The sequence below is a fragment of the Clostridium sp. 1001283B150210_160208_E6 genome, assembly GCF_015669365.1.
Classification (GTDB): Bacteria; Bacillota; Clostridia; order Clostridiales; family Clostridiaceae; genus Clostridium; species Clostridium paraputrificum.
The window spans coordinates 1-57,671 of the sequence record NZ_JADPAA010000010.1; the positions used below are offsets into that span (position 1 = coordinate 1).

A 57,671-nucleotide genomic window follows, 5' to 3' on the forward strand; every position below is an offset into this window, starting at 1 on the left:
TAGCACAAATTAAATCTAATGTCAAATTATTCTATCGTTGTAGTTAGAACACCTGTTCCCCTATTTATATTTATATTATAACTCTATAAATATAAATTACAATATATTTTTCTCATTAATTTTATTATAACTCTGTTGAAAACATTTATATATTTCTAACAGAAATAAAATACCATATAATTCAACATTTTTCCTCAATTTACTAGTGCAAACATTGCATAAAACGACATATAATTAATAAAAAACCAAGTAACGGAGGATAAATGTTTAATATCAATTTGAAAACAATAAGATTACAAAAAAGACTCACACAAGAAGAATTATCGTTACGAAGTGGAGTTAGTCAAAGTTATATTTCTTATTTAGAAAGGGATAATATATCTAGAGATAAAAGTCCACGACTAGAAACTATAGAACGAATAGCAAGAGGATTAGAGATTTGCCCTTTAAAACTCCTTTCATGTGGGTGTAAGCATTGTAAAAAATAAAGGGGGTAATTTTACCCCTTATAAGAAATTACACGCTTCAGCTTTCATATCGTCATAAATTTTTATATCCTGTGTACTATATAGATTTAACATAGATCCATCTTTCCAACCTAAAACAAGAGTTATTATACTGTCACTTATTTTTTTTAGTCTCAATATACTAGTGCAAGTATCTCTAAAGCAGTGTACTGTTATCTTTTTTTCTATATTTGCAATCTTCATATATTTTTTTATTCTATCATTTATATTACCATTTGTAAGATTACCACCATTATAACTAGTAAATATTTTTTCTGTATTTATATTGTTAATTTCTCTAGATAATAAATAATCATCAAGGTATTTTTCTACCTCACCAGTGATAATTAACCTTTTATTTATTTTATTTTTTACATTCCCTTCAGAAATATTAATTACATACCCCTTATCTATTTTTTCTAAATCATTCATAGTTGCATCTATAAGCTCTTTACATCTAGTTCCATTGGTTATATATATCCCCAATAGCAACCTATCTCTGCATGAATTGAAAGAGAAATTTCTATCATCAAACTGTCTTTTTCTTGTTGCTTCAATTAAATCCCTACATTCTTTTAATGTTAAAATTTCTTTTGGCTCTTTATATTTATCAACCACTATTTTAGATATTTTTAATTCTTTAGTAAAAGGATTTCTATTCATCAATTCTTCTATATCTACTATGTAATCATAGAACTTCATAAGAGCAGATATTTTTCTGTTAATTGTAGATGGTTTATTTTTTTCTAATGATTTTACATATTCTTTAGCATCCTTTTTACTGACATTAAGTATTAATTTTTCCTTATCTGCTGTAGGATCTCCTGCAACTAGATATTCCACAAACATTTTAATATCTGTTCTATAACCCTTAATTGTGTTCTCTCTATAATTAGCATCTACACCTCTATATTTTTCATTCATCATATTTTCAAAATTTTCAATAACCTTACACATTTTTCTTACCACCTTATATTTAATATTTGTTATCTACTTTTATTATAAGCTGTTAATTATGAAAATGCAAGTGAATTTACAAAAAAATAAAGTAAAAAATATGACTAGATTTTTCTAGCCATATAACTCTATATCTATTATTTTTATTATATCGTTTAACTCTAGTATTTTCCCTGTTAGAATATTTACATAGTCTTTTTCTGTTCGTATTTCTTCCAGTGATAATTTTTCCTCTGATAGTATTTTTTCATGTTCGGTTTTTTCTGCTATTAATGAATCTAAGTTTAAAAGCAATTTTTCTTTAAGTCTATTTAGCTTCTGCATACTCCCTCCTATACCAGTGCGAATATTTTTTCTTCTATTACAGCATTGTTCTTATTTACTATTATATTATCCTCGAATAATAAATCAAAATCCACATCGCAATAATCTGTTAATTTTATAATAGATCCTTTTGGTGGATTATAATTACTTCCAGTGTTGAACATATCGCTTAAATAAGCCTTTAAATCATTGTAACGCACTCTTTTATTGTTAGTTCTTACCATAGCTTCTACGCCCTCGTATAGCTCTACAGGGACTATATTAGATTGTTGCTTAATAGCATTTTTTCTCTTTTGGTTATTAATCCTTTCCTTCATTAATTTTACTGATGGACTCATTGTTTTTTCTCCTCTCATAATTTTTTCTATGTGCAAGGCTAGATTCTAGTTATACCTTATTGCTGATATGTGCTTTTAATTTTATATGTGTATGTCAATTATATTTAATATTCGTTTTGATAACATCTTTTTTACTGAAAGATTATAAACAGCAGGTAAGTATTTTACTACTTAAACCTAAATTTTTCTATTAATATTTTATCTTTAATCCTTCTAATTTATTACCTTCTAGTTTAGTATTAACTAAATACCATGTACCACTTCTGTCCATTTCTATTCTGTCAGCTATCCATTCATCGTTAAGAAGAACACGAAAACTTTCTCCGCAATGTAACCCCTCGTTATCCCAAAGATCTGAACTATTAATAATTCCATATCTATCATTTTCATAGTTATACGATAATTTTCCTTCTTTCATTTTTTACCTCGCCTTAAAACTAAGATTCTATTTAAATGTTAATTCAACTATTTTAGCTATGGTTTTATCTATAATAATATTTCTACTTGATTTCCATACACGTTCTTTCTCTGATTCTTTTTCTTCGATTACACATTTTTCATTCTCTAGCCACTTGACTAATTCAATCAATATTTTACTGCTATCTTTTTCTTTTTGATTTTCAATTCCTTTTATTATATCTTCTATATCATTATTCACCTTTTCTAAACCTCTTTTATTTAAAAAACTTTCATACATATCAAAGTATGTTTTTATAAAATTTTCTACTCTTACAACTGTATGAATACTAGAACCCTTTAACATTTCTTCAAGATCATTTGATGTAAAATCGTCTAACTGTTTATTAATCTTTTCCTCATACGCTTTGATAAAAGTGATTATTTTTTCTACTGACTCTTTATCACTATGAATTCTTAATATTTCTCTTTCAAATTTCATTACAATTTACCTCCATTTATTTTAAAATTATGATTCTATTTACTTATATTTTTTCTACTCTACTCTACTTATAATATAACCAGCTGTTAATAAATTATTATCGCTCTTATTTTTTAAGTTTTTATCAATTAAGAACGTTAATCCATCTATTTCAACTTCAGCACAATCTCCATTCTTAAGTTCTAATAATTCATTATTAATGTCATCTATAATTGATTGGTTTAGATCTACACTTATCTGATTTTGGATAAACTTCAACATATATGCATATTTCATTTTTTTATACTCCCTTCCTTTTTCTTAAATTCAATATTTTATCTTGAATAAATACTATAACAGTAAAACATATTAGAAGATATTATTTCTGTAATTAGATAGTAAGTAGTACCATTTTCTTCAGATTCTTCTTTATATACTTCGCCTATCTTACAATTTTTATAACAAAATGAACTGTATCCAATAATATAATTGTCTAAATTTTTCTTGGTCAATTCCTCCATACATCTAATAACATTACTATCTTCCTTGAAAATGCTTTCCATTTGTTCACTTGTTAATCTACCAGTTTTAGTAATGACACGCTTTTGTTTGGTTCTATTTTTAACTATCCCTATCATTGTTATTCCTCCACAAACATTGTTAAATATTCTTTGTTTTTATTGTCTTGGATTCTCTTTGCCCTCGCTCTATGTTCCATTTCTGAACTGCTGTCTAGATTATCTTTTCTGTAAACTTCCTTTATACCATCTCTAGTGATATTTATAAACCATGTATCTCCGATGCTGTAATCGCTAGTTGTTTCAACTTCAAACTCATTGCCAACTACATCTGTCATCATAGTTACATTATCGTCTATTTTACTAATTTTTACAAGTCTTGTTTCTTGTACTGTATTTTCACTTAAAGCAAAATTTTCTTTTGGTGATTCTGCTTTAACTTCTCTACCCATTGCCATTGATCCACTTATTATTAATCCACCTACAAGCAATAACCCTATAAACTTTTTACTCATCTTTCTCATTCTCCCTTTTATTTAATATTTGTTTTTATTAAATTATCTTTAATACTCTTTACACTTATAATTATAAATGATATACCATAAATAATCAATACTTATATTTAATTTTTGTTATTAATTTTATACTATTTCATATTAATTATTTTTCCTGTAAAATTGATCTTATTATCTACCCTTGTTAATAGAAAATAACCTCCAACAATCCCTACTAATACGCTTATTGTCCATATAATACAACCTATCATCTTCTCTCACCCTTTCATTATTGACTTACAATCAAGTCCTGTATGTAATTCTGCATGAATTTAAAATAACTCTGTTCCTCACTATCTATAAAGTCCTCTAGCACTTCTGTATCTACTAATCTTTTTTCTAAGCCGTCTGCAAGACTTTCCTCTGTGTCTTCCTCGTAGTAGCCAGTATCTGCTAACAACCCTTTAATGTAAAGTAGTAACCCTTGTTTTTCGCTTGGTGTAAGTTCAATTCTTTTTCCTTCAATCATTTTTCTCTATCTCCTTATATATTTAATATACGTTGTCTATATTTACTATTATACTCTTATTTCAGAATAAGTCAATCATTTATTTAATATTTGTTATTAAAATATGCATTTTATCGTTAATTTATAAAAGAGGGTAAATTTGTTTATCTACCCTCCTAATACTAACATATATTTTGATTTCCCCAATTTATATATGTCCTTCCTTCTTCGTCTTTCTCTTTGCTTAATAGCATTGATACCAAGTCAAAATCTATTCCTAATTCTTCTTCAATATCTGTGTTGTCCGATTCATCATTTTTCATAAATCTATTTATATTTTCTTTACTTACTATCAATGATAATAAATTACTCTCTAGGCTATTTGAATAAGTTATAAAATGCACCTCTTTAAACTCTGTACTATTATATCTAATAAACCTAAAGAAATATTGACTTAATGTACTCCAGTTCCAACTTAAAGCCGTACAGATAACTTTATTCACAAAGTTAATTGATATACTGCTAGATAAACTTTGTTGAGTGCTTAATAATATTCCGTTTTTACTTTCTTTTAATTGATTAATAATACTATTCCTTTCTTTCATTGGCGTTGAGCCTGTTATTATATAAATTTTTCTATCTAATTTTTTCAATAGATTATTATAACAAGTAATTTCTTTTAAACTTCTGCAACCTATAGCAACATATTCATTATTCCATTCATTCACTAACTCTAATACCTTTTTATATTTACTAGGTACTTCTATACTAGAGTACTCTCTAAAGGTTTGAGGGTGTTTACATATGTTTAATAATAGGTTTATTTGTTGTATTATTTCTAACATTCTATCCTTACGTGGATTACCTGTACTTGTAAATAAATACTTCATGCTATAAAATTCTTTAATAGCTCTATAGTATAAATTTTTCTCACTATCATTAAACTTAACAAGATGCTGATTAATACTATAAATTTTCTTCCCTACTACATCCTCAAAACTCCTTGTAATGATAGTCTTATCAATAATTCTCTTTAGTTCATCAGCATTGTAAATGTCTTGTGTATTTTTTCCTACTCCAAAAACAGTAATTTTTTGTGGATTGAATGATTTTTTAAATAATTCTAACCCCTTTTTATATTCAGGAAATGGTTTATTTGAATAGCAATTAGTTTTTTCTATCAACTCTTTACTGTCCTTATCTTCCTCCATTACATAATTACATTCATTAATAAAGTTATAAGTTGAACCATATAATAAATTGAATTGAGTGTAAGATTCTACAATATTATTCCTTGTCATAGTTCCACTTAATAATAATTTGTATTTAGCCTTTTTGCCTACACTTAAAGTTGCCTTAGTTCTTTTTGAATTTAAATTACAAATACTGTCAGCTTCGTCAACTATTAAAGTATATTTATGACTTATTTTATTAGTAAATTTTTTAATGTGTTTATGTAATTTACAAATCATATTAAAGGTTATTAGTAAAAAATCTCCTTGTTTAATTTTTTCTATATCTGATATACTCTTTATTGTTATATAAGGAATATCAAACCCTTCTAGTGTTTCTATCCATGTCCCATTTATAGCTATACTAGGAGCTATAACAAGTGTATTTTTTACATTGGTATGATTTTTTCTATACAATGAGTAAGCTATTGACATTATTGTTTTTCCTGTTCCTTGTGAACTCTGAATATAACCATATTTTTTCTGTAACATCTTATTAGTAATTACTAATTGCTCTTTATTTAGTTTAATTTTTTCATCAGTAAATTTATTTGTTAAAGTTAAATTTTTCAACCATATATCTATATTATTATCAACTTCCATATTGTCAAAAGGTATTGATTGATTATCATATAATTTTTTCTTTCTTTGTATAGTCTTGATTTTATTTTCACTTTTTATAACAATTTTTTCATATTGATTGCTTAAAGTTGATTTTAATTTATGTATAACTTTTTCTTTTGTTATTTTTATATTATTCCACTCTTCATTTGAAATATTTTTAGGTTGAATTTGATTATAATATAACTGATAATAACCATTACACTCGTTATATAAATGATTAATTTTTTTATTTTGTTTTATGTCAAACAATAATTTTCTTACTTTATCATCAAAAATTTTATCAGCATCACTATAATTTTTCATGTTTTCTAGTCTTATTTTTGACCTATTTTTTTCTTTTTGTTCTCTAACTGGCTTAATAAAACGATTATAAATTTCTTCTGCTGAACCCTGTATAAAAACATTATCAAAAGAATTATTAGTTATAAACTCACTTTTTTTACTGAATAATATTATCTTAGTTTTAAAATTTTCTACCCCTAGATATTTAAAAGCGTTTTTATTTAGTTCTATTTGCCCTATAAAGTTGAAATTTTTATTCATATAATCAATATCACTCTTATTACTAAACTCATCATTTAAGAAACTATAAGGCACTATTAAAGCTATTAATCCACCTGTCTTTAGTAGTTCAAAAGACTTTTCTATATAAACTAATTGACTTAATTTTTCTTCACCTTTATATGTTAATTTAAGATTAAAAGGTGGATTCCCTATTACTATATCAAATAACATTTTAGGATTATAATTTCTCATATCTCCATGAGTTATAACAGCATCACCATATAAATTTTTCGCTACCTTATAAGATTTAATATCAAGCTCATTCCCATAACAATTTTTTTCATTAGGACAAAAGTTAAATAAATTACCACTACCACACGTTAAATCTAAAACTAATTCATTATTTTTTATTCCTAATAAGTCTATTAAATATTCACCCTCATTATGATTTGTAAAAAATTGTCCTTGTTCTATCTCTTTTTTTGCTTCTGTATAACTGTAAAAAGAGTTAAAATCCTTGAAGTTAAGGGAATGTAATCCCCCAACTCCAGTATAACTATTATAAATTACCTCATTATTTAGACCCGATTTTTCGCATAGTTTATTATCTATACAATATAAAATTTTACTATTAATATCTTCTCTTTTTTCTTGTGGAATTATTTGACTATAATATTTATACTTCATAATATTTTTTCCTTTACTCTTGATAATTTAAATATTTTTTTGCAAAGTTTAAAGCATCTAAGCCATTATTAAATTTAAATTCAATTTTCCCATTCTTAAATGTTTTAAATGATTTTAAAAGCTCGTCTCCTATTTCATATTCACCTATATAAGTATTTCTATATGAACCAACTTTCTCCATAATATCCTCATAGTCATTTATTAGTTCATTTCTTTTATAATAAGTTAACAACTTAAATATACTTTCTAATCCTGTTTTTGATTCCCCCTCAATTCTATATTCTCCATAGTCTTTGCCCCAATAAGAATAATAAACAAAATCCTTTAAAGAAATTTTTCCATTCTTAACTATTACCCTGTCTGCCTTATATCCTGTAACATGTTTTAACACTTCTTCCTTACACTCATTTAATGATTTCTCCTCAAAAGTAACATTTCCTAATTGTATAAATATATCGTCGATTAAATCGTCTATAGATACGTTCATATACCAATTAAAATTTTCTTCCATTTTGGTTGGTCTACCTTCATAATAATCCTTATCATGATACATAGTTTCAAGAGTAACGTTGTATTTGTTTCTAAAATAATAATAAACCCTTGAAATTATGTTATTTATTTCTCTAAATATAATTTTTTCTACAAACTCATGCTCTAAACCTTGGTAAGAATCTACGCCATCTATTACTTTTAAATTTTCCTTGTAATCCATATTTAATATTGGATTATTTTTATAAAAATCTAAATATAGATTAAATTTTTCTCTCATATCAGATAAAATTTTTCTATATTTATCCATCTTTAAATTATCTTCTTGGCTCAATCTCTTATCATTTTCAACCTTTATATTATCAAATAAATTTATAATGTTTAAATTTTCCATTCCCTTAACTCTCCTTTAACTAATAATCATAATTTATTTATCTTTTGTTTATTAATATTTTTTTCTTTTGTGTATTTTTTCTTAGTCAAATATAGGTTTATAAGTGTTAATAATTGGTTTGATATTATTTTTTTCTAATATATTTAAAACTTCTTCAAGTTGTCTATTATCGCACATACTATATTTAGATTTTTTAGTAATCATGTTACCACTTTTTTCTACATCATATAATACTGAATCATTAATATCTATCCAACCTTTGCATATTAATACCTTATCATACAACGCAATCTTACAATCACTACGCTTGTTAAAAGGTCTAAATATTAGATTTACATTGTCTTTATATTGTGCATAATCCTTACACTCATAACCTTTATATATACCTTTTTGCTGACTTAATCCAAGTCCCCATTCTGAAATTTTGAATATAGTAATTTTTTCTAGTGGTTGAATATTGGCGTTTATAAATTGTTCTTGTATGCTGTCACACTCTGAAATAAGTTTATACATTGCTTGTTTAAGTTGTAAATTTTTCTCGCTAATAAATCTTATATACTCTTTGTGTGGTTTTATCATATAATAAGATAATTTTTCCTTAATAGCTTTTTTATAAATATTCCAGTCGTTATTATTCCATGTATTAGTAATATTATTTTCTTCAATCACTTCATTTGATAAATTTTCTATAAATATTGCTTGAGTTGTATATTCTTCGATTTGTTCATCGGTTAATTTTTTCTTAGTGTCAAGGTTTTTTCCAACCTCAACACCATCAACTAACCCTACATATCTAGCATAACTATAACCCTGTGTATCTATAACAAATTGTAATACCCCGTTTAAATATACTGCAACACCTAATAGATTCCACTTAACTTGCTCCTGTTCACTGATGCTCATATTATGATAATCTTCCATGCTATTTATTGAATTGTCATCAATCTCACTTCCTCCAGTACCCTCTAAAAAATCAAAATCATGTAAAAACATATTCTCAAAGTAAGAAAGAATTTTTTCATCTGTAAAATGTAATTCTCTTTCTATTTTAACTTTTTCATAAGTATAGTCGCCTTTGTTTACTTCTTCTTTATACTCATCAAGAGTATTGTTTTTATTTAAATTTGCAAATTGACAATTAGTTATATAATAACTGTCATGTTCTTTTATTTCTTTTACTTCCACATGGTTAACAATTTCAGTCTCTTGTTGTTTTTCTCTCTCAACTCTTTTTAAATACTCTTGATGTTCTATTTCCTTTTGTTTTTCAAGCTTTTTATATTCTTCTTCTTTTTTAATCTTTTCTATTTCTTCAGCTTCATGTAATTTAATTAAAAATAATTCCTCTATAACTTTTGATTCTTCACTTTCTTCGGTTTGAATATAATCATATGAAACTGTGAATCTTCCATCATAAAAGTTATAACTTGAGCCATAATCACCATATGGGTCATAACAAATACATTCATTATATTGTTGTATGTAATTTGTAGCATATTCACAAATAGATTTTAAAATTTCACTACCTTCTGCAAATGGGCTTGAAACAACATGACAATAAATTGATTGATTATTAATCCTTACTGAAAATTTAACCATTTTAAATAATCTTCTTAATACTGTTCTTGTTTCTTTAGCTATTGCCTTTAAGTCATATCTTCCTATATTATCATTTTTAGATACCATACTTTGGGTAAGTTTAAATATATCTAAAATCTCTTTTTTATTATTTTTAATTTGTTTACTGTTGATTTTTATATCTGAATTACTGTAAGTTTTAGCAATTTCTAAAGTTTTGTTGTTTTGTTTAGCGTACCAACATATTTTTTTACCGTTCCATCTATAGCCATTAGCTTTAAGATCTGTTAACACTTCTGTTGATGGCTTCCCGTCAAAATAAAGTTCTACGCCGTTTAATTTCTCGTTTAACATCATTTTACACATTTTTAAATCCTCCAAGCTTTTAAGGATAAAGCTTAACCTTATATTTAATTTCTGTTGTTAATTCTATTATACACCTTTCAAAGATAATTGCAAGGGTTATTTCAAACTTTTATTTAATATTTGTTATAAAATAACCCTTTTAAGTTCTTATAATCTTTCTTGATCAATTCCCATGCATTCTATAACACATATCATATCATCATTTTCGTAATGTTCTCTTGTTACCTTTCTTAAATTACTAAAATTATTCTTTATAAAGTTTTCTGCCTTATCTAAAGTTGAGAAGTATAAGTCATACACATCTTCGTTAATTTCATCATTTACTGTTAATACATAAATTCCTTCCATTTCCAACACTCCTTTAATATGTAATAGGTTTTCCTATCTGTTAATACTAGTATATTCCTATTGTACATAAAAATCAACACTTATATTTAATATTTGTTATTACTTCGTTCGACAAAATAAAAGAAGCTTTTTAAAGCCTTTAGAACTCTTATTCTAAGGAAAAATAAGTAAAAGATTAAAGGATTTTATATATGGCTATATTTAATTTATTTAAATATATGTTTATTGTGACACTTTATCTGAACAAAATATCTTCTTGTTACTTCAATTTACTCTCTTATACTCTTGTATACTATATAGATAGATTCTGTGCAGTAAATCGCCCTTTTTTATAGATTCTGTGCAGTAAAAAAATCCCGTAAGCTAGTAATATAGCCAAAGTTTTAAAAAGTTACATATTAGTATTACCATAAGTATTTAGCTTGCCATTATAATTATATTAATTAGTAGTTAATAAGTAAAAAAACAAAGAAAAATAATTTAAAATTGGATTTAAAAAGTTAATGGAGTGTAAGGAACGCACACGTAATTAATCTTTTTATATACAATTTAGAACGAGCAAAGTTTGCGAAGTTCTTATATCTTAAACAGGTTAATTAAATATGTAAGGTGTTCAGTTCTGCTACCTTTAAAATATATTCGTGGATTAACTATAAAAAATCTTTTATTGAAATCTTCTACTAATAACATTGTCTTTTCTCCTGCTACAAATATATTTAATAATTGTGTTTTTAATTCAGATGAATTTTTATAATTTAATAGTATTGCTAACTCTTTTAATGTTATTGGTTCTATGTCTTGCATATGTTCACAGGTAGGATTTTTACATATTATATTATATTTAAAATGTATGTAAGGCAATAAATCTATAAATAAACCTAATCTTTTATGTTCTCTAGCTGTAGATTTATTATATAATTCATATATACTATTTTTAAATATTCTCGTATAATCTTGTTTAGCTTTATTATTAACTCCACCAACTAAACTTATTTTATTGTTAACTGTTATGTATTTGTCATTGTATTGTAGTAAATTATATTCCATTAAAGCCTTTTTAGTTTTATAATATTCTCTTTCAGATAACTTTAGGTAATCTTTTAATTGCTGTTCCTGCATCGCTTCAAACGTATTATTTCTTTTTATCTTCAATCTGTTATCTTCAAATGTTAGAAAGGTACATATATAGATAAATCTAAATTTATATTGTCTTTCTAGTTTATCAGGAATATTAGTATAAAAATTAAAAAAGAAATTCCCAAAATTGTGTATAAGTGTTTTTTCAAAATTAGTTATATTCTTTCTAACTTCTAAACCTTTCTTATTATCTTCTTTCTCCTTAACTGTAAATTCAGCTTGTTTAATTATTATCTTGTTGGATATCTCATCTATTAGTTGTTTTTCTTCTGTATATTCTTTTAATACTTCCTTTATTGTTTGTTTTTGCTTTAGAATGCTTATAATAATCCCTCCTATTATTTATTAGTGCAAAATGTAAATAGATTTATTATTTACAGCATAACATCACTTCCTTATAAGTTTTTAGGTATAATTTACCTAATTATTATTTTAGACTTTTTCAGTTGCTGTGTCAAATTTATTTAATATCTGTTGATAAAAGAAAAAGAGTAAGATTTACTTACCCTTATATCTGTTTAACACTTTATCTGTATATCCATTTTTATCTGCATAGTCTCTAGAATACTTTATTAAATTATTTTCTATCTCTTTACTTACTTCAATAAAATTGTCTTTGGGATTCCTGTAGTTAATAAAATTAACCTTACCAGTATTATCTATTACATTCAGTTCTATAAATCCATTTATACATTTTGTCGTATCTTCATCATCTGTGAAGTTTTTAAATATTGATATCCATATCTTTTTACCTCTAGTCATGTCATGCTTAAATGTAAATGTATTTAGATCTTTAAATAAGTTATTATAATCCATTTATAAATTCTCTCCTTTATATTAACATCCATAATTATGTCTTATTTTATTTTCCCAACTTCTATTTAAATCCTCTATAGATATTATACCCTTGATATCTTCTACTTCTCCTGTTAGCATACCATAAAACTTCAAGGAGTATCTATCTGTATTACTTATTTTATATTCATCTGCCAATATATTTAATCTATCTTTTAAATAATTCATTCTAGATTCTTTTATAGCTCTTATCTTATTATTCTTTACTGTTGTTAATTTATATTCGTTAGTTTTTAATAGTTTAATATATAATAGATATTCTTCCTTCTGTTCTTTATTAATACTTTCTTTTATGTAATTATTAAAAGATTCTAAGTAATTGTTTATAGTTGCCAGTACCTTACTGTCTCCTGTATTAGCTTCATTATTGCTTATTGCATCTAGTATATTACTTTTAACTTTTAATGCTTGTTTATTACTTAGAGATCCGCTTTTAATCTTATTAAGTAAGCAATTAACTTCTTTTTTATTATACATAAAAATACCTCCTAAATGGTTTATGATTCTATTATATAACTAGTGGTTATAATTGTAAATAGTTATATTTAATTTACGTTATCATTTATTGTAAAAAAAAGAGAAGATATATAATCTCCTCTTAGTCTTCTGCTATCATGTTATTATATATGTTTTCTAACTCCTCTATAGCTTCTGTATTGGTTATCTGTGTTTTTATGTTAGTATACCATTCCTTAGCCATGTTAGGATTTATATAATGTGCCTTATAGATGTTTAATAGATTCATTCTAGCTTCTCCACTTGTTTCTAATAATGCAAATTCATAAAAAGATCCTTCACTTTTAAAGTAGTTTAATATAGATTCTTGTTTCATTGTTGTACTCCCTTGTTTGTTGTTATAGTATATTATATGCAAGAAGTTTATAAATGTTTACCGATTTATTTAATATTTGTTTATTTATTTTTAGATTTATTTATATAGCTTTTAAATAGTCTTATTAGAGCCTGTAAGATGTTTAATTGTTAGGTGTATAAGTTTATTAGAATTAGATTAGTAAGGCGTGTGTAGTGTGTTAGGATGGTTGTAGCTAGGTTTAGAGTTGATATATTATTATTACTTCATTATATATGTATAAAATTATATAAACATAAATTAAATATACTATTGTGTTTATTAGAATTATATGTTAGAATAAATTATAGACAAAAATTAAATATATATTTAAGGAGTGTTGAGAAATGATAAATAATGTTAATGATGCAGTTGTAAGAATGAAATTAAATTCTAATAACCACAGTGATGATACTTTTAATAATAGTATTAAGTTCATTGTAGAAAGATATGTTGGTGATGATATACCACAACAAATTGAAGTTAAGTCTATACATGAAATGATTATTAAAGCTTATGAACTAAGATTAAAAGATGAATTACATAGTATTGGTATTATAGATAGAAATAAAAACTATAATGGATCTGATGCTTTGAATTTGTTTGATACCAACTATAACTCAGATCAAGAATCACAGATACGTTTACTAAATGCAGATAATAAAAGAATGAATAGCTTTATAAAATATATGGGATTAGAAGATAAATATAAAGAGTTCTTACAATATGTAGAATAATATTTTAGAGTAGTTTAATTACTACTCTTTTTTATTTGTGTGTTATTATTGTTTATTATAAGCGTTATATTAAGCCTGTGATAAGGTTGTAAGATGTTATTGTAGTTTATTGGATTGAATGTAAGTATGCTTAGATAGCCTGTATGGAGTTTATAGAGTGCATTGGTATTGGTGGTATGTTTTATTATTATTTTATTTGTTGGTATTGGTTGGATCTATTGTAAGGGTTGGTTGATGTGTATATATGGATAATATCGTTGATTATATTTAATATATGTTTAATATTATTTATTTTTATTGTGTAGTTTATTAAGATTATTAATGTTTATATTTATGTTATTTATGTAGTTTTGATAACTATGTGTTATTGTGCTAGTATGTAGATAGTGTAATGTAAGTGTTTCATAAAGCAAAACTCCTTAAATTCGAGAATTATCTGTCAAGGAAAAATACTTGACACTATAGTAAATAAGCCAATACAGAGCATTTAGTACATATATTTTATATTTAATAATAATTACTATTGTTTTCATCTATTTTCATAATTAGCAGTATATAACTATAATTATAGTCTGCTAAAGTTAGTATTTAAGCCATTCTTAAGGGCAGGTAGTGGGGGTATATTTACATCTTTTGGTAGTTTTGGAGTAAGAAAAAGGGGCATAACTGTTCTATCAACACAGTACAATATAAAATACAATCTTAATAAATTCATCAAAACTACCTTATTTTTATCGTACTCGCAATCGTCAAACCCTCACTATCACTACATTCTCTTGCTCTCCACCATACCAGCTAACACCAAAAACCACCATATTAAACCACGTCAAACCATTGAAAACACTAGCTTTCCATCGAACACAACGTATATACCCTCTAATCGCTCCTATAACGACTTCAATTTCAAAGCTATATAAACACCCTCTAAACCACTTACAAAGCCATTCTAGGGCTAATTTAAGCCTTAAATTATATAAATCTACGATAACACGCAATCGTACACTAAAATAAATAAATTTATATATATAGTATTCAATACCTTAAAAGAATAAAAATAAAAGGTTACTAAATACCATTTAAGTATCTAGTAACCTAAAAATATAAATCCTATTCATAAATTGCAGTAAGAGTTATTTTGCTTTTACTAAGAGCTGTAACTAAAAAGTTAAATTCATCAAACATCACTTTATCATAAATTCCATATTCATACCAATCATTTATCAAAAACATCTTAACAACATAATCTGCATTTAATTTAACTAGCATATCTAAATTAATATTCAAAAATGTAAAACTAGTACCATTATTATTAATAGTAATATTATAATATGGTTTAGCCATTTCAACTATTTGCTTCTTTGATTTACTCAATCCTCTCTCAGTAATTTCCTTTTCAACGTCATTTAAACTTCTAAAAAATTGATAATTCATACAGTCTCCTACTTATAATTAATCCTAATACATTATATGCATCATATCTAAATTGTTATTAACTTCCATGAATAATTTTTATATATTTGGGAAGCCACAAAATTAAAATCATGCTTGTCCGTAGGGCGTATTTCTTATTTCTCCACTCCACTTACGCTCCCTATCTTATTTCTTATTGATTTATTTAAACCTTATAACCATCTTATTTATAGATACTTTATAGTATATCACTCCAACATTAGAAAACTTAATCTAAAAACATACAAATAAAAAAGGCTAGATATAAAATCTAACCTAATACTCTATGTAAAATTAAAATATAAGTAAATATAAATCAGGAGCTAATAGCAAATGCTAAAATTCTCAAACTAATCTATATTTACTTATCAATATAAGGAGCTAATAGTTTAAAACTAAAAATCTCAACTTATATTTAAATGTTCACTTATCCATTCTGTCATTTCCTTGTAGTCTTCTGTAGTAAACTTACTACTTTTAATTAAAGTGTAAATAAAGTGCATATCATTGTTAAATTTCATATTGGTATAGCACTCATAATGTGTACCTAGTTTAGTTCTAAGTATAGATTTAAACTCTAATATAGTTTCTCTTTCTAGTAATTTATTCTTACTAGATGCTGTTAGTACATTTCTTAATTCTTCATATCCTTCTGTAGTTACTACTTTGGGCTTTCTTTTAACATTAACTTCTTCTTTGGGTTTATTGTCTACTTTATTCTCCTTTTTATAATAGTCAGATTTAAGTATTAAATTTCCATTAGCATCTACCTTTTTTGTATATATAGAATTCTTATCGTTTTCTTTAAGCTGATTAGCAAAAACACCAATCATCATACTAATAAACTTAAAGATAAAAGGAAGACAACAAGCAGTAGCTATCATTAATGCTAATATCTTCTCTAATGGTTTAGTCAATGTACTATAATAAATTATAAATACCATTCCTATTCCACTAACAACTATAAAAGGTAATAAACTAGACTTCTTTGCTTTAGCTTTCATATTAATTCCTCCTTAGTTTATACTTGAAAATTCATTATGCTTGTAAAGGCAATAATATATTCCCATAATAGGTACGTACTCTATTGCTTCTCTGATTGCATCAAATGGATTTGTATTTTCTATGCCGTCTATTGGGAATATTTTTATAAAGTCATCTTTTAGAAAATTATACTTATCAAGTGTTCTACTATCTATTACATAAGCTTGATCATTTGGTTCATCAAAATAAATAGCGTAATAGTCACCATCGTTATAATTTCTATATTCATTTAAATATAAATTACCTTCTGAAGCATCTAAAAGTTTAATCCTTCCATTAATATTTTTAATGGCACATAATAAATCTCCATCTCTTGTATAAAATAACATACACTCTCCTTCTTTCATTGCTACTAGTCATATCTTTAGTTGATATGTAAGGGAGGGGTACTTTTTACATTCTAATAATTTAAGTACCCATATATAGTGCATATGTCATAAAATTACCTTCTGTAATAATTCATCAAAATCATAATTAATGGCTACAACTTTATATTCGTGACCACTAATAATAGTTTCTTTAGCCAAAGGATTAATCAATAGTACATCAGGGAATAACTCCATTCCATAGTTATTTAAATACCACTCTTGTACCTCGTTAGTTTTGTATATTAAGTCATATTTATTAGAGCCAGTTTTACTAAATTTATCAAACTCAATAAGATAACTGTGGGGTATCATATTCCCATTTTCATTAGTGCAAAATATGATATGTGCATCACTTCTCTTTTTAGACACTGACCAATATTCTTCAGTTTTAAAATATATAACATCATCAGCATATTTATATATTTCACTGTAAAGATTTAATAAAAAATATCTATGATCACTCACAACTTCTTTTTTATATTGATATATGCCCTCTTTACCCTCTCTTAAGGAATTAACAACTAAAAAGCCCCTATCAACTAACTTTTTCAATGTTCTTTGAGCCATATTTAAAGAATATGTGGCATCTTTATAAAATATATTTGCACATATTTTAGTGGTTATAAAACCCCATTCGTCTACAAACTTTAGTATTCCTTTAAATTTATCCGTTCTAGCCATAACTACCTCCTAAATCGTCCACTATTTCTTTTAGGTTTTTCATCAGATTCTATATATTTAATCTCATATTTATGTGTTTTCGGATTAAAAACCGTTACTTTTTTAGTATTTTTACTTAAATTTTGTTCATTTTCTATGATGTTTTCGTTATTTTTAATAGTTTTTGATTGAATTTCATCTTTTATATCCATAACTTTGCCACTTTTAGATAATTCCAATAATTTGTGATTAGCTGGTTTTAGTGGTTTTAAAAACTCTTTAACCATATCATTATTCAAATAAAGGCTTTTACCTGAATTGATTTTATTTCCGTTAAATATAAATTCTCTAGTTTCACGTTGATTTACAGCCAATTTAGCTAAATCTCCATCGCCTAAAATAGTTAAAGCACTTGGCATATTAGGGAAAAAGAAACATACTGTATTACTTAACATTCCTTTAATATCTCCTGATATATTAGTCAGTGAACCTCTTTGAGAACAAAGGCAACAATACACTCCCGCACTTCTTCCTTCTCTCGCTAATTTCCATAATAAAGCATTACAATATTCTTTATCTGCTATAACTTCCTCTTTAGTATGAGTATCATCTCCACCTTCACTTCCATTAACAGCAAAACTAGCTACTTCATCTAATATAAAATATAATAATGGCAACTTCTTTTTGGATACTTTGTTATATTCATAAATATTAACTATTCCTCCATCTTCGTCAGCTTCATCAAACAGCTTATTTCTACGTGCTACCTCCTTAGATAAATAGTTTAATTGTGCTTTTGCCAAATCCAATGTATTAGCATAGTGTTTTGTTTGTTTGCACTTCTTAAACATCTTAAGGTCTTGTTTATCTGATAGCATGGTAATAAATAAATTAATCTTATTTTCATCATTAAAAATTAATAAATTGGTTAAAGCCATTATTAATGCAACTGTCTTACCTGATCCTGTTGTACCACCTAAGAATAAGTTTGCTGATTTGCTAAAATCTAATATTATAGGCTTAAAAGCATGTGTCATACCCATATATAATTCCCAAGGTTTGACCTTAATAGGTTCGTATTTTTCGTCATCAGATAGCTTAGTATTTAAGATTTCAATATTACTTAATCCAGTGTCATTATCATATGTGAGTAAGCAATTCCTATATACTCTATTTAAATCAACTACTTGGTTATTTAGTGTGTTGTAATTCAATTCATTAGGAATATCTAAATTAAATCTATATCCTAAAGTGATTTTCTTCCCATTCTCTTTTCTAGTTGGATGGTAAATGGGTGAAGCATCATGTAGTTGATATGTTTGTCCTAAACTATTTCTTTGTTTATTATCAAATAACCTCATATACCATTTAAACTTAATCTTATCTAATTCATCTATTGGTAATTCTAATATGTGTACTCTCATATAAATTGCAGAATTTGTACTAGTTAATTCAGCTATTATTTCTGCTCTATAAATAGCACTTATAGCAGGAATTAAACTTCTAAACTCAGTAATATCCTTGCTATAAGGTATGCTTATTACTGCATCAAATCCATACTTTTTAATATAAATTTCTTGAATTTCAAACAGTTTAAATTCCTTTGCTGATACATTCTTATCAGTTGGTGATATATTGTATTTTGTTTTCATAAAAATATCCCATTTATTCTTAATAGCTTTTTCTATTTTAGACTCTTTAATAACTTCTCTTATAGAACTAATAAACTCTCCCACTACTTTTCTCCTTTTAGTTCATTAATTAATTCAGCTATATCACTATCATCTGATATTCCTTTATCTGTACTTTTAAGAGCCTTACCTATAAGGGGGCTAATTGGCACTAATAATATTAAAAATACAAACCAAGAAGGTACTGAACCACCTAAATTCATCCTTCCACCTAAGTAGATGTCATATAGTTTATAAATTAATACCATAGATTCTAAGCCTACAGCTTTTATCATAAATCCGTTAAATTTTGTTAAATCCTTATTCTTTTTCATTGAATACCTCACTTTAAATTTGGTTATACTTTAATGTATGTAGCATGTACCAAAAAGTTGCTAAAAGAAGGTGAATTTTTTAATGTTTATTATAGTGTGTTTGCTAGGTGGGTTTGCCTTAATGTTATGGTTAGGAAATATATCAGCAACGCAAGATGCATTAAATTCAGCAGAACGTGAAAAAAGTGAAACCAAAGAGAACTTAAAACAGATAGAAAAACTTATATGGAAACTAGATGGTTTCCAGTTTGAAGAATTTTGTTCAATGCTATTCGGTCTAAAAGGGGTTAAAAATGATTTAACATCAAAGACTGGTGATGGAGGTAAAGATATAATACTGAGAACGGATAAAGGTAAGGTGTATGTAGAATGTAAGCACTATTCTCCTAGGAATTTAGTATCCAATCCATTGATTATGAAGTTAATAGGATCATGTACCGTAGACAATATAGACAAAGCTATTTTTATTACTACTTCGGGATATAGTAAAGAAGCTATAAACACTATTGATAGTTGTAAAGCAGTTGAAATTGAAAGATATTACATGAATGATTTACTAGAAATGTGCAAATTAAATACTAGATATGTGTTAAATTGGTTATATCAAAGGGTATGACAAAAGCCCCTACTATTCAAGTAAGGGCTTGTTTACAAATTATAAAATATTTTCAGGATTAAATAAAGCATCTAAATCATCATCATCTATTACATCATATGCTTGATTAGTAGTATTAACCTTTTCTTTTTTAACTATATTTGTTTTAAAATTGAATCCTCTATTTCTATTTGATGATCTTCTATGCATTTCTCTTTCATTTAACTCATTTTCAATATCATTTATTTCATCATATGGCATTTCGCAACCACCAAGACAAATAATATTATTTTTTAAATTGTAAGATTTATAAATTGTTTCATCAGCAGATAACGATTGTGTTAATAAATCAATATTGTAATCAGATTCTTTTACACAAACAGCACCATAAGTACAAGTTAAGTCATTAGGTATTGAAAAAACGCTATTTTCTCTAGCTACTACAAATGCTTCAGATACATCATTATAATTAGTAGGCATATTTAGAACCACCCCATAACCTTTGCTAGTACATACATTATCAAGGTTGTTCTCATCTATGCTTCCTATTGAACTATGTGCAAGTAATCCATATTCAGCATCTATATCAGCAATGGCACGTCTATTTATATCTTCATAATTAGTACCTTTATTATTATTTATAAACTTAATATCATTTACTAATTCAGCTATTTCACTTAAATCAGCTAAACAAGATAATGCATTTTTTAATTGTAACATATCTTCTTTTAAATTTGGTAATACACCTACTAAATTTACTACCATGCTAGGAGATATCTTTTTTACTGTTTTTACATATTCTTTTATTGTTCCTGAACCTGTTCCTCCATCAGTGGAGAAAAATACAGTCATATAATTGAATTGTAGATACTTTTTAATAAAAGAAGCTAATCTTAGTTGGTCATTTAAAATAAATCCTTCTGCTTTATCTCTATCTCTACCACTTCCGTCTGCTCCCCCATATATAAATGTATTTACATCGTTAGCAAATGTTAATCCTTTTAAATCTCCCCTTGATGAGTTTATAAATATAGGGGTATACCTTCCATTTTTCTTTTTCATCCCATTTGCAAGAATACAACCACATTGACCTAAACCTGCTACTAATACTTGACTACGTTCCATAATTTACACTCTCCTTAAATTTTATTAATTTCTTTTATTCTGTTTATACCTTTTTGAGTAACATAATAAGCTTTTTTATTAACTTGCATAATTGCTTCTGCTATAAACTCATGTTCTAATAATACTTTTATTGCTCTATTTACAGTGCTAGAACTGAATCCACTTTTTTGTACAATTAAATCTTTAGTTATTCCTCTTGCTTCGCATAATCCTATGTTGTCTTTTTTATTACCAACTACAGTAAGGATTTTGAAAGCATTATTGTTCAAAGTGTTCATAGTTGTTACCTCCTGTACCATTATATTCATATTATATGCAGAAGTTTATCAAAATGCAACCACTTTTTTATCATATTTTACTCTAACATGATTCATATATTAATCATATCTTTATCAGTAGTATATCAATCTTTTATCATATCTTAATCATATATTATCCACTTTCTGATAAAGTTGTGACAAATACTTGATAAATATATGATAAACATTTGAACCATTTATGATAATAATATGAATAATATGTGATTTATTTATGACAAATATATGATATAGTATTAAAGTAAAGTAAACTTAAAGCATTAAACATTTAAATTAAACTCAAATTAAGTATATTATATATTAAAACTAAGTTTATATAAACCAATATAGATATAAAGTAAAATACAACTAATATTAATATTAATAAAAGTTAAATAATGTTATACTAAATATTTATTAATGTGATATAATATAAGTATTGTAAAAAAACAAGGAGTGATTTTATGAGTTTCACCGATGTAAACTTTCATAATGTACCTGAAGATAATGAATGTATAATAAATGCCGTTCAATTAGGCAAAAGAATTGACGAACCACCTTCGACAATAAGAACTTGGGCTGAATCATACGAAGACTATCTTTATATAAAGAAAATCAATGGAAGATTTGTTTATACTGAAGCTAGTGTAGACCAATTTAGGTTTATTAAAGAAATGCATAGAAATAAAGGTATGAGTCATAAACAAATAGCAGATATTATAAGTAAACATGGATTTCAATATGGAGATTTTAACAGTGGATTAGTAGATCCAAAAGATCCCTTGGGTTATCAAGCATTAGCATCAGCAATAGCTGTAGAAAATCAGAAACAACTAGCAGAGTTCTTAAGTAGGTTTGTTCAATACCAAGAAGAAAATAATAAACTTGTTATTGAAAAGATTAAAAACGAAGTAGCTTTAACAGTAGATGAGATAGTAGATGATAAATTTAATGAATTTAAAGAAGAATTTATAAAGGAACAACAAAAAGAAAGAGAAGCAACTTTTAAAACTATGGATATGGTTAGCAATCTTAATGCTAAACTAGAAGAAAGAAAAGAAGAATATAATAATAAAAAAGGTTTTTTAAGTAGATTATTAGGTAAATAACATTCATTAATGTATAATTTAATAATATTATTATATTTAGTATATTAATATAGTATAATTAGTAGAACCTTGGAAAGCATTGAAATAACTTGTCTACAAGATTTTAAATGTACATAAATGAATGTTTTCTATACATAAATGAATGCAAAATAAAAATTTATTGTACACAAATGAATGAAAATAACAGTCTTTTATGTATATTTAAAAACATTCAAAAGTGTATAATAAGCTTAAAAAACATTCATTTATGTATAATAGCAACATTCATTTATGTATATTAATAAAAAACAGTCATTTGTGTATAGGAGAAAAATATGGAAGATAATAAGTTAGCCATGAGGTCAGATAATATTATTGAAGCAAGATATTCTTTAACTAATAAACAAAATGTTATAATAGATATGTTATTAACTGAAATAACAGATGATGACAATGTAAAATATACGTTGAATGTAGATAAATTTGAACCATTGATGGAAGGTGGGGCATCTAATATTTATAGGGACTTAAAATCTGCTGTTAAAAGTTTTGAAGGTAAAGGCTTTAGATTAGTGGATAAAAACACAAAAGAAGAAGTATATTTCCCTTGGTTTAGTAAAATACATTACAAGCCAAGAAAAGGTGAAATTGATGTAAAGATAGATATAGAATTTAAAAAGGTTTTATATGAAGTAAAGAAAAAAATATATTATGATATAAAGTATACTATGAATATGAAGTCTTCATATAGCCAAAGATTTTACTATTTCCTTAAATCATTTGAAGATACAGAGTGGAGATATGATAAAATAGAAGATCTTATTGTTAAATTAGAATGTCCTAAGTCATGTAATAATTTTGCTAGATTTGAAAGTTCGGTGTTAAAAAAAGCATATGAAGAAATAAACAATAAAACTGATATAAACTTTGAGTATGAAACTTTTAAAACAGGAAAAAAGGTTACTCATATAAAATCATATATTAAGTCCAAAAATAAGATTCAGTCAAAATGTACACAAATGACTGTTGAATATATACTAAATTCAGTTGGTGCCTTGATTAACGGAGTTTCTGATGCAAAAAAGATACTAAAGGCACTAGAAGAAGCTAAATGTGATGATAAGATTGAATATTTTAAAACAGAAGTAGATAAAGTAATGAGGTATCATAAACATAGAAAAGATATTCCATTTATAGCCTTAATATTATCCGCTTTAAAAAACCCTTGGAATAATGAAAAGCAAGAACAACTTAAATTTGGAAGTGGATTTAACAATTTTGAAGGAAGACAATATGATCACGATGCTATAGAAGAAATGGCTTTAGGATACTTAGAATATGATGAATCTAAATTACACAAGCATGATTAATTCGTGCTTGTATTTTTTTATAGAAAAATTTGACATAGCATTTGATTTCTAGTATATTATAGATAGTGGTTAATAACATAAATTAAATATAACTAATTAATCACTAAAACAATAATTTTAAGGTAAAGGAGTGGTCAAATGATTGTATAAATTGGAATAATAAGCAGTTAAATAACATATAATATAAATTTATGTGTTTTAGAGCGTTTATTTGCCCCTAGAAACGGTTTTATATATTTAGACGATAACTTATATGCCTAAAAATAAAACCTCTTAAATCGCCTTTAAACGGCTTTTAAATGCATAATAATAAAATAGTAAATAAATAGTACGAAAGGAATGGGAAAATGATGGAAGATTTTAGACAACTAGGAGGGGCTTTATCAGAAATTGAGGAGCAATTAAAGATAGAGACTAGAATAATAGGAAATGAGTTACATATTAAATTAAATAAATGGGAGTTACAAGATGAGGATTACACCGAAAACGAAATAAAAGCTCATCTTGCAACAAATGTGGTTGATTTACTTAGAGAACAAGTTGACCACGACTTTGATTATACCATAGAATCTGATGGAATATCAATTAGTATAGTATAATAACATATATTAAATATAAAATAGGGGGATTAAATGGATAAACAATTTTCAATATATAGTGTAGACACAAAAGCTTTCTATACGGATAAGGAAAACGAGATAAATAAAGAGAAGTTAAAAATAAAAAATGAAATGAAAGCATACGAAGAATTTGAGATGTATAAGAAATTCAAAAATGCTGAAATTGATTTTAGCACATATAAAAACAATTTTTTAAGAAAAAGTGAGTTATTACATAAAAACAATAAAACACAAGATGAGATTATAGAGTTAAATAAATTAAAAGCTTGGTTGAAATATAATGTAAAGATAGATAAGATTGCTGATTTTAGAACAAAGCAAGAAAAAGAAAAGGAGATATCCATATTTCAAAATAAATTAAATAAAGATATATCATCAATTGTAGCAGACAATGAAGACTATAAAAAATTAAAACAGAAATTAAAGGATATAAATATTGAATTTACAAATGAAGTAAAACGCTCAAAAAATAGTGTGAGAAATTTAAATCCAAAGGCATTAACTCAATATAATAGAATAACGTTATTTGAAAACTCATTAAGCAGAGCTATGAATATAAAACCTGATGAGATAATAACTGATTTAGTAGTTGTAAGGATATACCATTATGCAATATTAGAACAAATAATCAACAATGGATTTAAATATAAAGATGAACATGGGAATACAAAAGAGTATAAAGTGTTTACAGCATCAGCAGGACAGATAAGAACAAAAAAGGTAATCTTTATAGAGAAAAGTAAGTGGAATAAATATGAAAAAACGCTAATGTGTGGTTTAACAATCAATAAAATAAACACAAGTAAAGAGTGTGGCTGTAATATAAATAAGTTTTTAGCGTATTTAGCATTATGTAATAGTGCTACTGATGAAATAGAAGGATTTAATATAGATGAATCAATAGTTGTAGATGATTTTGAAACATTAGTGGAAGGTCAAGTTGATTATATTGATAATAAAACTTTTGAAGTCACTAGAAAAAATATGCAAGTTCCTATACCTCATTCTGATGGTTGTGGTATGATATTACCTTCTGTAAGTAGAAAAAATTTTATGATTAGATTACCTTGGGTAAAAGGTTTAATGACACCAGTTGATTATATTAAATTTTGTGATAAATACAATAACAGTAATTATAAAATTAAAGATATATACGGAAAAGAATGGGATCTAAAACAAGACAATATCAGATATATATTTAGCAAATCTCAATTTAAAATGTATAAATATTATAATAGTTGGGATGAATATAAAAAATATTTTAAAGAATACAACTGTAAGGCAAACATGTGTAACTTAGAACCAAATACATCTCAGTTTAGAAAAGCATGTTTTAATTATCAGATGTGGCAAACGTTATTAGATATTACAGATGATGAAATAAAACACTTTACCGATGAGGTTGATGAATTTATAACAAAGGGGTATTCAGATAGGGATACAATGTTACAAATGTTAGGTGCAAATAAAGATAATATTAATAAGAGTTATTTTCAAAAGTGTCTTGAAATATATCCTGAGTTATTAAGGGATTATCATGTAAAAGAAGAATTAGCTAGTCAATTAAATGCTAGAAAAAAAGAAGCTAAATACGGTAAATTTAAAATTAATGCAACTTATACATTTCTGTTACCTGATGTATTTGCATGGCTTCAAAATATATTTTTACATATTGAAACGCCTAAAGGAATATTACAAAACAATTCTGTATCATGCAGATTGTTTAATGGGTGTAAAGAATTATTAGTCAATAGAAGTCCTCATTTATATAGAGAACACGCTGTTAGAGATAATATTTTATCAGATGAAACTAAAGAATGGTTTATAACAGATGGTGTTTATACGTCATCACATGATTTAATTAGTAAAATACTTCAATTTGATAATGATGGTGATAGAGGGCTTGTTATAGCAGATGAAATACTTATAAATGTAGCTAAGAGAAATATGTTAAATATAGTTCCTTTGTATTATGAAATGGGTAAGGCTAATCCACAGATAATAAATGAACAGAATATATATGAGAGTTTAACAAAAGCTTTTAAATTTAATAACATAGGCAAATTTTCAAATAAACTTACAGTAATGTGGAATGATAATGATATAGTTAATGATGGAAAAAATGCAGATTTAACAGTTATAAAGCAGATAACAGCATTAAATAACTTTACTATAGATGGAGCTAAAACATTACTAGTACCAAATGTACCTGAAGATGTAAATGAAAAAATGAAAAAGTCAAATGGTAAGCTACCGTATTTCTTTAGATTTGCAAAAGACAAACATAAAGAAGATGTTGCTCCTATGAATAACAGTACAGTCAATAGAATTTGTAAAAATATAGAGAGTATCAAACAAAATAATTATAATTTTAAAAGTGTTGGTAGATTTAGATACACTATGCTTATGAATAATCCTAATATAGATATAAACGATGAGTTAATAGATGTGTATAAAGAATTAGAAAATAAGAAAAAGGAATGCATAGTAAGATCAAAGGAAAATGATTTTGATATAATGGATACATTTTTATCTATAAACAAACAAGTAGAACAACATTTTATAAATGAGTGTAATAAGTTAAAAATATCTAAAGTTGAAGGAGTTGATATGGTTATAGCTTATATATATTCATCAAATAGAAATAACAAGAAGGCATTTTTATTTGATATATTTGGTGAAACTATATATGAAAATTTAAAGAAAAATATTAAAAGTCCCTTAGACAATGGATATATCATGTGTAAGAATTGTGGTAAAAGGGTAAAGCAAACTAACGGGAAAAGAGAATATTGTGAAAAATGTTCAAAGAAAATAGATAGAGAAAAAGCAAGAGTAAGAATGAATAATGTTCGATTTGCTAACGTGCTACAAATGGCACAACCAAGCCATTTGTAAGCATTATTAAAATTCAATATATTTTTTGTAAGTGACTCTAGGCAAGTAATATCAACGCTTAGAGTCACTTTTTAACTTTCTACAAATTGAATGTATAAACAACCAATTATATTATATATTATTTATATATTCAAGTCAATAGTTAAATTAGTCCTAAGCAAGACAATATAACTGCTTATTATGACTGAGATGGTCGTAAATCTATGTTTTATAAGGTGCGTATCCCCCTGCGTACCTTTAATACGCTATCCTCACTTTTTAGTGTTGATATAAATTCATAATTCTCCCCTTTTAACTCTCCATAAGGGTGCTTAATTGCACCTTTTTTGGAGAAGTATATTATTTAGAATGGAGTGTCAATTAAAATGGCAGGAAAAGCAAAGAATAATGTTAGAATAATTACAGATGAAGTAAAGTTAAGTGGAATTTTAAATGCAGAAGATATAGAAAATGGATCAATAATATTAGAATCAGATGGAAATGAAATAGATGTATCACAATTTATCAGAGGTTTTGATGGTACAGATGTTGAATTAACTATTAAAAAGAAGGTTGAAACAGCTTTATAATTTTTATAACATAAATTAAATATAATGCTTGACATTGTATTTAGAATGGTATATTATAGTAATTGTAGTAAGGAGTTGCTACGAAATATGAATAAGCCTAATATGATTAATAGGCTAGGGCTAAGAGTTACATATAGGTAAACAAAGCTACAATTTAACGTGAATCTCTTACGTGCCTTGACAAAGTGGGATGTTAACAAAAGAATTGCAGATACCTTAAAATGGGATTTGACAATTAATAAAAGGTTGATTTTAAGCAGAAATTAAATATATCTCTATAGTTGTCTAAATTAGAATTGTTTAATGTTAAAATCAATCATAACAGTGAAGTAAGAGTTGAGAATACTCGAAACTGTCGGTAGTGAGACTAACTGACCATTTTACATAGTGCTTGGATTTAGGCAAGTGATTCGCTCCTTGCTAGTAAATCGGGCATTATAATTCAAAGATACTTCTCACGAGTGGAGAAGGTGCATTATATTATGTGAGTCCCGACAAGCCTATGATATTTAGGATTTTACCCCTTTATATTATGCTAAAATGGTTTCCTCTTTAAAACTCCGAAGTACAAGGAGAAAGGTAGTAGGGCGTGAGGATGCTACCAACTAAAAAGATTCAGTTCTACTTTTGGAAATGGGTTACAAGCGTAACTTCATCCTTTTGTATGGACTGTCTATTAAACCAACCAATGCAAGTCCAAAGTCTTGATGAAAAATGGTGATGGGTAGAATACGGAAGGCGTAACGCCACATGCCAGTAGGTTAATCCTACTGATACATTTATAGTCTAGTTGTAAAACTAGGCTTATTTTTATGCTTAAAATTAAGGGAGAGATAATAATGGGTAAGAAAAACAAAAACAATACTTGGTTTATATGTGAAAATTGCAATTATCATGCTTCAGAAGAAGAGTTAAGAGAAAAATTATATGTAACTGATATAAAAGTAAGTGGATTAATTGCTGTTGAATGTCCAAGGTGTGGATTAGAACAAATTAAAAACTAGTATATATAAGTGAGGGAGATTATATGGAAGAGTTAAGGATTAGAGAAGGTGAAACTAGAGAGCAATACATATATAGATGTTATGACAATAGGGTTAAGTTAAGTTTAACTAATAAAGAAGTTGCTGAAATAATTAATGGTGAACTAGAAACTAATTTTCAAGAAAGTTATTTACGTGGAATATATAAAAATTATTCTATAGGTTATTTAGACGCAATTGAAGCCTTAAAAGGTAAGAAAGAAGTAAAAAGTAAACTTAGCGAGATAACTGAAGCTATTGGAGAATTAGATGTTAAAAAGCAAATAGTAAAAAATAAGACAAATCAATTAGGGAGAATAAAAAGAGATCTTATTAAAAATGTTGAAATAGCCGAAGACATTAAAGATTACATAGATAATGAAGTTGAAAATTTTAATAGATTAAACTATGAGGTGATAACTGAGGAGTCAGATAACGTTCTTGTAGTTGGTGTGAGTGATTGGCATGTAGGTTATGTTATAGATAACTATAAAGGCAATTCATACAATTATAAAATAGCAGAAAAGAGATTGAGTAAGCTATTATCAGAAATACATAAAGAAGTTCGTAAAAACAATGTAAAAAAAGTAATTGTATTACAAGCAGGTGATTTAACTGAAGGTGTTTACATGAGAAAAAACCAATCATATACCTGTGAGTTCAACTCTAATGAACAAATTGTTATGGCAGAAGAATTAATGTATAACTTTATAACTAGCATTTCAGAACTTGAAGTTAATGTTGACTTATATTCAGTTGGCGGTAATCATCAAAGAGGTAATGGTGATAAAGACGCCAATATAGAAGGTGATAATAATATTCTTGTCATAAATAGAAATTTAAAAAGATGGTTTGAAAAAGCTAAGAATGATAGAGTTAGAGTTTGCGAAGGTGATTACAAAGAAGATTGTTGTGTTTTTTATCTTCAAGGAAAGAAAATAAAGTTAAAGCATGGAGATAAAAGTCCTAGGAATTCAAAGAAGTTTTATGACGCAGAAGTTAGTATGAATGAGGAAAGATATGATATTTTAATTAAAGGACATGACCATAATTTTAATATAACAAGCCAAAATAATGGAACTTATGTTATAACTATAGGATGTTTATTTGGATATAATCCTTATAGCGTAGATAAGGTTCAGTGTTTAACTCATGCAAGTCAAATGCTCATGCTTATTAATAAAGGTGAAATTGAATATATTAGAGATGTTAATTTGCAAATAAATTAAGAATAAGGGAGAAAAATATGAAAGATTTAATATTAGATTTAATGGAAGGTTCAGAAGATGTAGACTTTATATTATCAAAAGATACAGCTTATGAGGTAGTTTTAGCTTTGCTTGATGATGGTAGAGTATTTGAAGAAATGGAAGAATTTGAGGTTATAGAAGAAATAAATAATAGTGTTGCTGTTATTATATCTCAAATACTAACAGGGGAAGGTTATATTTACATACTAGAGAACTATTTATTTGATAATGGTACTGCTAAAGGCATGGATGGTGCTGATTTAGTTGTAATAGAAGATGAAATAGAAGATTTAGTAGATATGGATAAGATTTATTCAGAAAATATAGCAATTGCAATATCAGATGAAGATTCTTGTGAATGTGAATGTTTTGAAGTTGGTTTTCAAGAAGGATATAACCAAGCACTAGAAGATTTAAGAGATTTATTACATATAGAATAAATTAAATATATAAAAGTGTGATTTTATAGTGATTTAAGTTGACTAGGGGTTAATTCTCCTAGTCTTTTTGTATTTTATAGTGCTTATTTAGAAAATAGGTAGTTTGAATATAAAAATGAAAAAATTAAAAGAGGGTGAGAATAGTGGCAAGTGCAAAGAAAACCACAAGCAAAACTGATAAACCAAAGTTGGTTTGTACTTGTTGTGGCAAGGATAAGTCTGATAGAGAGTTTTACATGAGTAAATCATATATATATCAAGCCATAGGTAAAGTTCCTATATGTAAAACCTGTATTGGGGGTGTATATGATAAATACTATTCAAAATATAAAAATGAACATTTAGCAATTTATTATATGTGTAGAGCTTTAGGAATATGCTTTAATTTAGCATCATTTAATGGTGCAATGAGTGAATTAGAAAAAAATAATAAAGATACTCTTATATGGCAAATATACATGACTAAATTAAATAGTTTAGGTGGCGTAAATGGTGCAGGTGATGATTTTGATAGTAGCGATAGTATAGATGTGGAAGTAATAAAGGAAAATACTTCGGTTATAGATAAAGAAGTTGTTAAAAGATGGGGAAGATCTTTTACAGATGAGGAGTTGCAATGGTTAGAAGACGACTATATGGATTGGACTACTCATAATGATTGTAGTAAATTATCAGTTCAAAGACTAGTGCAAATGATATGTATTAAAGAATTAGAAATAAGGAATGCAAGGTCTAAAGGAGATAGTACAGAAAAGTTAGAGAAAGGTCTTTTGACTTTAATGGATAATTCTAATCTAACACCAAGAACAATGTCAGCAGTCAATGAAACTGATTCAGCAAAGATATTTGGTGTATGGATAAAGGATATAGAACAAAATAGACCGGCAGAGTATTTTCAAGATAAGAGTTTATATGAAGATTACGATGGTATAAAAGAATATTTTGAAAGATTCGTATTAAGACCTATGAAGAATTTGCTTACAGGTAGTAGAGATTTTGATAAAGAATTTCAAAATATAGAATTTGATGAGGAAATAGAAGAAGATGACTTATAAAGAGGTGATGTTATATGGGTATTACTAACTTTAAAAATAGTCGTCAAAACAATAAAAATAGTAATGATATGACAAAAAGACCTATGCAAATCACAAAAAAAGAAGACCTTGATAAGAAGTTTGAAGAAAACATTATTGATTGGGTTACATTCTACAGAAGAAATATCCATAGATTTGTATTACATTATTTTGGGATAAAGCTACATTTTTATCAAATCATAATGTTGTATCTTATGAATTTAGCCCCAACAGTTGTATTGATATGTGCAAGAGCTATAGCAAAATCATTTATTACAAGTTTATATGCTTGTGCTGTTTGTGTGTTATACCCCGGAAGTAAGGTTGTTGCCACTGCAAAACTTAAAAAGACGGCAGGTTTATTAATAACTGAAAAAATAGAAAAAGAATTGAGGAATATGAGTCCTAATCTGAATAGAGAAATAAAGAAAGTTCAAACCAATCAAAATGCAATTGAAGTAATCTTCCACAATGGAAGTACATTTGTTGTTACCGCTTGTAACGATGATGCGAGAGGGGCAAGAAGTACAGTTTTAATTACTGATGAGTTTAGACAATGTAAAAAAGAAATTATAGATGCTGTATTCTCTCCTATGGAAATATTAAGACCAACTCCATATACTATGAAACCTGAATATGCACATTTACAAGAAGAACCTAGAGAAATATATTTAAGTTCTGCATTTTGGAAATCTCATTGGATGTGGAAAACCATAAAAGATTCAGTTAGGGATATGTATGAAGGAACTGCTATTTGTTTCGCTACAGATTATGCTTTATCAGTTAAACATGGAATAAGAAGTAGAGCGCAGATGTTAAAAGAAAAGAAGAAATTTGATTCTGTAACATATGATATGGAATATTTAAACCTTATGGCAGGTGGAAGTGAAAATCAATATTATACATACGATTTAGTATCTAGTTGTCAGAAAATACAAAAAGCATGGTATCCAAAAACACTTGATGAATACCATGACAACAAAAAGAATAGGTTTGGAGATATAAAAAAACAATCAGGAGAAATTAGGATAGTAGCTATGGATATAGCTATGTCGAAATCTACCAAAAAAGTAAAGAATGACTTAACTGTTATTAAGTGCATCAGAGCATTACCTAATAGAGAAAAATATGATAGAAATGAAGTTTATACAGAAGCTTTTGAAGGTACTGATTCTGACACACAAGCTATTAGGGTAAGGCAGATATTAGAAGACTTTAATGCTGATTATTTTGTGTTCGATGGACGTACTTATGGAACAAGTATTGTGGATTCAATGGCGAAAATACTATACGATGAAGAAAGAGACAAAGAATATGTGCCTATAAAAGTTTTTAACAACGAAGACTTGGCTAACAGATGTAAAAATCCTAATGCTACCCCTATTATGTGGGCGTTTATAGGAAGTGCTGATAATAACCATCAAATGCATACTACTATGTTAGGAGCTATGAGAGATGGGAAGTACAAAATGCTTGTTAGTCATATGAATTGTAAAGATTTATACTTAGGCGATAAAAAAGAATATGAAACTTCTACTATTGAAGAAAAAGTTAGATTAGAAGCACCTTATATGTATTCAGATTTAACATTAAATGAAATGATTAACCTAAACAAAGAATTTATACAAGGTGGAAAAATTAAATTAACTGAACCATCTAATGGAATGAAGGATAAATACGTAACTTCTGCTATGGCTAACTTGTTTATACAAGAATTAGAAATAGGATTAACGAGTAGAAATGATAGCGAGATAGATTGGACACAAGCACCGATGTTTGTGCAAGGTATAACTTTATAGAGTAAATTAAATATATAGGAGGTGATATAGTGCCTAAAAAAAAGAAAACTCAACAAAAAAATAACAATAATACTATTGATGCTAAATTGCCTGTAATCAAAAAAGGCGAATGTATGCTTTTATCTAATATAGATGGAAATTATATTGTGAGTGAAATAAATAAAAATAGTTTAGATAGTCAATTTGCTGACTTTGTTAATTTAGCAAGTAATCAGAATAGAAAAATGAATGAATTATATGACCAGTTATTAGATAAGGAAAGCAATACCTATATCACTACTTCTAGTGAACTAAGTAACTTAGCTAAAAATACTCAAAATGATATAGATAAGGTTTTTAAGATTAATGGATTGGTTAAGTACAACATAAATAAAGATGATCTTATAGGTAAAACAGTTGAGATAATTGAGAATAACATAAATACAAAGTTTAAGGTTAATTATCCAGTTGTTAAAATTGATAAAAAAAGCAAGAAACAAGAGAGTAAATTAAAGCAAGATTTAAAATTGGTAATTGACAATTTTAATGAACAAATAGACATTGAGAAATTAATAATCAATTCAGTTATGACTACATATACAGAAGGTAACTATATATTCTATAAAAAAGGCAATAAAGACAAAGGTTATGGAATAGTAAAGTACCCATTAAAGGTAGTTGAAATAACTGACAGGAACGTAAATGGAGAACCTTTGGTTGTATTTAATGTTCAAGAATTAAAAACAAAATTAACTACAAGTATGAAGAAATATGGAAAAATGAAATATAAACAAAAGGTAAGTATAGACCTAGCTATAGATAAGGAGATAAAAAGAGATTATCCTGATGAAGTTTACCAAGCGTATAAACTTGGTGATAGATATGTGTATTTAAATCCTAAAAATATAGGCGTGGTAAGAATAAATAATTTCGGTAAACCATATGGGGTTACTCCTATGTTTAAAGCATTGCCTCCATTGCTAACACTTGAAACTATTGATAATGTAGATAGAAAGAATTTGAATGCTAAAGCTAAAAAGGTATTCTTCCAAAAAATGCGTAAAGAAATGATAAGTCAAGATGGTAAATCATTTGATTTAAACGCAGTTGGATATTCACAAGCTAGTTTATTAAAAGCTATGAGTGATGATGTAGTTATATACACAGGGACTCCATTTGTTGAAAACTTAGAAATATTAGAACCTAAGACAGATTTAACTAGCAATGAAACTGTTTTATCTAATAGAAATAGAGTTCTTAATGCACTAGGAATATCTTTTATTACAAATGAAAGCAAAAGTGGAGTTAACACTGTTAAGTTATCGTATGAGGATTTATTAAAAAGCATTAATAAGATAACAAAACAATTAGAACCTATAATAAACAAGTTTTATAAAGATGTGTGTATTGAAAATGGATATCCCGTAGAATACTCGCCTAAGATAGAAATACAAAGTACATTGTTACTTGATTATGAAACAAGATTAAGATTATTTGATGCTTTATATTCAAAGATTGGAGCCTCATATAAAACTTCATTTGAATTGCTTGATATCAATTTTGATGAAGAATTAGAAAGAAGAAAGTACGAGAATGAAATTGACAATGGTGATGGAACTAAGGGATTAGATAATGTATTTGTAAGTCATCCTACTTCGTTTACTATATCAGGTAAGGAAGATAATATTATCACCAAGGATAATAACGGTGAGAAAAATAGTAATGGTTCTGAAAAATCTAAAGATCAGGATAAGGCAATTATTGATAAACAAAACAAAGACAAGGCTGTAAAAGTATAGAAGGGTGGTGATTAAGATGAATGAAGTTATTTTATCTAAACAGATAGAAGTTTCCGAAGATAATCATGGTAATCTTTTGTTGGATTTTATAATATGTGACTTTGAAACTAATAAAAATGGAAAAAAGATTAATAAGGATACAATAAATAATTGGTTGCCTACATTAATCAATCAACCACTTGTAGGAAGGGTTTCTAAAATTGCAAATACTGATGAGTTTGATTTTACGAGCCATAATAAGAAGACAAAATATGTTTTAGAAGATGGAAAGTTAAACACAAAAACTATTTTAGATACTGATGCTATAGGTACTTTTTTAAATGCAGAAGTAAAAAATATAGACGGAAAAGATTATATTACGGCACAAGCTCTGATGTGGGGTAGGTTTGAAAATGCTAAAAATGTAATTCTTAATAAAGTAGCTAATAACGAACCTTTGTCTAGTAGTTGGGAATTATGTATTACTGACTCAACAAAATCTATTGAAAATGGACAGAGTGTAGATATTATAAATGAAGGCTACTATATTGGACATTGCTTGTTAGGTCGAAGACCTGTTGATGGTTCAATTGTTAATCCTGCTTATGATTGTTCAAAAGTTACTGATTTACAAGTAGCTGAAGAAGAAGTCGATGAATTATCACAAGCTATTGATATTGATAGACAAAGTATTTTATCTGAACAACAATCAGAAGAAAATAAATTAAATAAAAAAGGAGGAGAAGAAATGGCAGAAGAAAACAAGGAAATAGAAGTATCGGCATTGACAATGAATGATATTTCTAAAAAATTAAGAAATATTGTATGGGAACTTGAAAAAGAAGACTGTACAGAGTGGTATTACTTAGAATTAGTTTATCCTACAGAGAATATAGCTTATCTAAAAAGATGTGGAGATAAATCTCTAGATGAAGACTTTTTAAAAGTTTCATATTCAATTGATGACAATGGAGATATATCTGTTGTATCAAAAGAGGAAGTAAAAATGGTGTTTGTACCAAAAGAATCTCAAGTTAATGTTTCTGAACTAAAGGAACAATTAAAAGGAGTTCAAACTGAACTATCTGAAAAAGTAAGTGATATTGTGAAGCTTGGCGAGACTATTAAGGCTAACGAAGCAATAATATCAGAAAGAGATAAGACTATTTCTGCTTTAGAAGTATTTAAAAATCAAATAGAAGAAATTCAAGCAGAACAAGCAAAGCAAGAAATTGCTGAAAAGAAAGAAGAACTAAAGAAGACAGCTATTTCGAGTGGATATATAACTGAAGAATTTATAGAGACAAGCGAAAGGCTTCAAAAAGCTATTTCTGAATTAAATGAGGATGAAGTTTTAAAATGCATTGCTGAAGAAGTAATTAAAGCAAATTCTCAAAAACAAGCAGAAACATCTGAAGAAAACGTTGAAACGTCAGAAGAAAATATAGAAGTATCTACTGATTTAAATTCAACAGAAGAATATGAATACAACGGTTCGAGTGGCAATTCAATTTTGGATATGCTTTCAAACAATAAAAGAAGATAGAAGGAGGAATTACAATATGTTAAGACATTTACAAACAATAGTTGGTAAGAATATTGATGCTACAAAAAGAGCAAAAACAGATATGAAAAGAGGATCATTTGTTAAAGTTGATGATGCAAAAGGAGAGTTAGTTCTAGCAACTGCTACAGCAGATTTTGAAGGTGTAGTAGTAAGAGATGTCGTTGTTGATATAGACGTTGCAAATGGAGAACCAGTATCTGACTTATCAATAACACAAGATTTAATAAAGTCAGGGGAGCTAGCAGGTCTTGAAGTGCCACAAGAAGGAGAAAGATATGCTACTACTGAATTTGGTGATACAGTTGCCCTACCTGAAGCTGAGGCAGTGGCAGGTAAAACTTTAGATGTTGCTAATGGAAAGTTAGTCAAGGCTGTTGACTCAAGCACAAGTAAAATTAGATCTTTAGGATTTATGAATATTGCAGGTGCTAAATATTTAGGGTTTAAGATTATAAAATAGATTAAATAAAAGGAGGACTGAAGATAATATGGAAAGAATTGAATTAAGCGAACAAAGAGTAGCAGATATGTTTAAGAACGGTGAAGCTTTACAATGGGCTAAAAACGTTTTTACAAATGCAGAATTATCAGAGGATGAAAAGGCATTTTCAGAAACTGTAGATGATATGGTAAATAAGGCATGGAAGTATGGAAATACACAAGCAAAGGAATCTATTGCAGAAGTTGTTGTAAAGATTATTGAACCTGAAATATTTACAGCTCCAAATGAAATTTTAGAACAAATGTTTGATGTAAACTCATATGGAGAATTTGATTTATTAAAGGTTAAAAAGTCATACAAGAATACTTTAGTTGCTGTAGAAAGTGCAAACAGAACTGGTAATGTTGATAAGTCTTACATAGACTTTACAGTTGGTACAGTTATGGAGAAACACTTACAAATAGAAACTGAAATACCAATGTCTAATCTTAGAAGAAATGGTGCATTAGGTGTTGCTACATTAGCAATATTTGCATTACAAGAATTTGAAGCTAAGAGATTTGCTGTATTAATGAATTACTTAGATTCACTATTAGTTGGTGGAGATAATGTTAAGACTTATACAGGAGCAATGACAAAAGAAGCTGTAGATGCTTTCACAGGATATTTAGGTGATTACAACTTTGATGGTGGATTACCTCAAGCAGTTGGTTTATCAACTACTATGAGAGAGCTATCTAGAGTATCAGGAATAGAAAACTATTATTCTGAAGCTATGAAGGACAAACTAAACCAAGTATCTATGCTTGAAGTATATAATGGCGTTCAACTAGACTCTATTAAGGCAGGAAAGAAGATGGGTAATGGTGAAACATTACTTCCAAAGGATGTTGTAATAGGTGTAGCAGGAAAGATAGGAGAAATGTACACTAAGGGCGAAATGAGAAGTTTAGTTACTAATGATAACAACAATGAAACTATTTCATTAAAGTTCACTGGTGTTGAATTTGGTGTATGCATAGATAAGATAGAAAAGATAGCTAAGTTAAAGAAAACAGCTTAGGTAATTGAGGTAGGAGTAACATCCTACCTTTTATTATTATTGAGTTTAAGGAGAGATAATTTATGTTGAAAAATGATGATATGATAAATGTTTATAATGATTATGATAGTGAATTATTTGCACCATCAGTTGATCCAAGAGGGAATGGATTGGTATTCCCTGTAAAAACAGAAAATGATGAACCATATATAATTTCTATATTGTTTTCTGAATTAAGAAACCTTTATAGATTAGATCCTAACTTATTAAAGAAAAGAATTCTTAGGATTGAAAAAGACCAAGAAGAAGAAGTTTTTAAGGCTTTAAATATAAATATTGATAGAGAATCAGAAGTATTTACAAGAGAAGAAATAGAAGATATGATTTTACATCCTACTAATTATGTTATAGAAACAATCCTATCAATAACAAGCAAACAAGTTATAGATAATTTCTTATCTCAACTAGTATATTTAAAGAATACAAATAAATATTTTATTGCAACTAAGGTTGAAGATTATATTAGGGCAAGAAAAGAAGAAATTTATGATGGTATTAGAAAATCAGAATTAGAAGGAATGGAAACTGAAAACTTAAAACCACAAGTTAGTTCTGATGTTGATATAGCTGTATTAGAAGAAAGAGAAAATATTATTAAATCTAAAGAAGAAGAATTAACCCAAAAAGAAAAAGATTTAAAGGATAAAGAGAAAAAATTAAAAGAAGAAAAAAAGAAGTTGGCAGAAGCAAAGAAAAGTGCTAAGGCAAAATAGTAAAAGGAGGTTTTATAATGACTCCTTATGAAAATGTGACAGATAAATTTATACGAAAAATAAAACAAGATAAAGAGTATTTTTGCGTTAATGGTGTTACAGAAGAACAATTATTAGAAATAATTAATAGAAGAAGTGTTGAATTGCTAGATGATTCAGTCAATGAATTGCAACCAATGATATCTATTGCACAAGATGTAGATTTTCTAGATAAAGATGATGATATGGAAGAGTTTAATTTTAATCTTACTAGAATCGAGGAAGACTTAATTTCAGATATGATGGTAGTAAAGTATTTCGATGAAGCACTTGTGAAATTAAAAGCTATGCAGAAGTATCTAGGCGATGATATAAAGGTGTTTTCACCTGCAAATGAAAGAAAAACATTCAAAGAAATGGTTGAATTTAAAAGGCAGTTGTTCAACAATAAATTAGGAAATTACAATACTAGGAATAGAGAAACTGGCGAATTTTTGCTTGTTTACTAGAAGGAGGTGTTGTAATTTTGGATGCTAATAGTTTAGCTTATATTAAAGCTGTAAATGGTACTAATGGTAAGAGTTGTGTGGACAGCTTTAGAGATGAAATGATTCAGCAATATAATGAAGCCAATAAAAATGTAATTACTGAGTTTTCAATATTAATTAATAGCGATAAGGCTAAAAGTGTTAAGATTAACAACACACCTAATAAAGTATTGATTAAATATAATAAAAAGGAAATACAAGTTAAAGCTTTTGTAAATTCTTTAAACTCAGGAGATTACATCTACTATACCGATGAGGAAGCCGAAAGAAATCACATATATTTAAATACGTCCACACCAAAAAGGATAAGAGATTATGAATATCATTTGGTGGAGGAGTGTGAACAAGAATTATCGTTTTCTTTTACTAAGAATCCGATTCCTTGTATTGCTGAAGGTGAGTCTTACGGGGTAAAAATCACAGGAGGTACAGAGTTTAATGCACAAGTTGACACTAAGGTTAAGGTAACAGTACAAGATAATGCTGAAACTAGAAAGTTAAAGCCTGACCATAGATTCATATTCAACAACAGTGAATATGGTATATATAAGATTGGTGATATAACTGTATATAACAACGGCTTATTAACGTTCACTTGTCAAAAAGACCAATACCAAAAAGGTTATGATGATTTAGAAAATAACATCGCATATAATGGTGTTATTCCCGATGAACCTACAGAAGAACCTAAGCCAGTTACATATAAAATTATAGGCTGTGATAGTGATAATATGGTGATAAATACAACTGAAATATTCACATTAGAACCTCAAAATAATAATGTTGAGTGGAAATTAAATGAAGAATATGAGGTTGGTGTAGCTGAAATTATATCTACTAATGATAGTAGTTGTACAGTAAAATGTTTGAAGGCTGATAATGTATTTGAATTAAAGGCTTTAATAGATAATGAAGAAGTGGGAAGTAGAGTTATATTTACTTCAAAAAGATAGAAGAAATTAAATAAAGCAAATAAATTAACGATTTTAATGTGAAGTGGGTGAGGCTATGAGTGACTTAAATAACAGGTTAATTGGTACTAAAAGTAATAAATTAAATAAATCATCTCTTATTGTGGCTTTGTTTTGTGAAACATTAGATAACAGTCAAGATATTAAAAGACTTTTATATTATCATTCCTTAAACCCTCTATCACCAATGGGTAAATATTATGATGGAAAAATGAAGCCACAATCTAATGTTGAGTTTTCTTTATTAGAAGATGCTGTAGATAGGAAAAGGCTTATATTTGATGAAGTGTTTGATCCCTTAATGACAACAGAAGAAAGCTATTCGATATATATAACTGATGTAGGTGGTAGATTTGGTAGGTCAGTAGGAGATATAGGAATAGAAGTTAATATAGTTATACCAGTTAAGGATAATGTTCTTATGGGGTTAGGAAATAAAAGAACTCATCAAATAGGTGCTTTAATAGCTGATTTATTTGACGAAGTAACAGTTGATAAAAATAGATTTCCTGAGTATGTAAGTGATTTAGGTAATATACAATTTAGCTTAACTGATTATGTGTATGGTAGAGTAGCACAAAAAAGTAATATGGTTTGTCTAAATATGCAATTTGAAGTAAAGAAAATAACTATTAGGTGATGTTATGTTGTTGTGTGAAAAAGATAGAAAAGATAATTGGGAATTAGATAATTACTTTATGAATCCTACTTATGTGGAGAATATAGGTTTGGTACATCCAATTAAGTTAAAAAACTATAATAACTTTATTAGATTGGCTAATGAATATATTTTGTTGGATGTAAAAAAGAAAAATAATTTAATACAGCAATTACATGAGAAAGCAATTCTTAATGGAGAAGCTGATAGGAAAAGTAAACCTAAGTTAATAGATTGTGATAATATATTTGATTGGTATATATCTCAAATTGATGCTATAGATAAGTCTTTGTTGGATTCAGATATTAAATATATAGTGAAGATTAAAGAAAGACTTAATGGTTTAAAAGAGGAAGATAGAGAATCTGTATTATTAAACAATCCTGAAATTAATAATATGTTAGACGTCCTAGAATCTAATAATATTGCATTTAACCAAGTTAAAGAGCAACTTTGTGAACTGTTTAAATATACAGTGCATCACGAAGTTGTTTTTAATTTTGAACTAAAAAGATTTGATATTCTTTGTAATAATGAACTTTATGGGTTTATAGATAGGGATAATTTTTATGAGTATAGAGATGTGATTATGCAACAAAACATAATGCATGAACCTAGAGTAGCCCCCAATCTAAGAAGTCAAGAAGAAATTGATAAGGCATTGAAGCAAAGATTTTCAGATGGTGAAACAAGCTTAGAAAGTATGGTTGCAATTGCAGATATTGGATTTGAAGATATAACTTATTATAGATTATACGTTGAATTTACAAGTAAAATTAGAAAATTAGATTATATTGGTGCAGTTATTTATAGAGCTAATGGTTGCAAAATGGAAGGAGATAAAGAAATTCCTATTCCTAACCTATCAGAACCATTTAGTTTTAAAAGTAACCCATATAATAATTTATTAACAAAAGCTAAATACAGTAAATTGGATAAACAAATTATGAGTAGGTAATTGTTAATAAAATAAATTAAAAATAAGGAGGAATGTAGAATGATAACTAGAAAGGAGAATCCATTTTTATTAGATAAATATATGGAAACTTCCACAGCAGAAGTTATTGCTATTAATAGAACAACAGGGGAAGAAATGTTCTTGTCTACACTTGAAAGTCATGAACTTACACATGACCAAGAAGAAGAATTAATTAAGGGTGGTATTTGGAATGACACTTTAGCTACAATTAACAAAAATAAGACAATTAAGTTTAAAGTTACAGATCCTATAGCACGTATGGATGTTCAAATGAAGAAGTTAGGTGCTGATATAAAAACTGGTACTGTAATGGCATGGCACTTCGACAGAGCGTATACTGTAGGAGGTGGAAAAACAGTAACATTATCAGAAACACCTTTCGATACAAAAGAAGTTTGTGTGTATAATACAAAAACAAAGAAAATGTTACAAGCCACAGAAGATTACACTATTGAAGGAAAAACTATCACAATAAAAGCAGTAGATATTAATGAAAATGATAATGTTTTTGTTACATCTTTTCAATATCAAAAAGAAACTGTGCAATACGCAGATATTACTGGTAAGTCTGCACCACAAACATTTGCATTAATCGTAAGGTCACCATTATTTGATGAAAATGATGCTGTTAAGTATTGGAAGCAAATGTTCTTCCCTAAGGCAAAAATGTCAGGTTCTTTCTCGATTACAGGTAATACTGAAAAGACTAAGAACACAGAAGATACAGAGTTTACTATACTTAAAGATGATACTTATGAATACCTAGGAAGAATTATGTTTATACCTGAAACAGAAGAATAGATTTATAATAGGCACTCTATATGGGTGTCTTTATTAAGTTTATTCATTAAACTTATAAAAACAAATTAAATATATAAATGGAGAGTGTTGAGTATGAGTAGTTTAACAAAGAGATTTAAAAGAAAAGAAATAAGATGTTTAGTAATAGAAGATTTTGAAACAGGAAGAGTGTTTAAAGTAGTTGGTGAAGATAGAGTTAATAAAGCTTTAGAAAAATATACAGCAAATGAGATAACAAAAGTGTATAACCCTGACCAAAAACAAAAAAACAAGATATTTGAACTAATGGAAATAAGTCAAAAGGGCAAGGAGTTAGTTACTACTGTAGATGGTGTAAAAATGATTATTAACCTAATACCATTATTAACAGATATCAAAATTGATTTAACATCCGAAGATGATATGGCGGAGATAACAGAAATTATAAATGATCCAAATGAGGTTTTTGAATTAGTTAGAGATGAGTTAAATGAAATATTAGGAATGTTAAATGCAAGATATATAAATAATTTAAAAGTAATAAGTATGTTGCCTGAAGACATCATAGAAAAGACTATGGAATTACAAATGCAAGAAAATGATAAATTAATAGAAAATAAAACTGAAATAAGTGAGAATAATGAGTAATAAATTCAATAATTTCAATAACTTATACAATTCTTGGAAAAAGAAATGTGAAGAAACAGTTAAGGAAGTAGTGCCATCAGTTATGAAAGATAAAATGCAAGAAGCGATAGAATATGAGGTATATGCAAAATATACTCCTAAATCTTATATAAGGCGTAAAGATAATGGTGGATTATTAGATAAAAATAATATGGTAGAGAGAATAGAAGTGAATAAACAAAGAATTACTGTATATCTTTTTAACAACACTTTAGGAAATGATAAATATAAATATCATACTAATGATTACATTGATTCAATTATTGTAACGGGTAGGGGTTACACATGGAAGAATTCTGAGATTTATAGAAATCCAACACAAAGGGATTTCTATAAAGAAACAGAGAAGTTGTTAAATGATGGAGAATTAAGAAATGCGATAATAAAAGAATTAAGACAAAAGGGAATAATAGTTGTTTAGGATTGGCTAATTGATAGTCAGTCCTTTTATTTTTATGAAAGGAGTGATTATTGTTGGCTGATAATATGGGTGCAATTTTTAGCGTAGAGTTTGAAGATTATGCTTCGGTAAAGAAAAAACTTGATATTTTAACTTCGCAAATACAAACTAATTCAAAAATTAGTTTTGCTATAGATAATAATGCAATAATAAAAGCTTTAACTGATATAAATAAATTAGCTTCTCAAAAGATAGATATATCTCCGAATGGAGATATAAGGATGTTGTCTACGTATAAAGATGAGCTAGGACAAATCATTAAACTAAAACAAGATTTAGCAAAAGATACAACAAGTATTTCTATTGATAGTAATATTACAAAACAAGCACAAGAACAACAGCGAATTGCCAAAGAAACATCTAATATGTGGCAACAAATAAGTCAAAAACAAAGACAAGAATCACAGCAAGAAGCTGATGAATATAATAGAATACAACGAGAAAAGTATGATTCGGAACAAGAGTTTATAAATGCATCCAATGCTTTAAAACAAAAGGCTAGTCAAAGAAGAATACAAGAAGCACAACAAGAAGCTAGTATTGTAAATAAAACATTAGAAGCTAATTATAAAGAACAACAAACAGCAGAAAATCAATATAAACAAGCGCAAAAATTAATCGAATTAGAAAAAGAAAAGTTAAATATAAGATTAAAAAGTGTAGAGCTAAATAGAGGAGATTTAGTTAATAAAAATTACTCTAACGTTATTAAAAATAATATATCTAATCTTAATGGTAACACTGTTGATGATGTTAGAAATAAAACTAGACTACTTAATATAGAATTGCAAAAATTAGACCAAAATGCTAGGGCAAAAGGATTGGCTATTGGTAAAACTGAATTGCAAGGATTTGGGGATTCTTTAAAATCTGTTACTGCAAATCTAGGTTTATTTTTTACTAGTGGAATGCTTTTAAGAAGTGTTTTTAACGAGCTTAGAACAGGTTTAACAGATATAAAAAATTTAGATGATGCTTTAAGGGATTTAAAAAGAGTTGCTGACGATGTAAGTGATAATACATTAAATAGCTTTGTTAATAAAGCAAATAGTATGGCTATAGCATTAGGTAGCTCTACAGAAGGAGTCATAAAGGCGACAACAACTTTTAAGCAATTAGGGTATACTTTTGAAGAAGCTTCTAATTATATGGCTAAAAATAGTATTATTTTATCTAACGTAGGAGATATGTCTGCGGAAGATAGTGCAAATTCAATAGTTTCAATATTAAAGGCATTTAAACTTGAGGCTAGTGATACAACTCAAGTAGTTGATATGTTAAATGAAGCTGGTAATAAATTTGCTATAACTACACAACAATTAGCTGAAGGTTTGAGAGTTGGCTCTGCATCTTTGGCAATTGCAAATAATGATTTAGCACAAAGCTCTGCATTAATAACTACTGGAACAGAAGTATTAAGAAACCCTGAACAAGTAGCTAATGGGCTTAAAACTATAAGCATGAGACTACGTGGAATAGCAGACGAAAATGGTGAATTAGTTCCTGAGATGCAAGAATTGGTTAAAAGCCTTTCAGGTGTAGACATTACAGATAAGCAAACAGGTGATATAAGATCAACATTTGATATCTTAAATGATATGGGCAAAGTATGGGATAAATTAGGCGATAAACAACAAGCGTTGTTAGCTGAAAATGTTGCAGGTAAAACGCGTGCCAATGTATTTGCAAGTATTATGCAAAATGCTGAAAAATTAGATGAAGCGTATACAAAGTTGCAAAATAGTGCTGGAAGTGCAGAAGAAGAACAAGCTAGATATATGGATTCTATTAGTGGTAAACTAAATGCATTTTCTGAAAGTGTAAAAAAGATATGGATAGATTCTATTAATACTGATGCTGTTAAAAATATCATAGATATGGGTACAACGTTTGTTAATATATTTGATGGTGTTATTAACACAGTAGGGGTGTTGCCAACTACAATAACTGCTGTTACTGGTGCATTGACAATATTTAACGAAAAGTTCAGAGAATCTACAACAATATTTATGAATGCTATTCCATTATTGAATAACATGTTCAATGGGCTAAATAGTATGACACTTAATTTACAAGCAAGTTCTACACAGTTAAAGAGTCAAATTGCAACTTTAAAAACATACGCACAATCTTATCAACAAGCAGGTATGTCTACAAAGATTATGGGAACAAATTTGGCAATGTTACAAGCTAAATTAGCAGTTACTACTGTTGGACTAATTGCTACTAAGGTTGCTACAATAGCCCTACAAACAGCATTTTCTATGGGGTTATCTCTAGCTATTACAGGTGCTATAAGTTTAATTGGTAAGTTAGGTAAAGAACTTATAGGTACTGGTAAAAGTATGTCTGAATGCAAAACTCAGGCAGAGTCATTACAAAATGTGCTATCAAAAGAAAATGGAGATAATGACTTAATATCACAATATGAAAAATTAAACAAGTCATTAGAAGACGGAAATTTAACAGAACAAGAACGTAGTGAAATCAACAATAAGATTTATGATGTAAAAGAAAAAATCAGTAATCTAGATAGTGATTATAAAAGAATCTTGGAAGATAACACTGGCTCTTATGAGGAACAATTAAATCTGATGAAAGGGATATATGATTTAAAATTAAAGGATTCTTCTAAAGACTTAGATAATGAGATGATGTCTCAGAAAAAAGCCGAAAGAATCAAAAATCAATTAGATCAAAATATTCAAGCAATCAGAGAGTATCAAGAAAATGGTACTTGGATGGGAACAAAAGAGTCTGAAGACAGTATGTCTAAAGCTTTTGAGAAAGCAAAGAAAAATGTAAAAGAGTATTATACTGAATTATCTATGTATAATTCTAACGTAAAGCTAATGGAAGAAGCTAATTATAGTTCAGGTAGGTCTGTTTTAGAATTAAGTGATGACGCTAAGAATTTATATAATGAGCTATATAATGTACAAGGAGCTTTAAATGGAGCGAAGCGAGAAACAGAAGACTTAGGCAATTCAACTGAAATGACAAAACAACAGTTTGAGTCTATGGCAGATACCATTAGTGGTTCAACTAACAAGATAAAGCTACTACAAGATGTTATAGAAGAGTTTGGTAAAACTGGTAAGATATCTGCTAGTTTAGAAGATAAAATATTCGCATCAAATGACCTTGAAATGATTGCTATGCTAGGTGATAAGAATACATTTCTTGAAAAGGCAAACGGACTCTTAAATCAAGAAATAGAATTAAGAGAACAAAATAAAAAGGTTATAATTGAAGAAGCGCAAAATCAAGTAAATAGTGACAATGTTAAAATTACTTCCACTCAGCGTATATTAAATGATATGGCTAAGATGACTGGTAAAACAGTTGATGAGTTAGGAAAACAATATGGTGTAGATGTTAGTAATTTCAATAGTTCACAAAACCCTAAAGCCAATGCTATGTCCAACGTTTTAAATGATATGGCTAAAATGACAGGAAAAACAGTTTCTCAACTAGGAAAAGAGTATGGTATAGATGTCGAAAACTTTAAAAATGCTAGTCAAGCTAAAATAGACATATTTGAAAAACAATCTCAATTTACTAAGACTAAAATGGATATGTTGCAGAATGGTTTTGATCCGTTGTTAGATAAGTGGGAAGAAAAGTTTAACAAAAATCAAAATCCTTATGGATGGAAACCAGTTGTATCATCTAATTATGTGCCTATTTCTTCGAGTTATAACCCTGTTTCCTCTAATTATAGCTCAGGTGGTTCTAAGTCAAGTAAATCTGAAGTGGCTGATTTAGAATTAAAAATAGATAGATATTATAAGCTTAATAATGTTATAGAGGGGCTAAATTCCACTTTAGGAATTTACGAATCCAAGTTAGAATATGCTACAGGTAAAAAATATGTTGATATAATTAACGAAGAACTTAGCATATATAAACAACAACAACAAGCTATACAAAATAAAGTATCTGAAATGAAGAAAGAACAGGCAGAGCAAAAAAGACTATTGCAACAAAATGGTTTTATTTTTGATAGCATTGGTAATATAACTAATGCAACTCAAAGATTACAACAATTGCAGAATAGTGCTAATTCAAAATCAGGTAATGAAAAAGAAAAAGCTAAGAAACAAGTTGAAAACATTTCTGAAGCTCTAAAGAATTATGCTGATTTAACTTTTAATTCTCTTCCGGAGATGGAGAAAGAGTGGCAAAATTTATCTAATAAAATCAAAGATACCAATAAAGAAATGACAAATCTTGTATCTGAACAAGAAGAAAAGATATACGATTTAATTAAATATAAATTAGAGAAACTTGTTGATGAAGAAACAAAAGCCTTAAATAATTTAAAAAACAAAATGGATAAAATGTGGTCTAAGGAAGATTATCAAGATGAATTAGATGAAAAGCAAAATAATTTAGCCGATTTATATGCACAAATGCAAGAAGCTTTACGTGGTGGAAATACTATGCTGGCTGAAAACCTAAGAAAAGAATATGAAGAAGCACAAAAAGAATTAAACAATCTTATTAAGGAACAAGATAGAAATGACTTTACAGATAAAATAGATGATAAGATTTCAAGTTTAGATGAAGCATTACAAGAAGCATTGAAACCTGAAAATATTAACAAAATAATAGAAAAAGGTTTGAAGACTGGTTATATACAAATTGGTGATGAGATTATAAATGTGCAAAATGCTATGAATGAGATGATAAAAGAAACTACAGTAGGTTTCCAAACAGCAGGAAATGCTATGAAGGAATATATAGATAGTTTAAAAATAGCAGAAGAAATTTATAAAAATATACAAGGTATTAATGCTAATTTAGGTATCACAGTAGATAAAAATTTTGGAAATAAAAGTAGGATTTTAACAACACCTAGTCAACTTTCTAGGGTGGCTACAAATACTAATAATAATAACAATGTGACAATAGAAGTTAATAGTCCATTAGTAGAAGTAGGAAGTGTTAGCGATGTAACCAAAGATGAAATTGTAAATTTAGTAGATAACAAATTAGATAGATTAAAGGATGATATAGTTGATGTAATTCAACATAATACTTAAAAATATTTTAGGGAGGTAAAAGCAGATAGCAAGTACATTGTTTCGCTTGTTATCTCCCTAATTTTTTCGCTTAGAAAGGAGGAATAAAAAAGTGGATACAGAAATATCTAAGGTTTATTCCATAAAATTAGATACAAAAGGTAAAGGAATAATTGCAAAAGATATAAATAATAAGTCTTTAATTTGCAATGCTAGTGATAGTATTAAAATCGTTATAGAGCTACTAGAAGACGGTTTAAATAAAGAGTTAGGCGGTAACTGTAATATAAATTTAATAAGTCATATACAGCACGTTAACGGCTCTGTAGACGATGTTAAACAAGACAATACAGATGGAAGTATAACATATGAAATTATTGATGGAAAAACTATTATAACTATATATCCTAAAGATAGTTTTAATTTAAATGAAGGAATTTCTGAAAATGAAATAGTTATAGCAGATGAGAATGAAAATATATCAGTTCAACATTTCAAATTTAAAATTAATCCATCTTTAAATAATAATATAGTACGTGATTCTATAGATAGCATAAATACTTTAACTGAATTGGAAAAACAGATAAAGAAAAACGAAGTTGTATTACAAGAAACAACTCAACAAGCTGTTAATATGCAAAAACAAGTTGATGATAAGTGTGATGAAGTAGATACTATATTAGCACAACAAGATGTAATTATAGATGATAGTATAAATGAAATGAATGCCAAGATAAACAATATGAATACTACAATAGATACACAAGTGTTAAAAACTATTAAATTAAATAGCTTAGAAATACCATCGGAAAATGTTATTTATTTTGCAACTAAACTAATAAATGAGAAAGCTGAAAACTTAATAAATAAAGCTTTTGATGTTCATATAGGAGGGCATGTTTATAATACAAATACATTACAAACTACTATAGGGATATTGAATTTCTACATGTTAAACAATAACCTATATGTTGATTATAGGTCTTTAGCAGATAGGAATATGAATGGTAATACAGTAAGTGTAGAAGTATTGTTTAGTAATAAATTAAACTATATACCTAAAAGTGCTATAGGCTATAAGTTATTATTTAAAACTAAATTAGCTAAATCTTTAAATACAAATGATACAATGTTTGCTTATATAACCCCTAAATCTGATAGTAAGATTAAATGGGGTGAGTAGTTATGTTTCAAGGACGATGTGATTTCTTTGATTTTGATGGAAGAAGTAGTGAATATTTGGGGTGGAGAATCGTACAAGTTGGCAATGCAGACTTTGAAACTAATTTTGGTGCTGAATATAAGGTTGAAACAGTAGAAGGTATAAATGGTAGACAAGATTTTGTAAGAGCTACAGCTGATTTACAAGAGTTGCCTATTACTATATGTAAAATGAATGCTATGGGGAATCCACTACCAGTTACCAATAAAGAAATACAATTCTTAATAGATTGGTTAAAAACTGATGAAAATAAAATTCTAGTAGCAAATGGATTAGTTTACAAAGGTATGTTTGCTAAATCAGGAACTCAAGTAAGAAAACAAGATGAATATTGTTATATAAATCTAACTTTCAAAATGGCTGAAGGTTGGTGCAATAGAAAACAAGTCAATAGTGGAGTTAAAATAGTTAATAATACTTATAATATAGAATTAGAAAGTAAAGCTACTATAAATAAAAATAATATACCATTGGTAATGAGAGTTAAGTTATTAGGTGATACAAGTAACATTACTATAACTAATATTAGCACAGGTGTTAAGTTTACTATGAACGGAATAACAGATGAATTAGATAAAGAGTTTGAGATAAATGATTTTGACGGAAATGAATTTATAACAAATTTACAAGATGACACAAGGAATTTAGCAAAGTTATTAGAAAAACCTAGGGATTTTATTTATCTTAGGAAAGGTAAAAATAGAATTAAAGTTGAATGTGATGGTAAAGCAAAAATACTATTCACGTATATAGACAATTACCAAATTGGAATGTAGGGTTTAGGAATTATTCTAAACCCTTTTTGTTATGAAAATAATTAAATTTTAATATAGATGAAAATAATGTATAGGAGGATTTTTATGAGAAGTGTTAAGGCTAATGGCAAGGCTATGAGAATTGAACTTTATAGAAATAGAAGTGAATTCTTATATAATATACCTTTAGAATGGATAGATAAAATAGAGTATAGATATAATGATATTTCTAAATTTGAAATAAAAGTACCTAAATATATAGGTGTAGATCATAAGATTAATCCTATATATATGAAGATTTTGAGTAGACAACAAATAGTTATAGATGATAATGATAGATATATCTTAATGGAGAAAAAAGGATTAACTAAAAAACATAATGGAGATAAAACATTCACAGCTTATAGATTTCAAAAAACTTTAGAAAAGAAAAGAATCAGTATTGAGAGTGGAAACTACCAACTTATAAGTGATGAAACTCATATAGCAAAAGGAATTCTTGAACTAGCGTTAGAAGGCACACAATGGACTATAGGAGAAGTTGATAATGATGCTAGAATAGTTAATCAGTTAGCTCCTGTAATTGAAACTATAGGTTTATATGAGGGTTATACAAAGAATAATGTACAATATGAAGACTTATTATGGTCTAAAGATTTCAATATAACCATACCCGAAGATAAGCCTTTATATATTACAGTTAATTATAATGGAGTGGAAGCAAATAAAGAAGGTACTAAGTATGGATTTGCTAATGTGATTAATAAGTTTGATCCATTTTACACAGGGATAAAACATATTGATGCTTATTATGTTAATGAGGTTAATAATAGGTTCGGTGTAAAATATGTTGTTACTTTACAAGACGGGGTACAAGAAACAGTAAGTCATACATTTGTTAATACTACAGATAAGAATTTAAGTATTGAAAATATTAATTTACAATATGAAACTGGTGAATATATAGAACAGGATATTATAGCTTATCCAAGTTTTGATGAAATTGACGATAATGTATTAAACTTATTAGAAAAAATAGAAGAAGTATTTGAGTGTGTAATGGATTATGATACCATAACTAAAACTATTAATTGTTATGCTAAGAAAAATGTAGGTGTATCAAAGCAACCTATGCTAAGTTTTAATAGTAATATACTAGAAATTAGTGATACGGAAGATAGCGAAATACCAACGGGGATTAAAGTAATCGGAAAAGATGGGTTGAGTATTTCAGGAGAAAACATTTTTGGTGGAGATATAATTTATAATTATAATTATTACATAAATAATAAAATATTATCAGATGAGTGTATTACTAATTGGAATAGATTTGTTGCTTTAGCTACTATAAAAAGAGATGAATGGGATTTAATAAAATCTCAAGTCGGTCTAATGGGTAGTAAAAAGATAAAATTAGATAGTGAAATTACGAGTTTATCTAATAGGATAACTTATAATAAGGAGTTATTAAGTACATATATTGCTACTGGTGACAAAGAAGCACAAAAGGAAATACAATTAGAAATAGAAGAATTGGAAACTAAATTTAATGCTTGTATGAGAGATTTAGATGACACTAATAAACAAATACAAGAGTTAAATGATAGAACATCAGAAATTTCTAATAGCTTAAACAGAAAGACAGCTAAAGATGATAATGGATTAATATTCACAGAAGATGATTTACAAGAATTAGATGATATAGATGAAATTATAACATTAGAAGATGATTATTACACTAATGCTAATTTATTATATGAATATGCTAAAAAGGAATTAGAAGATAAAACAAATCCTAAGATAGATTGGGAAATGGATTCTATTAATTTCACTAAGTGTTCTAAGAACTGGAAAAAGGTAATAACTTTAGGTGACTTGTTTTTATGTAAATCTGATGTGGAAGAAGTTATAAAACAAGAAGAAGTAAGATTGGTAGGATTTGATTATATACCTAAAAATGACGTTATTGATAAAGTTTATTTTAGTAATAAAGATAGCTTAACTAATAAACTGCAAAAGGGGTTTGGTACATCAGCAAGAAAGGCAAGTAAGTCATATCAAAAGGTTAATAGTTATGAACAAATATGGCAGGATAGCATTATGAGTAATAACTTAGCAAAAACATTGTTAGAAAATGGACTTAACTTAGCTACTATGCAGGTAAACGGAAGAAGTGTTAAGAATATTTTAGATATGGGTTCATATGGTGTATATGTAAGTGATACAGAATCTGAAACTGGTTCTTATCTAGGAAGTAATTTATTTGCAATTACTAAAGATGGATGGAAAACAAGCGAGATTGCCATATCTAGTGAGGGTATAAATGCAAAACTATTAATTTCAACTATAATACTTTCAGAAAAACTGACAATATCCTCAGAAGATACTTTATTCTACATAGGAATAACAGATAAAGCTAAAGAGGGTTTTGGATTAAGAATATCTGAAGGTAATGCTATTGTTAACACAGAAAGATTGTTCTTAGGTTTAGAAAAGGATTCTGATGGAATTAGGAGAGCTAAATTAAGGCTTATATCTAAGGATGGACAAGAAGTTATATTAAGTGATGAAGGGATTTTAAATCACAATGAATTTAACGTTTTTGACAATATATCTCCTGAAGATGGATGTGAGATGACAATACCAATAAAAATTCCTAGTGGTACTAGGAGAATGAAAGAGTGTATTTTGACATTATTCCCTGAAAAATATAGACTTTGGAGTAGGGGTGCAAGTTCAGGAGGTGGAGTCAATAAAACTTCTGAATCAGGAGGTTCTATTAACAAAGGTGCTTCGAGTAGTTATGTTGATGAACATAGACATATAATGTTTAAATCTGCTGAAAACGCTGAACCAATAGTTGATATAGACCAAGCTGTAGAATATTTGTGTTCTGCAAGTATGTGGGGAGCAGATGGTTCAAATGTAATAAATTCTTTATATATACCTGTACAAAATGGAGTTATTTCACCTAAAACATTGTATACGTATGGTCAGAGTAATCGTCATAACCATACATTTACTATTGTAATAGATGGGCATACTCATGTTATAAAAATAGATCCTCATACACACGATGATGTCGTTGGTGTTAGAACGGTTAATAATACACCAAGTAATATTAAAGTAGTCGTAAATGGTACAACTGTTGCAACAGGAATAAATGGGTACGGTGTAGAAGTAGACATTACTGACTATATTGACATAAATAATCCCAATAATATTGTTAAGATATATTCTTCTACACATGGTAGATTAACAGTTAATGTATTTGAAAAACGATTTATAAACTTTTAACGTATATTAAATAAAAAATAAGTTATATACATTAATATGTATACTTTTTTTGATGTTTGGCATATAATATTATTAGAAGCAATATATGGGAGGAGTTTTTAATATGAAGAAAAAGTTGGTAGCGTTTTTAGCTATATTTGTTTCAATTTTTATGATTGCATGTGGCAAAACTAGTTTAGATATAGATAAAACAATAGAAAACGCCTTAAATGGCAATAATAATTATATAGAGACATATAGTGCTATTTTTGTAGAAGAAAATGGTGAAGAATCAGTTGAAACATTTGTAACTGTAAAAAATGAAGACATAGTTGATATTGAGAATAAGCTTAACGAAATAGACTTTGAAAAATTTGATTATACAGATATTAAGCTAAAGATACAAATTGATAGTGAAAATAGTTATGATATAATTAAAGAAATAAGTAAGTAATAAATTAAGACTAGAGATAATAATTCTCTAGTCTTTCTTATGTATAAAAATATGTTTTATGGTTAGAATGTTATATGTAAATTAAAAATTTGTTAGGAAATATTAAAGGAGCTAATAAGTAAAACTTAAAAATCTACAACATTAATAAATCCTAACTTAATTTGTTAACGGCTAAACATATGTAAATGGTTTATAAAAGTAAATAGCATATAAGCCATAAAAGATATACTCATTAACGGGGAGATATATCTTAAACCATAATAGGCTAGTTTTGGTGTGTAAATCTGCACTAATACTAGTCCTATTAGCATTTTCCAAAATACATTAATAGTTAGCCTTAATTTAACATTATACTTTAGTTGATAATACATTCTTCTCATTTTTTATCATTTCCTTTCTTTGGTATATTAAATTATATGTTCTTTATTCAAAAGTGATACCATTAATTTATTACAACATAAATTAAATATAAATTTGACATAGCAATCACTTGTATTATAATGGAAATAAACAAAGTAAAATTTGTTTATTTATTATAAGAAGGTGATGCTATTGATTATTTTGATTTAAATAAGGAACAGATATTAAATATATTATGGAATAAAAGGAGAGATTAAATGGAGAAATTAAGCATTATAACAGACAATAAAGAATTAAGGATTACAAGCGTAGAACTAGTAGATATTATAAATGATTTTAGAAAATTAGAAAGTGAATCTACGGAAAGAAAATATTCTCAATTAACACATAAGGATTTTATGAAGAAAATCAGAAAAGAGCTAGAATCGTTAAATATACTGGATTTGAATAACGAGGGAAATATTTCGCCCGTTAATTACAAGGATAAAAAAGGAGAAAGTAGACCTTGTTACTCTCTTAATAGAGATGGGATGTTGCAAATGTTAAATAGCGAGAGTGCATTAGTTAGATATAAAACAATAGAATACATAAATAAGCTAGAATCCGAGTTAAAATCAAATCAACCTAAATTACCTACGTATGCAGAAGCGTTAAGACAATTAGCAGATAGTATAGAAAAGAATGAACAATTACAACTTGAGAATACACAACAAAGACAGTTAATAGGTGAGATGAAACCAAAGGTAGAATATGTAGATACTATATTACAATCAACAGATACATTGACAGTTAGTCAAATAGCTAAAGACTATGGAATGTCAGCACAAGAGTTGAATAAAATTTTAAGCAATGAAAAGGTACAATATTGTCAACGAGGACAATGGTTGTTATATTCTAAATACCAAGACAGAGGTTATACAAAAAGTAATACAGTTACATATAAACACAAAGATGGAAGTATAGGATCAAAATTAAGTACGAAGTGGACTCAAAAAGGAAGACTTTTTATTAATGATATATTAAAGAAAAATGGAATAGTAGCTTTGATGGATAAAGAGGTTAATGAGGCAATATAAAGTAAATTAAATATATAGTATGTAATAAAGACCTATTTGGTTAGGTCTTCTTTTTCCCATTTAATTTTATAACCAATAATCTCAGCAATTTCTTTAACTTCTGAATATTTTATAGTTCCACGACTAAGTTTATTACTTAAGTTTTGTGATGTGGTTTTTTCATGGTCGGGTTTGTTTTCGTTGATTTTTTCAACTAATTTTTTAATGCTCCATCCTGATGCCACAATGTAACTTTTAATTTCATTTCTTATTATATTCAAATAATCACCTCATAATTAATTATACTATATAGTTTCAATTTATTCAATTTAATTTAAAAAGTTTTAAAATAGTGTTGACACATGAAACTATATAGTGTAATATAAAACTATAGTAAATATTTCTAAATGAGGTGATTGAATGGTTGTATAGAAAATAAATCAAAAAAACAATAAAGGTTGATTTACCAACCTAAATCGAGTATCTATAACATAAAACTAAGAATATTAGTAAGTTTATAGAAGAATATCTCGATAATGCTTCAGGTGTTAAATCACTTGGTAAAGGTTGTGTAGGGGAGTGGCTACAAGTCAGAGTTCTACACCGATACAACTTTTTGAATTGAATATAAGTTTAAGTACAAATGGCTTATTTACAATAGTTTAATATTAACAAAGGTTGTATTTAAATAATTAGGTCATTAACTCAAAAAACCTCCTAGATGTTTAATATTAACAAAGGTTGTATTTAAATATATGGAAGATGGTTGGAAAGATTTAATTTAGTAAAGTTTAATATTAACAAGAGTGTTTTGTAAAAAGGAATGAGAATTATGAAATTTAATAAATGTATAAAAGTAACATTAATCAGATGTTTAAATTATGA

The 57,671-nt window shown here is 27.3% G+C and carries 57 protein-coding genes (1 of these 57 running past the window's edge); 31 read left to right on the forward strand and 26 right to left on the reverse strand.

Annotated features, from left to right (window positions below; translation table 11 throughout):
• Window positions 1-506: 506 nt before the first annotated feature.
• The 17 genes from I4V16_RS11145 to I4V16_RS11225 form a co-directional block, all read right to left on the reverse strand.
• Window positions 507-1,463 (reverse strand): tyrosine-type recombinase/integrase, encoded by a 957-nt coding sequence (locus I4V16_RS11145; protein WP_195966703.1) that lies wholly within the window; start codon window positions 1,461-1,463, stop codon window positions 507-509.
• Window positions 1,464-1,577: 114 nt separating this feature from the next.
• Entirely contained in the window at window positions 1,578-1,787 is a 210-nt protein-coding gene (locus I4V16_RS11150; RefSeq protein WP_195966704.1) for a hypothetical protein, read from the reverse strand.
• A gap of 8 nt (window positions 1,788-1,795) precedes the next feature.
• Window positions 1,796-2,125: a hypothetical protein gene (locus tag I4V16_RS11155; protein ID WP_195966705.1), complete on the reverse strand. Its 330-nt coding sequence runs from the start codon at window positions 2,123-2,125 to the stop codon at window positions 1,796-1,798.
• A gap of 190 nt (window positions 2,126-2,315) precedes the next feature.
• Window positions 2,316-2,543 carry a DUF5348 domain-containing protein gene (locus I4V16_RS11160; RefSeq protein WP_195966706.1) on the reverse strand — a complete coding sequence of 76 codons (228 nt, stop codon included), beginning with the start codon at window positions 2,541-2,543 and terminating at the stop codon, window positions 2,316-2,318.
• Between the two features lie 27 nt (window positions 2,544-2,570).
• Window positions 2,571-3,023, reverse strand: coding sequence for a hypothetical protein (locus I4V16_RS11165; protein ID WP_195966707.1), 453 nt, complete (start codon window positions 3,021-3,023; stop codon window positions 2,571-2,573).
• A gap of 54 nt (window positions 3,024-3,077) precedes the next feature.
• Window positions 3,078-3,299 carry a hypothetical protein gene (locus I4V16_RS11170; protein WP_195966708.1) on the reverse strand — a complete coding sequence of 74 codons (222 nt, stop codon included), beginning with the start codon at window positions 3,297-3,299 and terminating at the stop codon, window positions 3,078-3,080.
• Between the two features lie 38 nt (window positions 3,300-3,337).
• Window positions 3,338-3,640 carry a hypothetical protein gene (locus I4V16_RS11175; protein WP_195966709.1) on the reverse strand — a complete coding sequence of 101 codons (303 nt, stop codon included), beginning with the start codon at window positions 3,638-3,640 and terminating at the stop codon, window positions 3,338-3,340.
• Window positions 3,641-3,642: 2 nt separating this feature from the next.
• A complete protein-coding gene (locus I4V16_RS11180; RefSeq protein WP_195966710.1) occupies window positions 3,643-4,035 on the reverse strand; it encodes a hypothetical protein in 393 nt (130 codons plus the stop codon).
• Between the two features lie 268 nt (window positions 4,036-4,303).
• Window positions 4,304-4,543 (reverse strand): hypothetical protein, encoded by a 240-nt coding sequence (locus tag I4V16_RS11185; RefSeq protein ID WP_195966711.1) that lies wholly within the window; start codon window positions 4,541-4,543, stop codon window positions 4,304-4,306.
• A 161-nt stretch (window positions 4,544-4,704) separates the two neighbouring features.
• A complete protein-coding gene (locus I4V16_RS11190) occupies window positions 4,705-7,569 on the reverse strand; it encodes a helicase-related protein (RefSeq protein ID WP_207745429.1) in 2,865 nt (954 codons plus the stop codon).
• A 13-nt stretch (window positions 7,570-7,582) separates the two neighbouring features.
• Entirely contained in the window at window positions 7,583-8,452 is an 870-nt protein-coding gene (locus tag I4V16_RS11195; RefSeq protein WP_195966712.1) for a hypothetical protein, read from the reverse strand.
• Between the two features lie 81 nt (window positions 8,453-8,533).
• Complete coding sequence (locus I4V16_RS11200) at window positions 8,534-10,396, reverse strand: LPD29 domain-containing protein (RefSeq protein WP_195966713.1); 1,863 nt, start codon at window positions 10,394-10,396, stop codon at window positions 8,534-8,536.
• A gap of 147 nt (window positions 10,397-10,543) precedes the next feature.
• Window positions 10,544-10,744, reverse strand: a complete 201-nt coding sequence (locus I4V16_RS11205; protein WP_195966714.1) for a hypothetical protein — start codon at window positions 10,742-10,744, stop codon at window positions 10,544-10,546.
• A gap of 576 nt (window positions 10,745-11,320) precedes the next feature.
• On the reverse strand, window positions 11,321-11,896 hold the full coding sequence (locus tag I4V16_RS11210; protein WP_195966715.1) for a hypothetical protein: 576 nt from the start codon (window positions 11,894-11,896) through the stop codon (window positions 11,321-11,323).
• 483 nt (window positions 11,897-12,379) lie between these two features.
• Window positions 12,380-12,697 carry a hypothetical protein gene (locus I4V16_RS11215; protein WP_195966716.1) on the reverse strand — a complete coding sequence of 106 codons (318 nt, stop codon included), beginning with the start codon at window positions 12,695-12,697 and terminating at the stop codon, window positions 12,380-12,382.
• A 21-nt stretch (window positions 12,698-12,718) separates the two neighbouring features.
• Window positions 12,719-13,213 carry a hypothetical protein gene (locus I4V16_RS11220; RefSeq protein ID WP_195966717.1) on the reverse strand — a complete coding sequence of 165 codons (495 nt, stop codon included), beginning with the start codon at window positions 13,211-13,213 and terminating at the stop codon, window positions 12,719-12,721.
• 121 nt (window positions 13,214-13,334) lie between these two features.
• Entirely contained in the window at window positions 13,335-13,568 is a 234-nt protein-coding gene (locus I4V16_RS11225; RefSeq protein WP_195966718.1) for a hypothetical protein, read from the reverse strand.
• A gap of 365 nt (window positions 13,569-13,933) precedes the next feature.
• On the opposite strand from I4V16_RS11225, the gene I4V16_RS11230 reads away from it, so the two are divergent.
• Window positions 13,934-14,323 (forward strand): hypothetical protein, encoded by a 390-nt coding sequence (locus I4V16_RS11230; protein ID WP_195966719.1) that lies wholly within the window; start codon window positions 13,934-13,936, stop codon window positions 14,321-14,323.
• A 1,107-nt stretch (window positions 14,324-15,430) separates the two neighbouring features.
• Here I4V16_RS11230 and I4V16_RS11235 read toward each other — a convergent pair.
• From I4V16_RS11235 to I4V16_RS11260, 6 genes are all read right to left on the reverse strand, one after another.
• On the reverse strand, window positions 15,431-15,754 hold the full coding sequence (locus I4V16_RS11235) for a hypothetical protein (protein WP_195966720.1): 324 nt from the start codon (window positions 15,752-15,754) through the stop codon (window positions 15,431-15,433).
• Between the two features lie 422 nt (window positions 15,755-16,176).
• Window positions 16,177-16,776, reverse strand: coding sequence for a hypothetical protein (locus tag I4V16_RS11240; protein WP_195966721.1), 600 nt, complete (start codon window positions 16,774-16,776; stop codon window positions 16,177-16,179).
• 12 nt (window positions 16,777-16,788) lie between these two features.
• Complete coding sequence (locus I4V16_RS11245) at window positions 16,789-17,145, reverse strand: hypothetical protein (RefSeq protein ID WP_195966722.1); 357 nt, start codon at window positions 17,143-17,145, stop codon at window positions 16,789-16,791.
• A gap of 105 nt (window positions 17,146-17,250) precedes the next feature.
• Complete coding sequence (locus I4V16_RS11250; protein WP_195966723.1) at window positions 17,251-17,865, reverse strand: hypothetical protein; 615 nt, start codon at window positions 17,863-17,865, stop codon at window positions 17,251-17,253.
• Between the two features lie 2 nt (window positions 17,866-17,867).
• A complete protein-coding gene (locus tag I4V16_RS17660; protein WP_195966724.1) occupies window positions 17,868-19,580 on the reverse strand; it encodes an FtsK/SpoIIIE domain-containing protein in 1,713 nt (570 codons plus the stop codon).
• Window positions 19,580-19,849, reverse strand: coding sequence for a hypothetical protein (locus I4V16_RS11260; RefSeq protein WP_195966725.1), 270 nt, complete (start codon window positions 19,847-19,849; stop codon window positions 19,580-19,582). The genes I4V16_RS17660 and I4V16_RS11260 overlap by 1 nt, the downstream gene beginning before the upstream one ends.
• Before the next feature lie 82 nt (window positions 19,850-19,931).
• Here I4V16_RS11260 and I4V16_RS11265 point away from each other — a divergent pair, with 82 nt between their 5' ends.
• Entirely contained in the window at window positions 19,932-20,465 is a 534-nt protein-coding gene (locus I4V16_RS11265) for a restriction endonuclease (protein WP_195966726.1), read from the forward strand.
• Window positions 20,466-20,504: 39 nt separating this feature from the next.
• Here I4V16_RS11265 and I4V16_RS11270 read toward each other — a convergent pair whose 3' ends face one another.
• Window positions 20,505-21,569, reverse strand: coding sequence for a hypothetical protein (locus I4V16_RS11270; RefSeq protein ID WP_195966727.1), 1,065 nt, complete (start codon window positions 21,567-21,569; stop codon window positions 20,505-20,507).
• 14 nt (window positions 21,570-21,583) lie between these two features.
• Window positions 21,584-21,847, reverse strand: coding sequence for a hypothetical protein (locus I4V16_RS11275; RefSeq protein WP_195966728.1), 264 nt, complete (start codon window positions 21,845-21,847; stop codon window positions 21,584-21,586).
• A 482-nt stretch (window positions 21,848-22,329) separates the two neighbouring features.
• On the opposite strand from I4V16_RS11275, the gene I4V16_RS11280 reads away from it, so the two are divergent.
• The 28 genes from I4V16_RS11280 to I4V16_RS11415 all read left to right on the forward strand — a co-directional run bounded on the left by I4V16_RS11280 (window position 22,330) and on the right by I4V16_RS11415 (window position 56,807).
• The gene (locus I4V16_RS11280; protein ID WP_195966729.1) at window positions 22,330-22,974 is read left to right on the forward strand and encodes a MerR family transcriptional regulator; all 645 of its coding nucleotides are present in this window, start codon (window positions 22,330-22,332) and stop codon (window positions 22,972-22,974) included.
• Between the two features lie 314 nt (window positions 22,975-23,288).
• Window positions 23,289-24,323 (forward strand): replication initiation protein, encoded by a 1,035-nt coding sequence (locus I4V16_RS11285; protein ID WP_195966730.1) that lies wholly within the window; start codon window positions 23,289-23,291, stop codon window positions 24,321-24,323.
• 347 nt (window positions 24,324-24,670) lie between these two features.
• On the forward strand, window positions 24,671-24,922 hold the full coding sequence (locus I4V16_RS11290) for a hypothetical protein (RefSeq protein WP_195966731.1): 252 nt from the start codon (window positions 24,671-24,673) through the stop codon (window positions 24,920-24,922).
• 33 nt (window positions 24,923-24,955) lie between these two features.
• Complete coding sequence (locus tag I4V16_RS11295; protein WP_195966732.1) at window positions 24,956-27,841, forward strand: hypothetical protein; 2,886 nt, start codon at window positions 24,956-24,958, stop codon at window positions 27,839-27,841.
• A gap of 365 nt (window positions 27,842-28,206) precedes the next feature.
• Window positions 28,207-28,410, forward strand: coding sequence for a hypothetical protein (locus tag I4V16_RS11300; RefSeq protein WP_195966733.1), 204 nt, complete (start codon window positions 28,207-28,209; stop codon window positions 28,408-28,410).
• Window positions 28,411-29,249: 839 nt separating this feature from the next.
• Window positions 29,250-29,414, forward strand: coding sequence for a hypothetical protein (locus tag I4V16_RS11305; RefSeq protein WP_195618551.1), 165 nt, complete (start codon window positions 29,250-29,252; stop codon window positions 29,412-29,414).
• Between the two features lie 23 nt (window positions 29,415-29,437).
• On the forward strand, window positions 29,438-30,661 hold the full coding sequence (locus tag I4V16_RS11310; protein WP_195966734.1) for a hypothetical protein: 1,224 nt from the start codon (window positions 29,438-29,440) through the stop codon (window positions 30,659-30,661).
• Window positions 30,662-30,678: 17 nt separating this feature from the next.
• The gene (locus I4V16_RS11315; RefSeq protein ID WP_195966735.1) at window positions 30,679-31,122 is read left to right on the forward strand and encodes a hypothetical protein; all 444 of its coding nucleotides are present in this window, start codon (window positions 30,679-30,681) and stop codon (window positions 31,120-31,122) included.
• A 143-nt stretch (window positions 31,123-31,265) separates the two neighbouring features.
• Window positions 31,266-32,177 carry a hypothetical protein gene (locus I4V16_RS11320; RefSeq protein WP_195966736.1) on the forward strand — a complete coding sequence of 304 codons (912 nt, stop codon included), beginning with the start codon at window positions 31,266-31,268 and terminating at the stop codon, window positions 32,175-32,177.
• 14 nt (window positions 32,178-32,191) lie between these two features.
• Complete coding sequence (locus tag I4V16_RS11325; RefSeq protein ID WP_195966737.1) at window positions 32,192-33,994, forward strand: hypothetical protein; 1,803 nt, start codon at window positions 32,192-32,194, stop codon at window positions 33,992-33,994.
• 29 nt (window positions 33,995-34,023) lie between these two features.
• Window positions 34,024-35,772 carry a hypothetical protein gene (locus tag I4V16_RS11330; protein WP_195966738.1) on the forward strand — a complete coding sequence of 583 codons (1,749 nt, stop codon included), beginning with the start codon at window positions 34,024-34,026 and terminating at the stop codon, window positions 35,770-35,772.
• A 16-nt stretch (window positions 35,773-35,788) separates the two neighbouring features.
• Window positions 35,789-37,297, forward strand: a complete 1,509-nt coding sequence (locus tag I4V16_RS11335; protein WP_195966739.1) for a hypothetical protein — start codon at window positions 35,789-35,791, stop codon at window positions 37,295-37,297.
• Window positions 37,298-37,313: 16 nt separating this feature from the next.
• Window positions 37,314-37,778, forward strand: a complete 465-nt coding sequence (locus I4V16_RS11340) for a hypothetical protein (RefSeq protein ID WP_195966740.1) — start codon at window positions 37,314-37,316, stop codon at window positions 37,776-37,778.
• Between the two features lie 28 nt (window positions 37,779-37,806).
• Window positions 37,807-38,823, forward strand: coding sequence for a hypothetical protein (locus I4V16_RS11345; RefSeq protein WP_195966741.1), 1,017 nt, complete (start codon window positions 37,807-37,809; stop codon window positions 38,821-38,823).
• Window positions 38,824-38,885: 62 nt separating this feature from the next.
• Window positions 38,886-39,575 carry a hypothetical protein gene (locus tag I4V16_RS11350; protein WP_195966742.1) on the forward strand — a complete coding sequence of 230 codons (690 nt, stop codon included), beginning with the start codon at window positions 38,886-38,888 and terminating at the stop codon, window positions 39,573-39,575.
• Window positions 39,576-39,592: 17 nt separating this feature from the next.
• Window positions 39,593-40,063, forward strand: coding sequence for a hypothetical protein (locus tag I4V16_RS11355; RefSeq protein ID WP_195966743.1), 471 nt, complete (start codon window positions 39,593-39,595; stop codon window positions 40,061-40,063).
• Window positions 40,064-40,080: 17 nt separating this feature from the next.
• Complete coding sequence (locus tag I4V16_RS11360; RefSeq protein ID WP_195966744.1) at window positions 40,081-41,055, forward strand: hypothetical protein; 975 nt, start codon at window positions 40,081-40,083, stop codon at window positions 41,053-41,055.
• Window positions 41,056-41,110: 55 nt separating this feature from the next.
• Complete coding sequence (locus tag I4V16_RS11365; RefSeq protein ID WP_195966745.1) at window positions 41,111-41,713, forward strand: hypothetical protein; 603 nt, start codon at window positions 41,111-41,113, stop codon at window positions 41,711-41,713.
• Between the two features lie 4 nt (window positions 41,714-41,717).
• A complete protein-coding gene (locus I4V16_RS11370; protein ID WP_195966746.1) occupies window positions 41,718-42,689 on the forward strand; it encodes a hypothetical protein in 972 nt (323 codons plus the stop codon).
• A gap of 39 nt (window positions 42,690-42,728) precedes the next feature.
• Window positions 42,729-43,511 (forward strand): hypothetical protein, encoded by a 783-nt coding sequence (locus tag I4V16_RS11375; RefSeq protein ID WP_195966747.1) that lies wholly within the window; start codon window positions 42,729-42,731, stop codon window positions 43,509-43,511.
• A gap of 93 nt (window positions 43,512-43,604) precedes the next feature.
• On the forward strand, window positions 43,605-44,138 hold the full coding sequence (locus I4V16_RS11380) for a hypothetical protein (RefSeq protein WP_195966748.1): 534 nt from the start codon (window positions 43,605-43,607) through the stop codon (window positions 44,136-44,138).
• Window positions 44,131-44,598 carry a hypothetical protein gene (locus I4V16_RS11385; protein WP_195966749.1) on the forward strand — a complete coding sequence of 156 codons (468 nt, stop codon included), beginning with the start codon at window positions 44,131-44,133 and terminating at the stop codon, window positions 44,596-44,598. The genes I4V16_RS11380 and I4V16_RS11385 overlap by 8 nt, the downstream gene beginning before the upstream one ends.
• Window positions 44,599-44,651: 53 nt before the next feature.
• On the forward strand, window positions 44,652-49,685 hold the full coding sequence (locus I4V16_RS11390) for a phage tail tape measure protein (RefSeq protein WP_195966750.1): 5,034 nt from the start codon (window positions 44,652-44,654) through the stop codon (window positions 49,683-49,685).
• 91 nt (window positions 49,686-49,776) lie between these two features.
• Window positions 49,777-50,847, forward strand: a complete 1,071-nt coding sequence (locus tag I4V16_RS11395; protein WP_195966751.1) for a hypothetical protein — start codon at window positions 49,777-49,779, stop codon at window positions 50,845-50,847.
• 2 nt (window positions 50,848-50,849) lie between these two features.
• Window positions 50,850-51,662 carry a hypothetical protein gene (locus I4V16_RS11400; protein WP_195966752.1) on the forward strand — a complete coding sequence of 271 codons (813 nt, stop codon included), beginning with the start codon at window positions 50,850-50,852 and terminating at the stop codon, window positions 51,660-51,662.
• Between the two features lie 84 nt (window positions 51,663-51,746).
• Window positions 51,747-54,938, forward strand: coding sequence for a hypothetical protein (locus I4V16_RS11405; RefSeq protein WP_195966753.1), 3,192 nt, complete (start codon window positions 51,747-51,749; stop codon window positions 54,936-54,938).
• Between the two features lie 103 nt (window positions 54,939-55,041).
• Entirely contained in the window at window positions 55,042-55,371 is a 330-nt protein-coding gene (locus I4V16_RS11410; protein WP_195966754.1) for a hypothetical protein, read from the forward strand.
• A 617-nt stretch (window positions 55,372-55,988) separates the two neighbouring features.
• Window positions 55,989-56,807, forward strand: coding sequence for a phage antirepressor KilAC domain-containing protein (locus tag I4V16_RS11415; RefSeq protein ID WP_195966755.1), 819 nt, complete (start codon window positions 55,989-55,991; stop codon window positions 56,805-56,807).
• A gap of 32 nt (window positions 56,808-56,839) precedes the next feature.
• On the opposite strand, the gene I4V16_RS11420 is transcribed toward I4V16_RS11415, so the two are convergent.
• Window positions 56,840-57,067 carry an LLM class flavin-dependent oxidoreductase gene (locus I4V16_RS11420; protein ID WP_195966756.1) on the reverse strand — a complete coding sequence of 76 codons (228 nt, stop codon included), beginning with the start codon at window positions 57,065-57,067 and terminating at the stop codon, window positions 56,840-56,842.
• Window positions 57,068-57,618: 551 nt separating this feature from the next.
• Here I4V16_RS11420 and I4V16_RS11425 point away from each other — a divergent pair.
• Window positions 57,619-57,671, forward strand: partial view of an RNA-guided endonuclease TnpB family protein gene (locus I4V16_RS11425; protein WP_195966757.1) — the beginning only. 1,258 nt of this gene lie beyond the right edge of the window; 53 of the gene's 1,311 nt are visible here — the first part of the coding sequence; it begins with the start codon at window positions 57,619-57,621; its stop codon lies beyond the right edge, outside the window.

Excerpts from the sequence above, each read along its gene's own strand:
- I4V16_RS11345 (WP_195966741.1), top strand. The coding sequence starts at position 37,807 with ATGGAAAGAATTGAATTAAGCGAACAAAGAGTAGCAGATATGTTTAAG.
- I4V16_RS11270 (WP_195966727.1), bottom strand. The coding sequence starts at position 21,569 with ATGGAACGTAGTCAAGTATTAGTAGCAGGTTTAGGTCAATGTGGTTGT.
- I4V16_RS11235 (WP_195966720.1), bottom strand. The coding sequence starts at position 15,754 with ATGAATTATCAATTTTTTAGAAGTTTAAATGACGTTGAAAAGGAAATT.
- I4V16_RS11170 (WP_195966708.1), bottom strand. The coding sequence starts at position 3,299 with ATGAAATATGCATATATGTTGAAGTTTATCCAAAATCAGATAAGTGTA.
- I4V16_RS11325 (WP_195966737.1), top strand. The coding sequence starts at position 32,192 with ATGGGTATTACTAACTTTAAAAATAGTCGTCAAAACAATAAAAATAGT.
- I4V16_RS11160 (WP_195966706.1), bottom strand. The coding sequence starts at position 2,543 with ATGAAAGAAGGAAAATTATCGTATAACTATGAAAATGATAGATATGGA.
- I4V16_RS11155 (WP_195966705.1), bottom strand. The coding sequence starts at position 2,125 with ATGAGTCCATCAGTAAAATTAATGAAGGAAAGGATTAATAACCAAAAG.
- I4V16_RS11370 (WP_195966746.1), top strand. The coding sequence starts at position 41,718 with ATGTTGTTGTGTGAAAAAGATAGAAAAGATAATTGGGAATTAGATAAT.
- I4V16_RS11400 (WP_195966752.1), top strand. The coding sequence starts at position 50,850 with ATGTTTCAAGGACGATGTGATTTCTTTGATTTTGATGGAAGAAGTAGT.
- I4V16_RS11195 (WP_195966712.1), bottom strand. The coding sequence starts at position 8,452 with ATGGAAAATTTAAACATTATAAATTTATTTGATAATATAAAGGTTGAA.
- I4V16_RS11150 (WP_195966704.1), bottom strand. The coding sequence starts at position 1,787 with ATGCAGAAGCTAAATAGACTTAAAGAAAAATTGCTTTTAAACTTAGAT.
- I4V16_RS11185 (WP_195966711.1), bottom strand. The coding sequence starts at position 4,543 with ATGATTGAAGGAAAAAGAATTGAACTTACACCAAGCGAAAAACAAGGG.
- I4V16_RS11315 (WP_195966735.1), top strand. The coding sequence starts at position 30,679 with ATGAAAGATTTAATATTAGATTTAATGGAAGGTTCAGAAGATGTAGAC.
- I4V16_RS11230 (WP_195966719.1), top strand. The coding sequence starts at position 13,934 with ATGATAAATAATGTTAATGATGCAGTTGTAAGAATGAAATTAAATTCT.
- I4V16_RS11250 (WP_195966723.1), bottom strand. The coding sequence starts at position 17,865 with ATGGCTAGAACGGATAAATTTAAAGGAATACTAAAGTTTGTAGACGAA.
- I4V16_RS11180 (WP_195966710.1), bottom strand. The coding sequence starts at position 4,035 with ATGAGTAAAAAGTTTATAGGGTTATTGCTTGTAGGTGGATTAATAATA.
- I4V16_RS11280 (WP_195966729.1), top strand. The coding sequence starts at position 22,330 with ATGAGTTTCACCGATGTAAACTTTCATAATGTACCTGAAGATAATGAA.
- I4V16_RS11350 (WP_195966742.1), top strand. The coding sequence starts at position 38,886 with ATGTTGAAAAATGATGATATGATAAATGTTTATAATGATTATGATAGT.
- I4V16_RS11375 (WP_195966747.1), top strand. The coding sequence starts at position 42,729 with ATGATAACTAGAAAGGAGAATCCATTTTTATTAGATAAATATATGGAA.
- I4V16_RS11295 (WP_195966732.1), top strand. The coding sequence starts at position 24,956 with ATGGATAAACAATTTTCAATATATAGTGTAGACACAAAAGCTTTCTAT.
- I4V16_RS11260 (WP_195966725.1), bottom strand. The coding sequence starts at position 19,849 with ATGAAAAAGAATAAGGATTTAACAAAATTTAACGGATTTATGATAAAA.
- I4V16_RS11265 (WP_195966726.1), top strand. The coding sequence starts at position 19,932 with ATGTTTATTATAGTGTGTTTGCTAGGTGGGTTTGCCTTAATGTTATGG.
- I4V16_RS11225 (WP_195966718.1), bottom strand. The coding sequence starts at position 13,568 with ATGAAACAAGAATCTATATTAAACTACTTTAAAAGTGAAGGATCTTTT.
- I4V16_RS11415 (WP_195966755.1), top strand. The coding sequence starts at position 55,989 with ATGGAGAAATTAAGCATTATAACAGACAATAAAGAATTAAGGATTACA.
- I4V16_RS11200 (WP_195966713.1), bottom strand. The coding sequence starts at position 10,396 with ATGTGTAAAATGATGTTAAACGAGAAATTAAACGGCGTAGAACTTTAT.
- I4V16_RS11165 (WP_195966707.1), bottom strand. The coding sequence starts at position 3,023 with ATGAAATTTGAAAGAGAAATATTAAGAATTCATAGTGATAAAGAGTCA.
- I4V16_RS11335 (WP_195966739.1), top strand. The coding sequence starts at position 35,789 with ATGAATGAAGTTATTTTATCTAAACAGATAGAAGTTTCCGAAGATAAT.
- I4V16_RS11290 (WP_195966731.1), top strand. The coding sequence starts at position 24,671 with ATGATGGAAGATTTTAGACAACTAGGAGGGGCTTTATCAGAAATTGAG.
- I4V16_RS11365 (WP_195966745.1), top strand. The coding sequence starts at position 41,111 with ATGAGTGACTTAAATAACAGGTTAATTGGTACTAAAAGTAATAAATTA.
- I4V16_RS11205 (WP_195966714.1), bottom strand. The coding sequence starts at position 10,744 with ATGGAAGGAATTTATGTATTAACAGTAAATGATGAAATTAACGAAGAT.
- I4V16_RS11305 (WP_195618551.1), top strand. The coding sequence starts at position 29,250 with ATGGGTAAGAAAAACAAAAACAATACTTGGTTTATATGTGAAAATTGC.
- I4V16_RS11215 (WP_195966716.1), bottom strand. The coding sequence starts at position 12,697 with ATGGATTATAATAACTTATTTAAAGATCTAAATACATTTACATTTAAG.
- I4V16_RS11405 (WP_195966753.1), top strand. The coding sequence starts at position 51,747 with ATGAGAAGTGTTAAGGCTAATGGCAAGGCTATGAGAATTGAACTTTAT.
- I4V16_RS11340 (WP_195966740.1), top strand. The coding sequence starts at position 37,314 with ATGTTAAGACATTTACAAACAATAGTTGGTAAGAATATTGATGCTACA.
- I4V16_RS11145 (WP_195966703.1), bottom strand. The coding sequence starts at position 1,463 with ATGTGTAAGGTTATTGAAAATTTTGAAAATATGATGAATGAAAAATAT.
- I4V16_RS11410 (WP_195966754.1), top strand. The coding sequence starts at position 55,042 with ATGAAGAAAAAGTTGGTAGCGTTTTTAGCTATATTTGTTTCAATTTTT.
- I4V16_RS11245 (WP_195966722.1), bottom strand. The coding sequence starts at position 17,145 with ATGTTATTTTATACAAGAGATGGAGATTTATTATGTGCCATTAAAAAT.
- I4V16_RS11300 (WP_195966733.1), top strand. The coding sequence starts at position 28,207 with ATGGCAGGAAAAGCAAAGAATAATGTTAGAATAATTACAGATGAAGTA.
- I4V16_RS11240 (WP_195966721.1), bottom strand. The coding sequence starts at position 16,776 with ATGAAAGCTAAAGCAAAGAAGTCTAGTTTATTACCTTTTATAGTTGTT.
- I4V16_RS11385 (WP_195966749.1), top strand. The coding sequence starts at position 44,131 with ATGAGTAATAAATTCAATAATTTCAATAACTTATACAATTCTTGGAAA.
- I4V16_RS11380 (WP_195966748.1), top strand. The coding sequence starts at position 43,605 with ATGAGTAGTTTAACAAAGAGATTTAAAAGAAAAGAAATAAGATGTTTA.
- I4V16_RS11355 (WP_195966743.1), top strand. The coding sequence starts at position 39,593 with ATGACTCCTTATGAAAATGTGACAGATAAATTTATACGAAAAATAAAA.
- I4V16_RS11310 (WP_195966734.1), top strand. The coding sequence starts at position 29,438 with ATGGAAGAGTTAAGGATTAGAGAAGGTGAAACTAGAGAGCAATACATA.
- I4V16_RS11285 (WP_195966730.1), top strand. The coding sequence starts at position 23,289 with ATGGAAGATAATAAGTTAGCCATGAGGTCAGATAATATTATTGAAGCA.
- I4V16_RS11175 (WP_195966709.1), bottom strand. The coding sequence starts at position 3,640 with ATGATAGGGATAGTTAAAAATAGAACCAAACAAAAGCGTGTCATTACT.
- I4V16_RS11190 (WP_207745429.1), bottom strand. The coding sequence starts at position 7,569 with ATGAAGTATAAATATTATAGTCAAATAATTCCACAAGAAAAAAGAGAA.
- I4V16_RS11275 (WP_195966728.1), bottom strand. The coding sequence starts at position 21,847 with ATGAACACTTTGAACAATAATGCTTTCAAAATCCTTACTGTAGTTGGT.
- I4V16_RS11220 (WP_195966717.1), bottom strand. The coding sequence starts at position 13,213 with ATGTATAATAAAAAAGAAGTTAATTGCTTACTTAATAAGATTAAAAGC.